This is a genomic window from Methylocystis sp. Se48, assembly GCF_056269425.1.
Map to the genome: position 1 here is coordinate 2,608,864 of NZ_CM149850.1, position 56,610 is coordinate 2,665,473.

The 56,610-nt window shown below is 66.9% G+C and carries 50 protein-coding genes, 1 other RNA gene, 2 pseudogenes and 1 riboswitch (1 of these 54 only partly in view); of the genes and pseudogenes, 27 read left to right on the forward strand and 26 right to left on the reverse strand.

Features of this window, described 5'->3' with window-relative positions; translation table 11 throughout:
* Positions 1-49 carry the start of an oxygen-independent coproporphyrinogen III oxidase gene (gene hemN / locus ACV959_RS12810; protein ID WP_475736974.1) on the reverse strand. Its footprint begins 1,298 nt before the window's first position, so only the first 49 of its 1,347 coding nucleotides appear in the window; its start codon is at positions 47-49; its stop codon lies off the left edge, out of view.
* 181 nt (positions 50-230) lie between these two features.
* Between hemN and ACV959_RS12815 the strand changes: the two genes are divergently transcribed.
* Positions 231-596, forward strand: coding sequence for an AprI/Inh family metalloprotease inhibitor (locus ACV959_RS12815; RefSeq protein WP_475736975.1), 366 nt, complete (start codon positions 231-233; stop codon positions 594-596).
* Between the two features lie 461 nt (positions 597-1,057).
* Entirely contained in the window at positions 1,058-1,714 is a 657-nt protein-coding gene (locus ACV959_RS12820; RefSeq protein WP_475736976.1) for a response regulator, read from the forward strand.
* Here ACV959_RS12820 and ACV959_RS12825 read toward each other — a convergent pair whose 3' ends face one another.
* The 3 genes from ACV959_RS12825 to ACV959_RS12835 are packed head-to-tail and all read right to left on the reverse strand — an operon-like array spanning position 1,715 to position 4,223.
* Positions 1,715-2,227, reverse strand: a complete 513-nt coding sequence (locus tag ACV959_RS12825) for a Rab family GTPase (RefSeq protein WP_475736977.1) — start codon at positions 2,225-2,227, stop codon at positions 1,715-1,717.
* Positions 2,224-3,903, reverse strand: coding sequence for an OmpA family protein (locus ACV959_RS12830; protein ID WP_475736978.1), 1,680 nt, complete (start codon positions 3,901-3,903; stop codon positions 2,224-2,226). Before ACV959_RS12830 ends, ACV959_RS12825 begins: the two co-directional genes overlap by 4 nt.
* A gap of 2 nt (positions 3,904-3,905) precedes the next feature.
* Positions 3,906-4,223 carry a hypothetical protein gene (locus ACV959_RS12835; RefSeq protein ID WP_475736979.1) on the reverse strand — a complete coding sequence of 106 codons (318 nt, stop codon included), beginning with the start codon at positions 4,221-4,223 and terminating at the stop codon, positions 3,906-3,908.
* 261 nt (positions 4,224-4,484) lie between these two features.
* On the opposite strand from ACV959_RS12835, the gene ACV959_RS12840 reads away from it, so the two are divergent.
* Positions 4,485-4,928, forward strand: coding sequence for an integration host factor subunit alpha (locus tag ACV959_RS12840; protein WP_475736980.1), 444 nt, complete (start codon positions 4,485-4,487; stop codon positions 4,926-4,928).
* Positions 4,929-5,012: 84 nt separating this feature from the next.
* Here the strand turns inward: ACV959_RS12840 and ACV959_RS12845 are convergent, their stop codons facing one another.
* On the reverse strand, positions 5,013-6,536 hold the full coding sequence (locus ACV959_RS12845) for an acetate--CoA ligase (protein WP_475736981.1): 1,524 nt from the start codon (positions 6,534-6,536) through the stop codon (positions 5,013-5,015).
* A gap of 166 nt (positions 6,537-6,702) precedes the next feature.
* On the opposite strand from ACV959_RS12845, the gene ACV959_RS12850 reads away from it, so the two are divergent.
* Positions 6,703-7,479: a hypothetical protein gene (locus ACV959_RS12850; protein ID WP_475736982.1), complete on the forward strand. Its 777-nt coding sequence runs from the start codon at positions 6,703-6,705 to the stop codon at positions 7,477-7,479.
* Positions 7,480-7,508: 29 nt separating this feature from the next.
* Here ACV959_RS12850 and ACV959_RS12855 read toward each other — a convergent pair whose 3' ends face one another.
* On the reverse strand, positions 7,509-8,441 hold the full coding sequence (locus ACV959_RS12855; RefSeq protein ID WP_475739662.1) for a ribose-phosphate pyrophosphokinase: 933 nt from the start codon (positions 8,439-8,441) through the stop codon (positions 7,509-7,511).
* Positions 8,442-8,657: 216 nt separating this feature from the next.
* On the opposite strand from ACV959_RS12855, the gene mnmA reads away from it, so the two are divergent.
* The 4 genes from mnmA to ACV959_RS12875 all read left to right on the forward strand — a co-directional run bounded on the left by mnmA (position 8,658) and on the right by ACV959_RS12875 (position 11,437).
* The gene (gene mnmA, locus ACV959_RS12860; RefSeq protein WP_475736983.1) at positions 8,658-9,899 is read left to right on the forward strand and encodes a tRNA 2-thiouridine(34) synthase MnmA; all 1,242 of its coding nucleotides are present in this window, start codon (positions 8,658-8,660) and stop codon (positions 9,897-9,899) included.
* Entirely contained in the window at positions 9,896-10,618 is a 723-nt protein-coding gene (locus ACV959_RS12865) for a class I SAM-dependent methyltransferase (RefSeq protein WP_475736984.1), read from the forward strand. Before mnmA ends, ACV959_RS12865 begins: the two co-directional genes overlap by 4 nt.
* A 45-nt stretch (positions 10,619-10,663) precedes the next feature.
* A non-coding RNA gene (gene ssrS / locus ACV959_RS12870) (6S RNA) lies at positions 10,664-10,816 on the forward strand.
* A gap of 33 nt (positions 10,817-10,849) precedes the next feature.
* Complete coding sequence (locus ACV959_RS12875; RefSeq protein WP_475736985.1) at positions 10,850-11,437, forward strand: 5-formyltetrahydrofolate cyclo-ligase; 588 nt, start codon at positions 10,850-10,852, stop codon at positions 11,435-11,437.
* 106 nt (positions 11,438-11,543) lie between these two features.
* On the opposite strand, the gene cobT is transcribed toward ACV959_RS12875, so the two are convergent.
* Positions 11,544-12,566, reverse strand: a complete 1,023-nt coding sequence (gene cobT, locus ACV959_RS12880; RefSeq protein ID WP_475736986.1) for a nicotinate-nucleotide--dimethylbenzimidazole phosphoribosyltransferase — start codon at positions 12,564-12,566, stop codon at positions 11,544-11,546.
* 175 nt (positions 12,567-12,741) lie between these two features.
* On the opposite strand from cobT, the gene ACV959_RS12885 reads away from it, so the two are divergent.
* The 3 genes from ACV959_RS12885 to ACV959_RS12895 are packed head-to-tail and all read left to right on the forward strand — an operon-like array spanning position 12,742 to position 15,229.
* Positions 12,742-12,966 (forward strand): FeoA family protein, encoded by a 225-nt coding sequence (locus ACV959_RS12885; RefSeq protein WP_475736987.1) that lies wholly within the window; start codon positions 12,742-12,744, stop codon positions 12,964-12,966.
* The gene (gene feoB / locus ACV959_RS12890) at positions 12,963-14,969 is read left to right on the forward strand and encodes a ferrous iron transport protein B (RefSeq protein WP_475736988.1); all 2,007 of its coding nucleotides are present in this window, start codon (positions 12,963-12,965) and stop codon (positions 14,967-14,969) included. The genes ACV959_RS12885 and feoB overlap by 4 nt, the downstream gene beginning before the upstream one ends.
* Complete coding sequence (locus ACV959_RS12895) at positions 14,969-15,229, forward strand: hypothetical protein (RefSeq protein WP_475736989.1); 261 nt, start codon at positions 14,969-14,971, stop codon at positions 15,227-15,229. Before feoB ends, ACV959_RS12895 begins: the two co-directional genes overlap by 1 nt.
* On the opposite strand, the gene ACV959_RS12900 is transcribed toward ACV959_RS12895, so the two are convergent.
* The 15 genes from ACV959_RS12900 to ACV959_RS12970 form a co-directional block, all read right to left on the reverse strand.
* Positions 15,226-16,647 (reverse strand): cryptochrome/photolyase family protein, encoded by a 1,422-nt coding sequence (locus ACV959_RS12900; protein ID WP_475736990.1) that lies wholly within the window; start codon positions 16,645-16,647, stop codon positions 15,226-15,228. The genes ACV959_RS12895 and ACV959_RS12900 overlap by 4 nt on opposite strands.
* A 14-nt stretch (positions 16,648-16,661) precedes the next feature.
* A complete protein-coding gene (locus ACV959_RS12905; RefSeq protein WP_475739663.1) occupies positions 16,662-17,987 on the reverse strand; it encodes an amino acid permease in 1,326 nt (441 codons plus the stop codon).
* A 255-nt stretch (positions 17,988-18,242) separates the two neighbouring features.
* Complete coding sequence (lpxB, locus tag ACV959_RS12910; RefSeq protein ID WP_475736991.1) at positions 18,243-19,391, reverse strand: lipid-A-disaccharide synthase; 1,149 nt, start codon at positions 19,389-19,391, stop codon at positions 18,243-18,245.
* Positions 19,388-20,191, reverse strand: coding sequence for an acyl-ACP--UDP-N-acetylglucosamine O-acyltransferase (gene lpxA, locus ACV959_RS12915; protein ID WP_475736992.1), 804 nt, complete (start codon positions 20,189-20,191; stop codon positions 19,388-19,390). The genes lpxB and lpxA overlap by 4 nt, the downstream gene beginning before the upstream one ends.
* Before the next feature lie 28 nt (positions 20,192-20,219).
* On the reverse strand, positions 20,220-20,690 hold the full coding sequence (gene fabZ / locus ACV959_RS12920; protein WP_475736993.1) for a 3-hydroxyacyl-ACP dehydratase FabZ: 471 nt from the start codon (positions 20,688-20,690) through the stop codon (positions 20,220-20,222).
* 54 nt (positions 20,691-20,744) lie between these two features.
* Positions 20,745-21,803: a UDP-3-O-(3-hydroxymyristoyl)glucosamine N-acyltransferase gene (gene lpxD, locus ACV959_RS12925; protein WP_475736994.1), complete on the reverse strand. Its 1,059-nt coding sequence runs from the start codon at positions 21,801-21,803 to the stop codon at positions 20,745-20,747.
* Between the two features lie 76 nt (positions 21,804-21,879).
* A complete protein-coding gene (gene bamA, locus ACV959_RS12930; RefSeq protein ID WP_475736995.1) occupies positions 21,880-24,375 on the reverse strand; it encodes an outer membrane protein assembly factor BamA in 2,496 nt (831 codons plus the stop codon).
* 288 nt (positions 24,376-24,663) lie between these two features.
* A complete protein-coding gene (locus ACV959_RS12935; RefSeq protein ID WP_475736996.1) occupies positions 24,664-25,803 on the reverse strand; it encodes a M50 family metallopeptidase in 1,140 nt (379 codons plus the stop codon).
* Positions 25,804-25,881: 78 nt separating this feature from the next.
* Entirely contained in the window at positions 25,882-27,108 is a 1,227-nt protein-coding gene (gene dxr / locus ACV959_RS12940; RefSeq protein ID WP_475736997.1) for a 1-deoxy-D-xylulose-5-phosphate reductoisomerase, read from the reverse strand.
* An 8-nt stretch (positions 27,109-27,116) separates the two neighbouring features.
* The gene (locus ACV959_RS12945) at positions 27,117-27,971 is read right to left on the reverse strand and encodes a phosphatidate cytidylyltransferase (protein WP_475736998.1); all 855 of its coding nucleotides are present in this window, start codon (positions 27,969-27,971) and stop codon (positions 27,117-27,119) included.
* Positions 27,968-28,744, reverse strand: coding sequence for an isoprenyl transferase (locus ACV959_RS12950; protein ID WP_475736999.1), 777 nt, complete (start codon positions 28,742-28,744; stop codon positions 27,968-27,970). The genes ACV959_RS12945 and ACV959_RS12950 overlap by 4 nt, the downstream gene beginning before the upstream one ends.
* A gap of 75 nt (positions 28,745-28,819) precedes the next feature.
* Positions 28,820-29,380, reverse strand: coding sequence for a ribosome recycling factor (frr, locus tag ACV959_RS12955; protein WP_475737000.1), 561 nt, complete (start codon positions 29,378-29,380; stop codon positions 28,820-28,822).
* A gap of 165 nt (positions 29,381-29,545) precedes the next feature.
* Positions 29,546-30,271 (reverse strand): UMP kinase, encoded by a 726-nt coding sequence (gene pyrH, locus ACV959_RS12960; RefSeq protein WP_475737001.1) that lies wholly within the window; start codon positions 30,269-30,271, stop codon positions 29,546-29,548.
* Positions 30,272-30,458: 187 nt separating this feature from the next.
* On the reverse strand, positions 30,459-31,385 hold the full coding sequence (tsf, locus tag ACV959_RS12965) for a translation elongation factor Ts (RefSeq protein ID WP_475737002.1): 927 nt from the start codon (positions 31,383-31,385) through the stop codon (positions 30,459-30,461).
* 140 nt (positions 31,386-31,525) lie between these two features.
* Positions 31,526-32,536 carry a 30S ribosomal protein S2 gene (locus tag ACV959_RS12970; RefSeq protein ID WP_475737003.1) on the reverse strand — a complete coding sequence of 337 codons (1,011 nt, stop codon included), beginning with the start codon at positions 32,534-32,536 and terminating at the stop codon, positions 31,526-31,528.
* 446 nt (positions 32,537-32,982) lie between these two features.
* Here ACV959_RS12970 and ACV959_RS12975 point away from each other — a divergent pair, with 446 nt between their 5' ends.
* The 3 genes from ACV959_RS12975 (at position 32,983) to ACV959_RS12985 (ending at position 35,514) form a co-directional block, all read left to right on the forward strand.
* Positions 32,983-33,177 carry a hypothetical protein gene (locus tag ACV959_RS12975; RefSeq protein ID WP_475737004.1) on the forward strand — a complete coding sequence of 65 codons (195 nt, stop codon included), beginning with the start codon at positions 32,983-32,985 and terminating at the stop codon, positions 33,175-33,177.
* 259 nt (positions 33,178-33,436) lie between these two features.
* A complete protein-coding gene (locus ACV959_RS12980) occupies positions 33,437-34,402 on the forward strand; it encodes a DMT family transporter (protein ID WP_475737005.1) in 966 nt (321 codons plus the stop codon).
* A gap of 128 nt (positions 34,403-34,530) precedes the next feature.
* Entirely contained in the window at positions 34,531-35,514 is a 984-nt protein-coding gene (locus ACV959_RS12985) for a sterol desaturase family protein (protein WP_475737006.1), read from the forward strand.
* Between the two features lie 25 nt (positions 35,515-35,539).
* Here the strand turns inward: ACV959_RS12985 and cobO are convergent, their stop codons facing one another.
* Positions 35,540-36,157, reverse strand: coding sequence for a cob(I)yrinic acid a,c-diamide adenosyltransferase (gene cobO, locus ACV959_RS12990; protein WP_475737007.1), 618 nt, complete (start codon positions 36,155-36,157; stop codon positions 35,540-35,542).
* A 38-nt stretch (positions 36,158-36,195) separates the two neighbouring features.
* Positions 36,196-36,388: riboswitch (cobalamin riboswitch) on the forward strand.
* A 33-nt stretch (positions 36,389-36,421) separates the two neighbouring features.
* Between cobO and ACV959_RS12995 the strand changes: the two genes are divergently transcribed.
* Genes ACV959_RS12995 through ACV959_RS13050 form a run of 12 tightly spaced genes read left to right on the forward strand, consistent with a single transcriptional unit; the run spans position 36,422 to position 48,702 of the window.
* Positions 36,422-36,604: a CbtB domain-containing protein gene (locus tag ACV959_RS12995; RefSeq protein ID WP_475737008.1), complete on the forward strand. Its 183-nt coding sequence runs from the start codon at positions 36,422-36,424 to the stop codon at positions 36,602-36,604.
* An 18-nt stretch (positions 36,605-36,622) separates the two neighbouring features.
* The gene (locus ACV959_RS13000) at positions 36,623-37,291 is read left to right on the forward strand and encodes a CbtA family protein (protein ID WP_475737009.1); all 669 of its coding nucleotides are present in this window, start codon (positions 36,623-36,625) and stop codon (positions 37,289-37,291) included.
* Positions 37,288-38,322: a cobalamin biosynthesis protein CobW gene (cobW, locus tag ACV959_RS13005; protein ID WP_475737010.1), complete on the forward strand. Its 1,035-nt coding sequence runs from the start codon at positions 37,288-37,290 to the stop codon at positions 38,320-38,322. Before ACV959_RS13000 ends, cobW begins: the two co-directional genes overlap by 4 nt.
* A gap of 6 nt (positions 38,323-38,328) precedes the next feature.
* Positions 38,329-41,622 (forward strand): cobaltochelatase subunit CobN, encoded by a 3,294-nt coding sequence (gene cobN / locus ACV959_RS13010; RefSeq protein WP_475737011.1) that lies wholly within the window; start codon positions 38,329-38,331, stop codon positions 41,620-41,622.
* A complete protein-coding gene (gene cobG, locus ACV959_RS13015) occupies positions 41,606-42,922 on the forward strand; it encodes a precorrin-3B synthase (protein ID WP_475737012.1) in 1,317 nt (438 codons plus the stop codon). Before cobN ends, cobG begins: the two co-directional genes overlap by 17 nt.
* Positions 42,907-43,539 carry a precorrin-8X methylmutase gene (locus ACV959_RS13020; RefSeq protein ID WP_475737013.1) on the forward strand — a complete coding sequence of 211 codons (633 nt, stop codon included), beginning with the start codon at positions 42,907-42,909 and terminating at the stop codon, positions 43,537-43,539. The genes cobG and ACV959_RS13020 overlap by 16 nt, the downstream gene beginning before the upstream one ends.
* The gene (locus tag ACV959_RS13025) at positions 43,536-44,300 is read left to right on the forward strand and encodes a precorrin-2 C(20)-methyltransferase (protein WP_475737014.1); all 765 of its coding nucleotides are present in this window, start codon (positions 43,536-43,538) and stop codon (positions 44,298-44,300) included. The genes ACV959_RS13020 and ACV959_RS13025 overlap by 4 nt, the downstream gene beginning before the upstream one ends.
* On the forward strand, positions 44,297-45,049 hold the full coding sequence (gene cobJ / locus ACV959_RS13030) for a precorrin-3B C(17)-methyltransferase (protein ID WP_475737015.1): 753 nt from the start codon (positions 44,297-44,299) through the stop codon (positions 45,047-45,049). The genes ACV959_RS13025 and cobJ overlap by 4 nt, the downstream gene beginning before the upstream one ends.
* Positions 45,049-46,251, forward strand: coding sequence for a precorrin-6y C5,15-methyltransferase (decarboxylating) subunit CbiE (cbiE, locus tag ACV959_RS13035; RefSeq protein ID WP_475737016.1), 1,203 nt, complete (start codon positions 45,049-45,051; stop codon positions 46,249-46,251). Before cobJ ends, cbiE begins: the two co-directional genes overlap by 1 nt.
* Positions 46,248-46,643: a cobalamin biosynthesis protein gene (locus ACV959_RS13040; RefSeq protein WP_475737017.1), complete on the forward strand. Its 396-nt coding sequence runs from the start codon at positions 46,248-46,250 to the stop codon at positions 46,641-46,643. Before cbiE ends, ACV959_RS13040 begins: the two co-directional genes overlap by 4 nt.
* Positions 46,640-47,404: a precorrin-4 C(11)-methyltransferase gene (cobM, locus tag ACV959_RS13045; RefSeq protein WP_475737018.1), complete on the forward strand. Its 765-nt coding sequence runs from the start codon at positions 46,640-46,642 to the stop codon at positions 47,402-47,404. Before ACV959_RS13040 ends, cobM begins: the two co-directional genes overlap by 4 nt.
* Positions 47,401-48,702 carry a cobyrinate a,c-diamide synthase gene (locus tag ACV959_RS13050; protein WP_475737019.1) on the forward strand — a complete coding sequence of 434 codons (1,302 nt, stop codon included), beginning with the start codon at positions 47,401-47,403 and terminating at the stop codon, positions 48,700-48,702. Before cobM ends, ACV959_RS13050 begins: the two co-directional genes overlap by 4 nt.
* A gap of 16 nt (positions 48,703-48,718) precedes the next feature.
* Here the strand turns inward: ACV959_RS13050 and ACV959_RS13055 are convergent.
* Together ACV959_RS13055 and ACV959_RS13060 are read right to left on the reverse strand one after the other, a co-directional pair.
* A pseudogene (locus ACV959_RS13055) lies at positions 48,719-49,781 on the reverse strand (IS630 family transposase).
* Positions 49,782-50,368: 587 nt separating this feature from the next.
* A protein-coding gene (locus ACV959_RS13060; RefSeq protein ID WP_475737020.1) for an IS3 family transposase occupies positions 50,369-51,501 on the reverse strand; the annotation gives its coding sequence in 2 pieces (ribosomal slippage) (positions 50,369-51,246 and positions 51,246-51,501; 1,134 coding nt in all).
* 380 nt (positions 51,502-51,881) lie between these two features.
* Between ACV959_RS13060 and ACV959_RS13065 the strand changes: the two are divergent.
* Positions 51,882-54,506, forward strand: a pseudogene (locus ACV959_RS13065) (cation-translocating P-type ATPase); the annotation flags it as partial.
* A gap of 1,211 nt (positions 54,507-55,717) precedes the next feature.
* On the opposite strand, the gene ACV959_RS13070 reads toward ACV959_RS13065, so the two are convergent.
* The gene (locus ACV959_RS13070; RefSeq protein ID WP_475737021.1) at positions 55,718-56,425 is read right to left on the reverse strand and encodes a L,D-transpeptidase; all 708 of its coding nucleotides are present in this window, start codon (positions 56,423-56,425) and stop codon (positions 55,718-55,720) included.
* Between the last annotated feature and the right edge of the window lie 185 nt (positions 56,426-56,610).

Consider the following 56,610-nt stretch of genomic DNA (forward strand, 5'->3'; position numbering starts at 1 on the left):
TGTAGCGCGGAACGGCGCGTTCGGCGAGGGAGAGAGAGGCCGGGTCCATTGCGCGGAGTCCCTTTGTCGACTTGGATTTTTAGAAGCTTAACGCGCCCGCCGGCCCGGCGCAAAAGCTCCCGCTGCTACAGATTGGCGCGCCTTCGCGTCGCGGCTGACGAATAGTCTTGGCCCATGCGCCCGGAAAGGGCAGACTGCGCGTGATTCCAACTCGATCGGAGCAGGCGTCCATGTCGCTTTTTTCCTTGCGCGCGGTGACAATCCGGCGTCTTGGCCTCGCAACGGCCGCGCTTGTCGCCTTGCCGTCCGCCGACGCCCTCGCGGCGAGCGACGCGGCCGGCCGTTACGCCATTCTGCGTGACGACAAGGACACGGGCTGCATGCTAACGCTTTTCGGGGGCGCGCGGGCGCAGCTCGCGCCCGCCTGCCGCGACAACGGCATCGTCATTTTCGATCCCGTGCGGTGGTCGCTGGAGCACGGTCGTCTCGTTCTCACCGCCCGCAAGGGGCACAAGGCCCATTTCGAGCGCGACGACGCCGGCGTCTGGCGCCGCGACCCCAAGGAAGGGAAATCTCTCGGTTTCAAACCCATCTGATCGAAAAAAGCCTCCCGGATCGCTCCGGGAGGCTCATGGTCCGCCGCCGCGCGAGAGGGGCGGGAAGGCGGCGGCGGAAACCAATACGCAGGACTGGACGCTACTCCGGCTCGGCCTCAAAGGCGGGGCCGTCATCGCAGACCCGAGGTCCGCGACAATCGATGAAGTTTCCCCAATCGTCCGTGAAGGGTCGATCGGCGAAGGAACGGCAGGAACCCAAGACCGCGCCATAAAGGGTCGGACCGGCGGCCGCGCCGCCATCGTCCCAATCGCAGCGGATGAGAGGCGTCGAGGGCGCCCTTCGTTTCGGACCAAGTCTTCGACTTGATCCCATGGCGCTCAATATGGCGCCTCTTCCCTGAACAGGACGTGTCTGCGCCGTTCATCTGCCAGTCAGCTTTGCCTCGCGGCGCGCTTGTGAATATTGTAACGCTTGAGCGCAACTTTGGAGAGCAGCCCGCGTGACCGCCGAAAGACCGATCCGCCTGATGATCGCCGAGGATCAAGCCATGATCCGGAAAGCGTTGTCGGCGCTTCTTTCGCTCGAGCCGGATATCGACGTCGTCGGCGCCGCCGCGGACGGCGAGCAGGCCGTCGCCGCCGCACGCGCCTACGCGCCCGACGTCATTCTCATGGACCTGAAGATGCCGCGGATGGACGGCATTGCGGCGACGCGCGCGATCCTCGCCCAGGCGCCCGAGACGCGGGTCATCATGCTCACCACCTTCGACTCGGACGAACTCGTCTTCGAAGCGATCGCCGCGGGGGCGCAGAGCTATCTGCTCAAGGAGGCGGAGGAGAGCGAAATACTCGCCGCCGTCCGCGCGGCGGCGCGGGGCGAGCCTCGGCTTTCTCCTAGCGTCGCCTCGAAAATCCTCGCGGAGTTCCGTCGCGTGAAGGCGCCGAAGCTCGCCGCCCCGTCGAACGACGAGGAGCCGCTGACCGAGCGCGAGAAGGACGTGCTGGCGCATGTCGCGGCCGGCAAGGGCAACCGGGAAATCGCCCGCGAAATGGGTCTCGCCGAGGGCACGGTCAAGAACCACGTCTCGACGATCCTCGCCAAGCTTCATTTGCGCAGCCGCACTGAACTCGCGATCCGCGCGCTCTCCGACCGCTGATCAAGCCGCGCGGCTTCGACGCCAGATGGCGCGGCCCAGCGCAAGAAACATCCCCTCGACGCCCTCGCCCGTCTTGGCGCTGGTGTAGACGACGCCATTCGCCGGCGCCGCGCCCTCCCCGTCGCGCGGCAGCCCGCCAGGCAAGAGGTCGATCTTGTTCACAATTGCGGAAACGGGACGGCCGGGAAACATTTCCTCAAAACGCGCGACGAGCCCCGCCATTTTGACGAGCGTCGCCGGCCGCGTGGCGTCCGCGACGACGATCGCCGCCGAGGCGCCCGCGAGATAGACAGTTTCGAAGATGCGCGCGCCGAAATCGCCGTCCGTATCCCAAAGAACGAAGCGCAGCCTGTCATTATCGGCTTCGACGCCAAGATCGACGTCATGGGTCAGCACGTCGACGCCGAGCGTCGTCTTGTAGTCGCTCTCGAAACGGTCGAAAACGAAGCGTCTCGCGAGCGAGGATTTGCCCACGCCGATGTCGCCGAGAAGCATGACTTTGGCCGACATCATCGCACGTCGAACTCCCCGGCGAAGGGCAATTCGAACGACACGCGGCGGCTGCGGATCGTGTCCAGCGTCGAGTCGGCGATGGGATTCAGCGTCGACCGCGACACGAGCGCGAGCTTGCCGCGCGGCACGCCGCGCTCGACCAGCATAGCGACGATCTTGTCGGCGCGCTTGCGCGAGGCCGAGCGGTTCGACACCGTCGCGCCGACGTCGTCGGCGTAACCGACGACGCGCAACCCACTGTCGCTCGCCTTCAGCAGCGCCGCGAGTTCGTCGAGCCCCGCTGCGGCGGCGGCCGGATTCAGCAGCGTGTCCGAGTCCGAGAAGAACACCGCGAACGTTTCGACGAAGCGCTGAAGTTTCGCGCGAGGCGAGTCGTGCTCGGCGGCGAGGCGATCGAACGCCGCGCGCGTTTGCCGCAGCTCCGCGCGCAAGGCGTCGATTTGCGCGAGCGCCTCCTGCAAGGTCGCGGCCGCGCGCGTTTCGCCGGCGCGCAGTTCCTGCGTCTGCGCGGCGAGCGCGACGATCTGGATTTCCCGTTCCACTCGGTAGGGCGCGGCGGCGGACGCCATGGCGTCCGCGACCGCCTGCGGCTCGGCGTCATTGGCGGCGAGCCCGCGCAGCACGGCGCGCCCGGCGTCGTGCTCGATGTCGAGACGCAGCGGATATTGCGCGAGCGCCGGATGGCCGGCCATCGCCGCCGCGTAGGCGTCGCGGATGCGATGCGCGCGCCAAGCGTGAACCGCAGGGGGCCACGAAAACCAGACCGCGAGCGCGGCCAAACCGGCGCCGAGGATCGCGACCGGCGCCTTGCTCTTCGGCTTCGCCGCCGGATCGGCCAGCGCCTCGTCGAGCAGACCGACGATCGCTTCGGGCGTGCAGGACGCCTCGTCGGCCTCGTGACGCTCCACGATCGAGAGAAAGGCGTCGTCGAGCCGGCGCTCGCGCTGGCGCGACAATTCGCCGCCGAACTCGCCCGCGACGATGACGCGCGGCGACGCACGCAGGAAGACCTTGCCCGAGCCGATGTCGAGCATGCGCAATTCGCCGCCCTTATCCGCATAGACCTTGGTTGCGAATTCGGTGATCGCGGCGATCATGCCGCTTTCCAGATCGGCGTTGGCGTCCTTGCCCTCCGGGGTTTCTCCGACGGGCGGCCAGATGGCGAGCAAACGTCCGCTGCCGCGTTCGAGAAGCAGTGCGCGTTTCAGCCGGCCGGCCTCCGCCTCCGCGAGCGCGACTTCCGCCATGGAGCGTCCGGTCGCCATGGCGCGAAAACGCAGGCGCCAGGAATTCGCGGAAACGAGCGCGTCGATGCGCGCGTTCAGCGTTTCGACGAGATCGCGAAACGCGCCCGCGACGCTGGCGGTCACGAGACGGCCGACGATAGGATAGAGCGCCTCGACCATCGCGTCCTTCGAGTTCTTGATCTCGGAGCGGATGACCGAAACGACGAGCGGCGCCAGCGCTCGCGACAATTCGCGCGGGTTCTTTTCTTCCGCGCGCTTTACGGCGTCGACGAGCGCGTCGCCTGCGGAAATTCCCAGCTTCCTGTCGTCGCCGACGCGGGCGTCGATTTTTTCGAGACGATCAGCGGTCGCGTCAAGACGACGCAGAGCGTCCCCGAGCAAAAGGGTTTTGAGCTTTTCGAACGCTTCCACGCCGTCGGGAGCCGACATGGTCACGCCTTCCGATTCGCGCTCATGTTCTGGATCGCGGCGCCGAGATCGGCGATCGCGCCGCCGATCGCCGAGACGGACTCGGACCGGTTCTTCTCGGACTCCTGAGCAATCTCGACGAGGCGACTCTCGAGCGCTTCGAAGCGCGCGAGGAACTCCCGGCGCATGTCCTCGATCGTTCGATCGAGTGCGGCAAGTTGGCTTTCTGTTTCACGTTTTGCCGCTCCGAACAGCAGCTCGCGCATCTGTTCCATGGGATCGAAGAGCATGCCGATGGGCGCCGCGTCGCCCGTGCGCTGTTCGTCCTTGCCGCTATCCATGCAAAACCCTCGAATGCCGCAAATTGTCGATCGATTGTCCGCTTCCGCCGTGGCCGCGGAACCTCCCGACGATCGAATGATGACACTCCTATCACGCAGGGCCGCCAAAGACGAGCAAAGATGACGAAAGTAACGGAAAGACCGTGACAATCAGCACTGTCGAATTCGACGCGCTACGAGCAAGTTCACGCAATCTTCCGGCGCCACAAAAGGTTAGCGATCACTAAGGGCGTTGGAACGATGCAAGATTGGTAGATAGTCATGTCGAGCGACAAGCAATCCGATTTCAGAAAGCCCGGAGGGGCGCCGTCTGTTGACGGTCACGAGGGTCCGCGCGGAACGCTCACGCGCCAGGATCTCGCGCTCGCGATTTACGAACGCGTGCCAGGACTTTCCCGCCGCGAGGCGAAACGGCTCGCCGACAGCGTGATCGACGAAATGGTGGAGACGCTGGTTTCCGGCGAAACCTTGAAGCTGCATGACTTTGGCTCCTTCGTCGTGCGCGAGAAGCATGAGCGTTCCGGCCGCAATCCGCGAACCGGCGAACCCGTGCCGATCGAAGCGCGCCGGGTCGTGGTGTTCAAGGCGTCGCCAAATATGAAAGCCGCCATCAACGGGCGCGCGCCGGCCGCGCGAGACGGCGACGGCCGCGCACGAGGAAGCGGAGAGCGGCCGCTGGCCGAGTCCATTCGGGATAAAGCGTAATACATCCGTCCAACTGCCCCGCGACGGATGTGAGGGCCCGACAGCGCCAACCTGCCCCGCGGCGCTGTCGGGTCCGCCTGTTTTTCAAGGCAGCGCGCGTCGATCGAGCTTGCCGTTGGCGTTGCGCGGAAGCGCGTCGAGGAAGATCACCGCGCGCGGACGCTTGTAGGCGGCGAGATGTTCGTGGCAATGCGCGAGGATCGCCGCTTCGTCATGCGGCGCATTGTCGCGCATGACGACATAGGCCTTGATGATCGTCGTATCCGCGTCGCGCCCCGGCCGCTCCGCGGCGGCCGCCTCCGCGACACAATCGAAGGAGAGAAGGCATTTCTCCACTTCGGCCGGCGAGACCCGGTAACCGCCGGCGTTCATCACCTCGTCGGCGCGGCCGTGATGGTGCATGTAGCCATCCGCGTCGAACGCCACGAGATCGCCGGAGACGAACCAATCGCCGCGGAAGGCCTCCCGCTCTTCATCCGGCCGGTTCCAGTAGCCGAGCATCAAGCCCGGATCGTCGCGGCGGACGGCGAGAACGCCTGTCTCCCCCGGCGGCAACGGCGTCTCGCCGCCATCCTGCGGGAGAGCGGCGACCACCCTGCCCGGCTGCGGGCGGCCGGGAGAGCCAGGATGCACCGGCGTCGTCGGCCCGCTGGAAATAAAGGTCGAGCATTCGCTCATGCCGAAAGCTTCGTAGATGTCCTTGCCCGTGCGCGCGCGCCATTCGGCGAGAAGGCTCGGCGTCAAGGCGGCGCCGGCGGAAAGGCCGTGACGCAGGCTCGACAGATCGGCCGTCTCCGGCGCGGCGTATTTCAGTATTTGCCTGTAGACGCCGGGCACGGCGGCGAAGATCGTGGCCCGATGTTCGGCAATGAGGCGCGGCCAGACGTTGGGATCGGGGTGGCCGTTGTAAAGCACGGCGGAGCCGCCGGCGGACAATGGATCGACGATGCCGACTCCAAGCGTATAGGTCCAGTTGATGGCCCCCGCGTGCAGCATCACGTCCCCGGGGCCGAGCCCCGTCCAATGCGCCCGCATGGGCCGTCGTCCCCAGGCGGCGCGATGCGCGTGGAGCACGCCCTTGGGCCGGCTCGTGGTGCCAGAAGTGTAGACCAGATAGGCGGGATCTTCAGCCGCCGTATCCGCATAGCCGTCGAGCGGCGCGCACTCCGATAGCCGCGCCAAATCGGCCCCGCGCAGCACGATCGCGCCGCTCTCATGGGCCTCGGCCTCGAAGGCGGCGCCGAGCGCCAGCGCGGAGGCTCCGCAATCCTTCAGAAGGAAATCGGCTTCCTCAAAGGTCAGCTGCGAGGAGGCCAGCAGCGCCACATAACCCGCCGCGATCGCCGCGAAATATGTCAGCGCGGCATTGGCCTCGTTGCCCATCCGGATCATCACCCGCGCGCCGGTCGGCAGGCCGAGCGACCGGAGCCCCGCGGCCAGCCGGCGCACGTTCAGATCCAGTTCGGCGTGCGTCCAGCGCTGCGCGCCCGCGTCGCCGACAACCGTGATCGCCGTGACATGCGGCCGCAGCCGCGCGTTTTCCGCGAGGCAGTAGCGGGCGAGATTGAAGCGGTCGGGAACGGGTTCGCGAGTTGCGGTCTGGCTCATCCCGCGCTTTTGGCGCCGGCGCGGCGGGAGGGCAAGGGGGCGCGGCGGAAGGCGCCCGCCGGATTTGTTAACCCTCCATCAACCAAATGAACGCGCGGCGCTTTCTAACTTTGCCGGATGCGCCATGCTTGCCGCAGATTCGATTCAAAGTTTCGGGAGCTGCGGCATGACGAAGAACGTGGCGAAGAAAAAGGCTCCGGCCTCGAAAGGCTCAGCCGCCCGCGTGGCGCTCGCCTTCGGCGTCGCCTGCGCCGCCGGCGGCTATTTCGCCGGAAGGAACAGCGAGGCCATTGAGCCGAAAATCATGGCGCTCGTCTCACGGGAGAAAACCGAACCCGCCCCGCAACCGGCCAGGCCCGCGTCGGAGCCTAAACGCGCCGAGGCGCCGACGCACGCCGTGAAGCCGGCGGACAAGGCCGAACTCGCGCGCATTCTTAGAGGCGGCGAGGCGAAATCCGATCCGAGGCCGCCCGCCGACATCCCCGCCCCGCCCGTCAAGCCGGAACTCGCGAGGGCCGCCGCCGTCAGAGCCGAGGCCGCGCGCCCGCAGACGACGGAGCAGCCCGCCCCGATCGCCTTCGCGCTCATGGACAAGGAAATTGTCCCAGGCGGCGAGGAAGGCGATCGGGTGAAGTTCGCGCTCAGCTTCGAGAACCTCGCGGGCAAGCCGATCCGCGCCTTCGAGGGCGTGATGAAACTCTCCGACGGACAGGACGCCCTGCTCTACAGCTCGAAGATTTCCGTAAGCGCGCTGATCGCCGAAAACGGCGCGCTGCGCTGGGAGCAGCATGTCGACGCGAAAAGGCTAGACGAAAAGGGCAGACGGATCGTCAGCGAGGACAAGGACAATCTGCGGGCCGTGTTTCTGGTGAAGAAGGTTTTCTTCGTGGACGGCAGCGTGCAGAACTATGCGACGCCGCCGCGGGCGGCGCAGGCGGGGTGAGGCGTTCGGTCCGCGAGCCCGGTTCCCCCTCAATCGAATAGACTCGACACGCTCTCCTCGCGCGCCGTGCGGGCGATCGCCTCGCCGATGAGCGGGCCGATGGGGATGACACGGATATTCTGCGCAGCTTTTACGGCGTCCGTCTCGCGGATCGTGTCGGTGATGACGAGCTCCTTGAGCTTGGAGGCGGCGATGCGCTCCGCCGCCGCGCCCGAGAGCACGCCGTGGGTGATATAGGCGTGCACCGACTCGGCGCCCGCCGCCAGCAGCGCTTCCGCGGCGTTGCAGAGCGTGCCGCCCGAATCGACGATGTCGTCGACGAGAATGCAATTGTGCCCCGCCACGTCGCCGATGATGTTCATGACCTCGGACTCTCCCGCGCGTTCGCGGCGTTTGTCGACGATGGCCAGCGGGGCGTCGATCCGCTTGGCCAGCGCGCGGGCGCGCACCACGCCGCCGACGTCCGGCGAGACGACCATGGCGTTCTTGAGCTGGCGATGTGCCTTGATGTCGGCGACCATCACGGGCGCGGCGAAGAGATTGTCGGTGGGAATATCGAAGAAGCCCTGCACCTGCCCCGCGTGCAGATCGACCGTCAGGACGCGGTCGGCGCCGGCGCGGGTGATGAGATTGCTCACGAGCTTGGCCGAAATCGGCGTGCGCGGCCCCTGTTTGCGGTCCTGCCGGGCGTAGCCGAAATAGGGAATGACCGCCGTGATGCGGCGGGCGGACGCCCGGCGCAGCGCGTCGATCATGATGAGCAGCTCCATCAAATGGTCGTTCGCGGGAAAGGACGTCGACTGGATGACGAAAGTATCCTGCCCGCGAACGTTCTCGAGCACTTCGACCCAGATTTCCTGATCGGCGAAGCGCCGGACATGCGCCCGGCACAGCGCGACGTTCAAATGCGCCGCAATGGCCTCCGCGAGCGCTCGATTGGAGTTGCCCGCCAGAAGTTTCATCGCCGCCATGGACCCGGTCCCCATACCCGCTGCTGTTTCGCGCGCGTCTTAGCAGCCGGGAGGCCGGGGAACAATATGACGCGGATATGGCGGACTCTTCATCCGACGCGATTGCGTCGCGGACCGGTAATGATCTAAATGTCTTTATGCTGTCTCCCCCGCGCAGCGCGTCGGGCGGGGTCTGCGCCGTGCCACTCGAACGCGTAACCTCCCAGAATGACGGTCTGCACCAGCGTTTCGGATAAGCTTGCGACCATGCCGGCGGCGCCAGGAGCGGCGCGCGTCGTCGTCGCCATGTCCGGAGGGGTGGATTCGAGCGTCGTCGCCGCGCTCATGAAGGAACAGGGCTACGACGTCATCGGCGTCACCCTGCAGCTCTACGATCACGGGGAGGCGACGCACCGCAAGGGCGCCTGCTGCGCCGGCCAGGACATCCAGGACGCGCGCGCGGTTGCGGCGCGGCTCGGCATCCCCCATTTCGTGCTCGACTATGAGCGGCGCTTTCAGGAGAAGGTGATCGACGAATTCGCCGCCTCCTACGCCAGCGGCGAGACGCCGGTTCCCTGCATCGCCTGCAACCAGTTCATCAAATTCGCTGACCTCTTCGAGACGGCGAAGGATCTTGGCGCGGATATCCTCGCGACCGGGCATTACATCTCGTCCCGCGACGACGGCGAAGGCGGGCGCGCCCTCTATCGGGCCAGGGACGCGTCGCGGGACCAGAGCTACTTCCTGTTCGCCACCACTCGCGAACAATTGAAAATGCTGCGCTTTCCGCTCGGCGACTTCACCAAGGCCGAGGTGCGGGAGATGGCGCGGCGCTACGCGCTCGACGTCGCCGACAAGCCGGACAGCCAGGACATCTGCTTCGTCCCGAGCGGCCGCTACACGGACGTCGTTCAGCGTTTCGCGCCGGAATCCGCGGTGCCCGGCGACATCGTTCACGTCGACGGCCGCGTGCTCGGCCGCCACGCCGGGGTCATTCATTATACGATCGGCCAGCGGCGCGGCCTTGGGCTCGGGGCGGCGGTCGCCGGCCGCGACGCGCAGCCGCTTTTCGTCGTGCGGCTGGACGCCGCCCGGGCGCAGGTGGTGGTCGGCCCGCGCGAGGCGCTGGAGGCGCGCGCGGTGGCGTTGCGCGACGTCAACTGGATCGGTCCGGGGAGATTTTCTGGCTTGCCGCCGCAGGGGATCGACATCTTGGCCCGGGTGCGCTCGACGCGGCCGCCTGTTCCGGCGCGTCTGATCGCACGGGAAGGGAACGAGGCGACCGTTGTTTTCGCCTCGGGCGAATTCGGCGTGTCGCCTGGTCAGGCCTGCGTCTTTTACGACGCAGCCGAAGGTGAGGCGCGCGTGCTCGGGGGCGGCTTCATCGCCGCCGTCGAGCCTGCGCAGAGCAGAGTTCAAACCATGGCGCCGACGCCGCGCGCCGTAACCGCGCGAGGGGCGCCCAGATGAGCGAAGCGAGAGACTACAGCCGCGACGGCGAAACGCTCGACAATTGCGACGTCGAGGCGGCCTATGCGCGATGGGCGCCGATCTACGACCTGACCTTCACGGCCATCCTCAAGCCGGGCCGACGCGCCCTGGCCGCCGCCGCCTCCCAGGCCGACGGCCCGATTCTCGACGTCGGCGTCGGCACGGGGCTCGAACTGCCAATGTTCGAGCCACAGGCGGAAATCTATGGCGTCGATCTCTCGGAGCCCATGCTGCGCCGCGCGGCGCAACGCGTGGAGCGCGAGGAACTGCGCAACGTCGCGGGCCTTTACAAGATGGACGCGACCCGCATGGCCTTCGCGGACGCCTCCTTCGGCTGCGTCGTCGCCCCCTATGTGCTCACCGTGGCGCCCGAGCCGGAGGCCATGCTAGACGAGCTGGCGCGCGTCGTGCGTCCCGGCGGAGAGATCATTCTCGTCAACCACATCAGCCGGAAGGACGATCCGCTCGCGCTGCTTGAAGCCTGGCTGGACCGCCATGTGGCGCCCAAGCTCGGCTGGCGGCCTCAATTCCCCTGGTCCATCATCGGCGACTGGATCGACCAGCGGCCGGACATGCAGCTCATGGAGCGCCGCCTGCTCGCGCCCTTCGGCCTCTTCTCGCTGATCCGCATCCAGCGTTTGCCCGCCGAGCAGACCGACGCCGTCGAACTGACGCCGCCGGCGCTCGAATTCGCCTGAGCCAAAAGGCTGGCGCGATCCCGCACGCCGCGCTACATTATTTTCGCGGCGCTGCGGGGTGCGTGTTGGACTTTTTCCCCGGGGCCTTATCGATCCTAATGGGAGCTGTCCCTGGCCTTGCCCGTGGGCTTGGCCATACGGCGCCCACCTACTTTGTAGGTTCCCGGGATCGATGTCCCACGGCTCACGTGGCCCGCGCCTTCAAACTCAGCGTTCCGGCTCATCTTCTCCATGACCGATGTGAAAACCGATTTGCGCCGGCATTCGCTGGCGCGCCGCGACCTCGTGTCTTCGCGGGAAGCGCATGACGCCGCCGCCGCCGTCGCCCGCCGGGGTCTGGCGCTCGTCGAGGACCTCGCTGCGAAGACGGGGCTCAAGAGGCCGGTCGTCTCCATATACTGGCCGATCCGCAGCGAACTCAACACGCGTCCGCTGATCGACGCGCTTGCCGCCAGTGGCTATCCGGTCGCGCTGCCGGTCATGCACAAGGTGCGTCAGCCGCTGGTCTTCCGGGACTTCGCGCCGGGCGACGATCTCGTGAAGGGGCCGTTCGGCCTCTCGGAGCCTGCGGCGGACAAGCCCGCGCGCGATCCCGACATTCTCTTTTCCCCGCTCTCGGCCTTCGACCGGCGCGGCTTCCGTCTCGGCTACGGGGGCGGGATTTACGACGCGACGCTCGCCGAATTGCGCGCGAAGAAAAAGGTCGTCGCGATCGGCGTCGCCTATTCCTGCCAGGAGGCCGATCGCGTGCCGACCGAGCCGCACGACGAGCGGCTGGATTATCTGCTCACCGAGCGGGAGCTGATAATCCCGGCGTGAAGCGGCTTCCCCCGGAGCGGAAACCGGTTTGGCGCGCGAAAACGCATTGAGATAAAAAGCTGGAGCCCCGGTCCGATGCATTCAGTTCTGAACAGGCTCCGGCCCTCTACTCTGCTTTCCCGCTCACCCCCGCGCTCTCGAAGGTCGCCATGCCGACGTGACAAGCGAGCGCCGTTTTCACGAGCGCGATGGCGAGGCCCGCGCCGGATCCCTCGCCGAGACGCATGCCGAGGTCGAGCAGCGGCCGCTTGCCGAGACGCGCGAGAACCTCCGCATGGGCGCCTTCCGCCGATACGTGGCCCGCGACGCAATGGGCGATCGCGTCCGGCGTGATGGCGTGAAGCAGCGCCGCCGCCGCGCAGACGACGTAGCCGTCGAGCACGACAGGCACGCGGCTGAGCCGCGCCGCCGTAATCGCGCCCATCATGGCCGCGATCTCGCGCCCGCCGAGACGGCGCATGATCTCCAGCGGATCGGAAAGATGCGGCCCGTGAAGGGCGACCGCCGCCTCGATCGCCGCATTCTTGCGCGCGAGCGCGCCGTCGTCGACGCCGGTTCCCCGCCCCGTCCAGCGCGACGCCGGGCCGCCGTAGAGCGCCGTATAGATCGCAGCGGCGCTCGTAGTATTTCCGATGCCCATCTCGCCCGGCGCGAGCAGGTCGACCCCGCCCTCTAGCGCCTCGAAGCCATAGGCGAAGGTCGCGGCCGCCTCGCGCTCGTCCATCGCCGGGGCCTCGGTGAAATCCCGTGTGGGGCGCTCCAGCGCCAGCTCGTAGACCTTCAGGCCAATGTCATGCGCCTTGCAGATCTGGTTGATCGCCGCCCCGCCGCTGGTGAAATTCGCGACCATCTGCGCCGTGACGCTCGCCGGAAAAGCGGAAACGCCCTGCGCCACGACGCCATGATTGCCGGCGAAAACCGCGACGAGCGGGCGCGCGACCGCCGGCCGGGCGACGCCCTGCCAGGCCGCGAGCCATTCGACGATCTCCTCGAGCCGCCCAAGGGCGCCTGGCGGCTTGGTGAGTTGCGCGTCCCGCGCGCGCACGGCGGCGACGCTCTCCTCGCTCGACGCGGGGAGACTCGCGAAGAGCATGCGGATTTCTTCGAAGGGGCGGATGTCGGAAGCCATGGCGAAGGCTTTAGCCGTTCACGGCCGGAATGGCGAGCCGGGACCATCGCCGCGACAATGTCGCGCGCCTCGCATGGCGCGCCGCGACTCGCAAGCGGCCTCCCGCGCGCCTAGTTTGATACGCAACGAGAGCAACGCAGGAACGAAAACCCCGGCCATGCCCGAAATACAACGAATGCCTCTCGATCGGGTGAGCGCCGGCGCGCGCGTCGTCGTGCGCGAACTGCGCGCGGATCGCGAGCTCAGGAGCCGATTCATGCTGCTGGGCGTCGTCGTCGGGGCCGCGGCCGACATTCTGCAAAGCCATGCAAAAGGGCCAATGCTCCTTCGCGTGCGCAACACGCTCGTCGCCATCGGGCGCGAAGAAGCCGCGCATATTCTCGTGGAGTTGTCTTCGTGAGCGAAACGATCCGGAATCGCCCTTTGACCGTCGCGCTCGCCGGCCAGCCGAATGTCGGCAAATCGACGATCTTCAACGCGCTCACCGGGCTCGCCCAGCATGTCGGAAACTGGCCGGGCAAGACGGTTGAGCGCAAGGAGGGAACGTTCCTTCACGAAGGACGCGAGGTACGCATCGTCGATCTCCCCGGCTGTTACGGTCTCGCGGCGCGGTCGGAGGAGGAACGGATCGCGCGGGACTACATCGTCGCGGAGCGACCGGACGTCGTCGTCATGATTGCGAACGCCGCGGCGCTCGAGCGCAATCTCTACCTCCTCGCCGAGCTTCTCGCGCTGCCGGCGCCGGTCGCGCTCGGACTGAACATGATGGACGTCGCGGCGGCGCAGGGCGTGGAAATCGCGCCCTCCGCGCTCGAAGCGTCGCTGAGGCTTCCGGTCGTGCCGCTGCGCGCCGTGCGCGGCGAGGGAATCGCGGAACTCGTGACGGCGGCCCTGCGCCTCGCCGACGATCCGCGCGCCTTCCGCCCTTCGCGGCCGGAGCTGCGCGGCATATGCCCACAGGCGGTCGCGAGACTGACGAAGCTGATCGGAAGCCGCGCTTCCGGGCCCTACGACCCGGAATGGATCGCGTTGAAATTGCTCGAGGGCGATCCGGAGCTCACCGAGCTCATTCGCGGCGCGGGGTCCGAAGAGGACTGGCGTCGCGTGCAGGCGATACTCGACGAAAACGAAGACGCCGTCATCGACATTGTCGGCCAGCGCTACGCATGGGTCGATCGCGCGATCAAGACGGCGGTACATCGCGCGCCGCATGGCGCCAGCGGCGTCACGGAGAAAATCGACCGCGCTCTTCTGCATCCCGTCGGCGGCCTGCTCGCGCTCCTGTGCGTGCTCGGCGCCACCTTCGCCCTGACATTCGCGATCGCCTGGCCGCTGCAGAAGCTGCTCGAGACAGGCGTCATCGCGCCGATGAAACAGTGGGCCGTCGGTTCTTTATCATGGGCGCCGCCGGCCTTCGCGCATTTCGTCGCCGATGGCCTGATCGGCGGCGCCGGCCTCGTCATGACCTTCGCGCCGCTGCTTCTGGTTTTCTACGCGATCTTCGGCTTTCTCGAGGACACGGGCTATCTCGCGCGCGTCGCCTATCTCACCGACCGGTTCATGCATCGCATCGGGCTGCACGGAAAAAGCTTCCTGCCCTTTTGTCTCGGCTTCGGCTGCAATGTGCCGGCGATCATGGGCGCGCGCGTCATCGAGTCGCCGAGCGGGCGGCTGCTCACGATCCTGCTCGCGCCGCTCGTTCCCTGCAGCGCGCGTTTCGCTGTGCTCGCCTTCCTGGCGCCCGTGTTTTTCGGCGCCCATGCGGTCTGGGCGTCATGGGGTCTCGTGATGCTCAACATCGCGGTTCTGGCGATCGTCGGCGTCATTCTCAATCGCACGCTGTTTCGCGGCGAGCGCGTCGCCTTCGTCATGGAGCTGCCGCTCTATCACGCGCCCAATCCGCGCTCGATCGGCCTCTTCATGTGGAATCACACATGGTCTTTTCTGCGCCGCGCGAGCACGATGATCCTCGCCGTCGCGACCTCCGTCTGGGCGCTGGGCTATTTTCCAAATGGCGACGTCGAGACCAGCTATCTCGCGCAATTCGGCGCGCTGCTTGAGCCGCTGGGCCGCTTTCTCGGCTTCGATTGGCGGCTGACCGTCGCGCTGCTCACGAGCTTCGTCGCCAAGGAAAACGCCATCGCGACGCTCGGCGTTCTCTACCGCTCGGAAGGCAATTCGCTCGTCGAACTCCTGTCATCCACGGTGTCGATGGCGTCGGGCCTGTCGTTTCTCGTGACGACCATGCTCTTCATTCCCTGCGCCGCGACGGTCGCCGCCATGCGACAGGAAACGCACAGCTGGAAGTGGACGCTCCTCGGCGTGACAATGCTGCTCGCCATCGCGCTGGTCGCGGGAGCGATTTCCTACCACGTCGCGAGCTGGCTCACGGGATCGGCGTGATGCTCGATGCGGTTCTTCGGCTCGCGGCGGCGAGAGAGAGAATGACGATCGGAGAGATCGCGCGCGAACTCGCCGTCAGTCCCGCCATGGCCGAACAGATCTTTCGCGAACTCGCGCGCTACGGCTATCTCGAACCTGCGTCGGCGTGCGCCGCGCCCTGCGGCGGCTGTTCGCTGAAAGACGCCTGCCAAGCCGGACTCGAACCGCGCGTCTGGACCGTCACGGCCAAAGGAAGGCGCGCGCTCGAGCGGCGCGCCTAACCGTCGCCGCGCATCGCCTCGAAGGCGTCGAGCGCCCGCGCGCGCGCCTTCGCATGATCGACGATCGGGCGCGGATAGGTCTCGCCGAGCGTCACGCCCGCCGCGCGCAGCGCATCCGCCGGCGCCTCGAAGGGGCGATGAATCCAGCGCGCGTCGAGCCTGGCGAGTTCGGGAACATAGCGGCGCACATAATCCCCCTCGGGATCGAATTTCTCGCCCTGCAGCACGGGATTGAACACGCGGAAATAAGGTGCGGCGTCGGCGCCGCAGCCCGCGACCCACTGCCAGCCGCCGCTGTTGTTCGCCAGATCGGCGTCGACCAGCGTATCCCAGAACCACCGCTCGCCCTCCTGCCAGGGAAGGAGCAGATGCTTCACGAGGAAACTCGCCGCAACCATGCGCGCGCGATTATGCATGTAGCCGGTGATCCACAATTCGCGCATGGCGGCGTCGACCAGCGGATAGCCGGTGCGGCCCTTGCGCCACGCCTCGAGCGCGGCGGCGTCGTCGCGCCACGGAAAAGCGTTGAAACGCCGGTCGAGCGCCTGCTCGGGCATGTTTGGATTTGCGACGAGCAAGTGATGGCAGAACTCCCGCCAACCGAGTTCCCGCAGGTAAGGCAGGCCCGCCTCGCCCACGGCCGCCGTAATTTCCGCCCATATGCGACGCGGAGAGATCTCGCCGAAATGCAGATGCGGCGAGAGGCGCGAAACGCCCTCTCGGGCCATGAAATCGCGCGCAACCTTATATTCGCGCGCACGGTTTCGCGCGAAGTCAGCGAGCCGCGCGCGCGCCTGCGCTTCACCGGGCCTCCAGCAGTCGCACAATCCCTGCGCCCAGTCGGGCTTCGTGGGCAGAAGCCGCCAGTCGTCAAGCGCGTCGCTCGCGGGCGCCGGGGCGGGCTTTAGTTCGGGCGGCGCAGGCGAGGGATCCGCCGGCCCCTCCGCCGCGAGACAGGCGCGCCAGAAGGGCGAGAACACCTTGAACGTTTCGCCCTGCTTGTTGCGCATATGCAGGGGTTCGAACAGCAAGGAGGCGTTGAAGCTTTCCACCGTGAGCCCGCGCGTGCGCAGCGCCGCCTTGATTGCGCTGTCGCGCCGCATCGCCCAGGGTTCGTAGAGCCGGTTCCAGTAAACGGCCGACGCGCCCGTCTCGGCGGCGAGGCTCTCCAGAACGAATTCCGCCCGTCCCCGACGCAGCGTCAAGAGAACGCCGAAGCGCGAGAGATCGCGCGCGAGCGCCGCGAGCGAATGATGCAGCCACCAGCGGCTCGCGCCGCCCATGCGCCACGCGCCCGCGCTGTCGTCATCGAGCGCGTAGAGCGCGACAATCGGCGCGCCGGAGCGCGCCGCCGCCGTCAGGGCTGGATTGTCGTCGAGACGAAGATCATTGCGAAACCAGACGATCGCTGGCGCCATCGCGCCTCCCAAAGTTATCGCCTCGCGTGATTGATTCCGTAGAACATGTAAATGGCGAGGCCGACGCCCGTCCAGATAAGGAGGCGCAGCCAGGTGTCGAGAGGCAGCGCGACCATCAGCGCGACGCAGGACAGAATGCCGAGCACGGGCAGCACGGGAATGCCGGGCGCGCGAAAGGGACGATGCAGTTCCGGGTGCATCTTGCGCAGGTGAATGACCGAAATGCAGACGAGCGTGAAGGCCGCGAGCGTGCCGATGCTCACCATCTCGCCGAGAATGTCGATGGGCAGCAGGCCCGCCGCGAGCGCGACGACGACGCCGACCATGGTCTGGCTGACCGCCGGCGTGCGGTAGCGGTCATGCAGCTTCGCGAAGACCAGCGGCAGCAGCCCGTCATGCGCCATGGTGAAGAAGATGCGCGTCTGCCCGTAGAGCAGCACGAGGATCGCAGTCGTGAGGCCCGCGAGCGCGCCGAATTTCACCATCCAGGCGAGCCAGGAAACGCCGGTGCGATCCATGACCAGCGCCATTGGATCCGGCACGCCGAGCTCCCTGTAATTGACGACGCCAGTCGCGACCGCGGCGACCGCGACATAAAGGATCGTGCAGACAATGAGCGATCCGATGATGCCGATCGGCACGTCGCGCTGCGGCTTGCGCGCCTCCTGCGCCGCCGTCGACACGGAGTCGAAGCCGATATAGGCGAAGAAAACGACCGACGCGCCGCGCACGACGCCGCTCCATCCGAAAACGCCGAACTCGCCGCTGTTCTCCGGAACGAGCGGCGACCAGTTGGCGGTCTGGACATGCCCGGCGCCGAAAAAGATCACGAACAGCACGACGGTGACCTTGATGGCGACGATCACGTTGTTGAAGACCGTCGACTCCGACGTGCCGCGCACGAGCAGCGCGGTGAGCAGAAGAATGATGGCGGCCGCCGGAACATTGAACAGTCCGTGCAAGCCCTGTTCGCCGGACGATGCGAAATAGGCGGTGGTGAATTGCGGGGGAATGGCGATCCCGAAACCTTGCATCACACGATTGAAATAGCCCGCCCAGCCCACGGCGACGGTCGCCGCGCCGGCGGCGTATTCCAGAACCAGGTTCCAGCCAATGATCCAGGCGAAGATCTCGCCGAGCGTGATATAAGTGTAGGTATAGGTGCTGCCCGACACCGGAATGAGCGCGGCAAGCTCCGCATAGCACAGTGCGACGAAAGCGCAGGCGATCCCCGACAGAAGGAATGAGATCGTCACGCCCGGGCCAGCGTAATTCGCGGCCGCGGTGCCCGTGAGAACGAAAATGCCGGCGCCGATGATGCCGCCGATGCCGAGCGCCATGAGAGAAGCCCAGCCAAGCGCGCGCTTGAGACCGTCGCCGTCATTCTCGGAGGCGTTCGCGGCGATGACCGCATGCACCGATTTGCGGGTGAGATAGTCTTTTCGCGCGACGTCGGACAAGGGTTCGCCCTTTCGCAAATGCTCGGCCCGCCGCAGCTCTCGCAACGGCCCATGGAAACGCGGGCCGATTATGGGTGCGACGCGAAAAGATACAAGCGGAAATGGCCCGCGCCTTCCGTGCGCCGGCGCAAGGGATCAGGCCCGGCCCCGCTCCGCATGATCCAGCACGATCTCCGCCGCGCGGGCGCTGGGCGCGACTCCGGCTTGCGCGATCCGGCGACGCACGCGCGCGAAAGCGTCGAGTTGCGCCGCGCGCGCCGTGGTTTCCGCAAGCAGCGGCGCGAGCGCGTCCGCGAGCGCGCGCGGCGTCGCGGCTTCCTGCAGAAATTCGGGAACAAAGTTCTCGCCGACAACGAGATTCGGCAATACGATCGAATGAACGCTCACGAGAAACCGTAGCAGCCCCTCGACGGGCGACACCTTGTAGGCCACCGCCATCGGCACATTGGCGAGCGCGAGTTCCAGCGTGACGACGCCGGAAGTGGCCAGCGCCGCCCGCGCCGCACGAAAAGCGGCGAATTTCTCTTCCTGACCGAGGAGACGCGGCGCGAGGGGCCAGCTGCGCAGCCCGTCGCGCAGAACCGCCTCCATCCCGGGAGCGACCGGAATCGCCACCTCGAAACCGGGGCGATCCCGCATGAGCAAGGCGATCGTCTCTCCATAGAGCGGCGTCATACGCGCGACTTCCGCGACGCGCGACCCCGGCAGGACGAGGAGGAGCGGCCGCGCGCCTGCAGCCTCTCGCTCCCGCGGAGAGGCCAATTCGTCGAGCCGCTCGACGAGCGGATGACCGACATAGACGCAGCGCGGCCCGCCGAGCCGCTCATGGGCTTCTGGCTCGAACGGCAGCAGCGCGAGCACGCAATCGACATAAGCGCGCATCCTGCGCGCGCGCGACGGCCGCCACGCCCAGACGGTCGGGCTGACGTAATCGACGATCGGCAGATCGGGACGCGCGCGCCGGACCTTTTGCGCGACGCGATGGGTGAAGTCTGGCGCGTCGATGATGACGAGACAATCAGGCGCCGCATCGAGAACGGCGCGGGCGGTTTCGTCGATGCGCGCGAGAAGCCGTCGCAGCCGCGCGAGCACGGGCACGAGCCCCATCACCGCGATTTCGGTTATCGGGAAAAGCGACGCGAGTCCTTCGCTGGTCATCGCCTCGCCGCCGACGCCCGCGAATTCGACCTCCGGCCGCGCGGCGCGCAGGGCGCGCATCAGCGCGGCGCCGAGCGCATCGCCGGAGGCCTCGCCCGCGACGAGGAAAATGCGCGGCCCGCTCACGCGCCCGCGCCGCGAGCGCGCGGCGCGCAGAGGGGCCGGCGCGAGGGCCCGCGCAGGAAATCGACGATCATGGCGACATCGGCGTCGCCCCTGAAAGCAGTCGCGACATGCTCGAGGCGTTCGCTCAACGGCCGCGCGTCATCGCCGCCGAAGAGCCGGCGATAGGCCTCGCGCAACTGCGCGATGCGCGCGCCGGAAAAACCGCGGCGCCGCAGGCCAACGACATTGACGCCGAAAAGATGCGCGCGATTGCCGCCGGCGAGGCCGAAAGGAATGACGTCGCCCTCGACGCCGGCGAGTCCGCCCACGAAGGCGTGGGCGCCGATCCGCACATTCTGATGCACCGCCGTCGCGCCGCCGACGACGGCGCCATCGCCGATCTCGACATGGCCGCCGAGCAGAACATGGTTGGCGAGCACGACGCCCTCCCCGATCCGGCAATCGTGCGCCACATGGGAATAGGCGAGAAAAACGCATCGCGCGCCGATGCGCGTGCCTTCGCCCACGCCTGAATTGAGCGTGACGCCCTCGCGAACGACGCAATCGTCGCCGACATTGAGAACGCCTTCCGCAAGTCCCGCCTTCAAATCCTGCGAGGGGGCGCCGATCGAGACGAAAGGAAAGACGCGCGCGCGCGCCCCGATTTGCGTGCGTCCGACGACGACGACATGAGACTGAAGCGCCGAGCCCGCGCCGATTTCGACGCCCGCGCCAATATGGCAGAATGGCCCGACGACGACGTCATCCTGCAACAGCGCGCCGCGTTCGACAATGGCGGATGGATGGACGCTGACGCTCATCGCCGGGCTCGCGCGCGGGCTCGCCGCCTTAAACGCCCATCATGGCGCTGATCTGCGCCTCGCAGACGAGCGCGCCGTCGACCAGCGCGCGGCCCTGATACCACCAAATATTACGCTTGTGCGCGGTCTTGGTCATGTGAAATTCGACGCGATCGCCCGGCGTCACCGGCTTGCGGAATTTGGCGCTGTCGATCGTCATGAAATAGACGAGCTTGGGCCGCTCGGCCTGCGCCTGCGCCTGGGCCCGCATGACGATCACGCCCGCTGTTTGCGCCATCGCCTCGATCAGCAGCACGCCCGGCATCACCGGGCGCTCCGGGAAATGCCCCATGAATTGCGGCTCATTGATCGTGACGTTCTTGACGCCGACGCAGGATTCGTCGCCGCGAATGTCAACGATGCGGTCGACGAGCAGAAACGGGTAGCGATGCGGCAGGCTGCGCATGATCTCGAGAATATCCGCGCTCTCCAGCGTCGCGCCGGCTTCGATCCCAGACATGGTTCCCCCCTTATCTCTTTGGCGTCGAGCGTCTGTTGCGCCCTTGCGGCGTTCTTATAGCGAGTCGTCGGGCCGCTCGCGCCGCGCCATTTTGTCCAGCATGGCCTCGCCGCGCAAATAGCGCCGGATCGGGCGGGCGGGCGATCCGCCGAAACGCGCGCCTGCGGGAACGTCGCGCATCACCCCGGACTTCGCTGCAATGGCTGCGCCTTCGCCGATGGTCAGATGGCCGGCGACGGCCGACTGGCCGCCGAGCGCCGCGTAATCGCCGATCTCGCAGGAGCCCGCGATTCCCGTCTGGGCGACGATCGCGCAGAAGCGGCCAATGACGACGTTGTGGCCGATCTGCACGAGATTATCGATCTTTGTGCCTTCGCCGATGATCGTGTCGCGCGTCGCGCCACGGTCGATGGTCGTGTTTGCGCCGATCTCGACATCGTCCTGCACGATCACCCGACCGAGCTGCGGGGTCTTGAGATAGCCCTTGTCGCCGCGCGCATATCCGAAGCCGTCCTGGCCCAACCGCGCGCCGGGATGGATGATGACACGGTCGCCGACCAGCGCGCAGACGAGGCTGACATGCGCGCCGATGGAGCAAGCCCGCCCGATGCGCACGCCCGGTCCGATCACGGCCTGAGGACCGATGACTGTGCCTGAGCCGATTTCTGCGCCCGGCCCGATAAAGGCGCCGGGATCGACCGTGACGCCCGGTTCGAGCCGCGCTTGCGGATGCACCACGGCGCCGGGAGAGACGCCAGTCGCCCCGAAAAGCGAGATCGGCCGCAGAGCCTCGGGGAAGAGATGCGCCGCGGCGAGAGTCATCGCCCGCTGCGGATCCTCGACGAGCAGACCAATGACGCCGGGGGGCAGAAAATGCGCGTGTCGCGGCTGGAGAAAACAGGCCGTGGCGCGGCATGCGGCAAGCGCCTCCCGGTAGCGCGGCGAGGCGAAAAAGCAGAGGTCGCCCCTGTGTCCGGCGGCGAGCGGCGCGATTCCGGTGATCACGGGGGACGACGGGACTTCCGGAGGTTCCAGAATCCTTGCGCCAGTTATCTCGGCGATTTCCGCAACGGAGAACGGGCGAGACAGATGGAAAAAGGCTGCAAGCGTCATGACAGCCGCTTCTCTGCGCGCCACCGAGAAGAAACTCGCCGGGCGAAAATCGCCCGGCGAGCCGTCGCAACAATTGTCAAAAGTTGGTGCCGCCCGAGAAGCGGAAATTCTGCGTGATGTCTTCCCGCGCCTTCGAGGTCACGACCGCATAGTCGAAACGGATCGGACCCATGGGCGAATTCCACAGAACCGATGCGCCGACCGACGAACGGAGGCGGAATTCGTTGGAATTCGGAACGACGCAGGTGCCCTGTCCAAAGCCCGCGGCCGGCGTATACGCGGCGAGACAGGTCACGCCCGGGATGGTCGGAAGATTGTTGCTGAAGTTGGTGCGGCCCTGGAAATTCCAGAGGCTGCCAGCATCGGCGAAGAGCGCGCCCCTCAGGCCGAGATCCTTCGGCAGACCCCACAGCGGGAACTGCACTTCGAGCGAGCCGCCGATGTAATTCGAGCCGCCCAGCGAGTTGCCGTTACGCGCATTGTAGGTCGTGAACAGATTCGAGTCCCGCGGACCGATGCCGCCCGGCGCGAAGCCGCGCACAAGGCTCGGACCCAGGTTGAAGTTGTCCTGGATGCGCGGCGTATATCCGCCGAAGGTCGTCAGGTCGCCGCCCTGCAGACGCGCGATGCCGACTACGTCGTCGATATAAGGAATCTCGTGGAAGTAACGGATATCGCCAGTCGTGCGCAGGTAGCGCGACGTGCCGCCGAGACCTGCGACGTCCTGAGTCAGCGTCGCGAGCCAGCCGTTGTGCGGATTCCGGAAGTCGTCGATCGTGTTGTAGTTCACGGTGTAGCCGATCATCGACGTCAGGATCGTGCCCTGAGATTCCTTGATCGCGAGCGATGCTTCGCCGTTCGTCTGACAGTTCGTGAACAGGTTCGGATAATCGGGCGGCGGCAGGAAGGCCGAGAAAGGCCCGGGCGTGATGCCGGGAACCGGCACGCTACAGTCGTTATACGGACGACGCGAGTCGTTCGGGATCGAGATCGTCGTCTGATAGATCGAATAGCGCGGCGAGAAGCTCACCTCGTCCGTGATCGGCACGCCAAGACGCAGCGTGCCGCCGACCGACGTCGAGCTGTAGATCGAGTAATTATATGCATCCTGCCGGCGGGCGAAGACGTCGAAACCGGCGGAGATGCGCTGGTCGAGGAAATAGGGCTCCGTGAAGCTGAAGTTCACGCCGCGCGCGATCTGTCCCGCCTGCACGGAGAGACGGACGGCCTGGCCGCGGCCCATGAAATTGCTCTCGGAGACAGAAACCTCCGCGATGAAGCCCTGATTGGTCGAATAGCCGCCCGAGACGCCGAAGTTCCCGGTCGGCTGATCCTCGACGTCGACGTTCAACACCACGCGATCGGGCGCCGAGCCCGGCTCGTTGGTGATCTTGACCTTCTTGAAGTAGCCGAGGCCGTTGAGGCGACGCTCGGCGCGATCGATCAGAACGCGGTTATACGCATCGCCCTCGCCGATGTCGAACTCGCGGCGAATGACATAGTCTCGCGTGCGCGTATTGCCGCGAATGTTGATGCGCTCGATATAAACGCGCGGACCCTCGTCGAGAACGAAGCGGATCGCGACGGTCTGGGCGGCTGGATTGCGCTCGCCGCGCGGACGCGCCTGGGTGAAGGCATAGCCCTTCCTGGCGACTTCGCGCGTCAGCGCCTCGACGGTCTTTTCGACCGCGTCGCCATTATAGACATCGCCGGGAGAGAGACGCAGCGTGTCGCGCAGCGCCGCGCCGTCGACGTCCGGCAGATGCGACTCGACGTCCACCGACGATACGCGATATTGCGGGCCTTCCTCGACCTGGATGGTGATCACATAGCCGCCCTGCGCGGGGTCGAACTGGGCGTCCGAACTCACGACGCGGAAATCGGCGTAGCCGTTCTTCAGGTAGAAGCGGCGAATAAGTTCGAGATCCGAGGCGATGCGATCGGGATCATAGACGTCGCTTGTCTTCAGGAACGACAGGAAATTCATCTCCGTCGTCTCCATCAGGCCGACGAGGCGCCGGGTGGAGTAGACGTTGTTCCCGATGAACCGGATTTCCTTGACGCCGGTCTTGTCGCCTTCGACGATCGTGAACACGACGTCCATACGGCCGTTGGGGAGATCGACCGTCCGATAAGAGACCTTGGCCGCGGCGCGGCCCGCGCGGCGATAGATTTCCGTCAGGCGCGCAACGTCGCCCTCTGCGACCTGGGCGTTGAACGCCGTGCGGGCGCGCGTGCGCAGTTCAGGGTGCAGGTTCTCGGTCTTGACCTTGCTGTTGCCCTCGATCGCGACGCGATTGATCAGCGTGCCTTCGCTCACCTTGATGACGACATTCTTGCCCTGGCGGCTCGCGGAAACGGCGGAGTAGCGCCCGCTGGCGCGCAACGCCTCGAGGCCTTTCTCGACGTCCTCTGGGCTCGAGCCGTTGAAATAGGAGCGAATTGTTTCCGCGTCGCTGCGGTTGCCGGAGACGATGATCTCGGCGAAAGCCGGGGCGGAATAGACGAGAACAGCCGCTAACGCCGCTACCAGTAGTGACGAAGATTTCCAAATGCCGCTGATGGATTGCATGTAATGCCGGTCCTCGTCGCAACTTTCGCCGCCCAGGGCGCGGCGAATGACACCCATGTGCACGTGGCGAGCCGCGTCTCAGGGAGGTTCGCCGAATCTTCTACAGGGTTTGACCACCCCTGCAAATGCGGAATGAAATGTGTTTTAGCAATTTGTCGAAGGCGTGGCGGTAAAGTCACGATTCATGGTCAGCGGCTCGTTAACGAGCGCTCAATCCGAAAGATAAAAATGGAAAAACCGCGGCGCCGGCGCCGCGGTTTCGTCATATTCCGGAAACAGCCCGCAGCCTCACGAAGCGCCGCCGGCGAGCCGCTGGATGAGGTGCGCGATGTCGTTGTAGGTCGAGAAAATCATCAGCGTCCCGACCATCGCGAGCCCGATCTTGAAGGCGAAATCCTGGGCGCGCTCGTTGAGCGCCTGGCCGCGCACGGCCTCGATGCCGAAGAAAAGGAGGTGGCCGCCGTCGAGCAGAGGCACTGGCATCAGATTGAGCAGGCCGATCGACACCGAGAGGATCGCGATGAGGTTGAGGAAAGGCGCCAGACCGACCTTGGTCGCCGCCTTCGCCATCTGACCGGAAATCTGGGCGATCCCGATCGGGCCGGAGAGCTGGTCGGCGCTTTCGCGGCCCGTAGCCAGTCCGGCCACATAGGAGCCGGTGCGATGAACCACCTGCCAGGTTTCATGGAACGCCATGCCGAGCGCCTCGACCGGGCCGTAACGCTCCTCTCGCACGTCCTCGGCCGCCGTCGAGGCCTTCAGCCCCAGCATGCCGATGCGCATTTTGCCAGCGGCGCTTTCGACCTCGCGCCAGGCGGGCGTCGCGACGAGCGTCGTGTCGCGATCATTGCGGCGCACCACGAAGGTCAGCTTCACATCCGCCGAAACCGCGACGATTTCCTGCATTTTGGCGAAGGTGTCGATAGGCGTTCCGTCGATCGACAGCACGAGATCGCCGGGCATGAAACCCGCCGTCTCTCCAGCGCCGCCGGCGACCACTGAGCCGATGCGCGGCGCCAGAACAGTGCGTCCATAGAAGGTGAAGAGGCCCGCGAAAATGACGATGGCGAGCAGGAAATTGGCGAAAGGCCCGGCGAAGACGATGGCCGACCGTTTCCAGACCGGCTGGGCGGCGAACGTCACCGCCCGCTCGGCGGCCGGCATGGCGTCCACGGCGTCCGGATCCGGGACGCTCGCGCCATTGGCGTCGCCATGGAACTTCACATAGCCGCCCAAGGGGATTGCGGCCACACGCCAGCGGGTGCCGTAACGGTCGACCCGCGCGTAGAGCTCGGGACCGAAGCCGATGGAAAAGGCGTCCACCTGCACCCCGCACCAACGTCCGACGATGAAGTGTCCGTATTCGTGGACGAAGACCACGAGGCTCAGAACGATGACGAAGGGTATGACGTAGATTGCAAATGTCATCAAAAGGTCCAGCACGGTCTCGCCTCCAACGCATCACGCGGGCCATGACCCGCGCCGGCGCCAGGGCGAGGGAGATGGTTACTGAAGCGTTAACATGCCTGATGGAGCGCCGGCGGCCAAGACCGCTCGCGACCTTTCTCTGACAATATGGTCAACGCCGAGGGCTTCCTCAACGCTTTCAGGTTCTTGCGCATATCCTTCGCGGATCGCCGCCTCGCAGGCGTCGGCGACGTGACGCGCGATGCCGGAAAAGGGAATGCGGCGGTCGAGAAAAGCTTCGACGGCGATCTCGTTCGCGGCGTTGAGCACCGTGGCGAGGCCGCCGCCATCGGCCAGCGCGTCGAGCGCCAGCTTGAGCGCGGGGAACCGCTCGAAATCAGGGGCTTCGAAGGTCAGTGTCGCAATCTTCGCGAGATCGAGCCGCGGCGCAGGAGTCGTCAGTCTGTCGGGGTAGCCGAGGCAGTGGGCGATCGGCACGCGCATGTCGGGCGGCGCCATGCCCGCCGTCACCGACCCGTCGGCAAAGGCCACGAGGCCGTGGACGATCGACTGGGGATGAACGACGACCTCGAGCTTTTCCGCCGGCACGCAGAACAGGTGATGGGCCTCGATCAGCTCCAGCCCCTTGTTCATCATGCCAGCCGAATCGACCGTAATCTTCGGCCCCATGGCCCAGTTCGGGTGATTGAGCGCCTCTTCCACCGTCGCGGCGGCGATCCGCTCCTTGCTCCAGGTGCGGAAGGGACCGCCCGAGGCGGTGACGATCATACGCTCGATGCGGGATGGATCCTCCCCGCCCAGCGCCTGGAAGATGGCGTTGTGCTCGCTGTCGACCGGCAGCAGCCGCACCTGCATTTTCCTCGCCGTGCGCATGAAGGGCGCGCCGGCGCAGACGAGACATTCCTTGTTGGCGAGCGCCACGTCGCGCCCCGCCGACATCGCCGCATGGGTGGGCTCGACGCCCGCGGCGCCAACGATGGCCGACACGACGAGATCGGCGTCGCGCAGCGCCGCCTCGATCACCGCCTCACGGCCGGCGGCGACCTGCGTATTGGTGCCGGACAGCGCCTCCTTCAGTTCCGAATACGCGCTTTCGTCGCGAATCGCCGCGAATTCCGCCTTGGTGCGCCGGGCGATCTCGGCCAGCGCGGCGGCGTCGCGCCCGCCCGCAACGGCCGAGACCGAGAATCCCTCGGGATCGCGCTCGAGAAGATCGACCGTCGAGCGGCCGACGGAGCCCGTCGCGCCGAGAAGCACGATGCGGCGCGGGGCCCGTCCGTTCGAATGTCCGTCGCCTGAAGCCATGTTGGTGCTCACCAGAGAAAGAGGCCGGCCGCCGCCGAGGGGCCGCCCCGCGCCAATCCCAGCGCCGCCGCGAAAACGGCGGCGAAAATGAACCCGTCCAGCCGGTCCATCACGCCGCCGTGGCCGGGAATGAGCTGGCTCGAATCCTTCACGCCGAAGCGGCGCTTGACAGAGGATTCGAACAGGTCGCCCATCTGCGAAACGGCCGCGGCGACCAGCCCGACCAGAAAGGTCGGGACAACCGCAAGCGCGGCGCCCCGGCCGAGATAGGCCGCGCCGAGCCCGAGAATTGCGCCGCTGACGACGCCCGTGATCGTTCCCGACCAGGTTTTTCCCGCCGAAACGCGCGGCCAGAGCTTCGGACCGCCGATCAGCCTGCCGCCGAAATAGGCAAAGACGTCGGTGCCCCAGACGACGGCGAACAGGAAGGCGATCGCCAGCAGGCCGTTGTCCGGCGACTCCCGCAGCAGGCAGACCGCGAAGGTCAGCGCGCTGGCGTAGATCACCCCCGTCGCCGCCCATATCCGGCGCGCCGGCCCGGCAAGGACGGCCGCGATCAGCGCGAAAACGACGATTTCCAGCGCGGCGGCGCCGGCGAGACCATATCGTCCGAAGGCGGCGGCGGCCGCTACGGCCGCGCCGCCCGCGACGACTCGCCCCATGCGGCGCTCCCCGCCGACGAGCCCCTGCCATTCCCAATTGATGGCGAAGCCCGCGACGAGCCAGAAGAGCGCGAAGACGTCGCCGCCCGCGTACAGCGTCAGCAGCGCGGCGGCGACAAGGACCACGGCGGAGACGACGCGCGGCCCGAGGTCGGCGAATCCGCCTCTGGGCGCCGCACCGCCAGTTGTCTGCGCGCTCATGACGCGGTCTTCGCGCTGCGCGGCGACTCGACCCGGCCGAAGCGCCGCTCGCGATGGGCGTATTCCTGCAGGGCCGCGATCATCGCGGCGCGGTCGAAATCAGGCCAAAGGATCGGCAGGAAAACGAATTCTGCGTAGGCCGCCTGCCAGAGGAGGAAATTCGACAGGCGCTGTTCTCCGGACGTGCGGATGATGAGGTCGGGGTCGGGAATGTCCGCCGTCTCGAGATGCGCGGAGATCGTCTCCACGTCGATGGCCTCGGGCGAGAGCTGACCCGCCGCGGCCATTTTCGCCAGCCGCCGAACCGCCGCCACGATTTCCTGCCGGGCCCCGTAATTGAAGGCGACGACCAGAGTGAGCCCCGTATTGGCCTGCGTCACCTGCTCGGCCTCGCGCAGCAGTTCCGCAATATCTGGAGAAAGGCCGTCGCGGACGCCGATGACGCGCACGCGCACATTGTTGGCGTGGAGTTCGGCGAGATCGTTACGGATGAAGCGATGCAAAAGCCCCATGAGGCTCTGCACCTCTTCGAGCGGCCGCGACCAGTTCTCGGCGGAGAAGGAATAGACCGTCAGGTAGGAAATCTTCAGGTCGATCGCCGCACGCACGGCCCGGCGCAGCGCCTCGACGCCGCGGCGGTGGCCTTCGAAGCGCGGCAGGCCGCGAGCGGCGGCCCAGCGGCCGTTGCCGTCCATGATAATCCCGACATGGCGGGGCGGCGCTCCAATCCCGAGCGCGGTCGTAGCCATTTCTAGAAAATCGCCTTCCGCCATCATTGCGTTCCGAATCGCCGGCCGATCTTAGCAAAGGAGGCGGGCGGACGCTGTCGCGCTCGAGAAACGGTCCGACTAGACCTGCATTATTTCTTTTTCCTTGGCGGCCAGAAGGGCGTCGATCTCCTTCACCGCCTCGTCGGTCGCCTTCTGCACCTCGGTTTCGTGACGCTTTTCGTCATCCTCGGGGATGGCGTGATCCTTCAGCAATTTCTTGAGGATGTCGATGCCGTCGCGGCGAACGTGACGCACGGCGACTCGCGCCTCCTCGGCGTATTTATGCGCGACCTTGACGAGTTCCTTGCGCCGCTGCTCGTTCAGCTCCGGCATGCGGATGCGCAGCGTCTGGCCCTCGACCGTCGGCTGCAGCCCGAGATTCGCCTCGCGAATCGCCTTGTCGACGGCGATCACCAGCGCCCTGTCCCACACCTGGACGGAGAGCATGCGCGGTTCGGGCACGCTGACGGTGGCGACCTGATTGAGCGGCGAGACCTGGCCATAGGCGTCGACATGCACTGGATCGAGCAGGCTCGCCGAGGCCCGGCCCGTACGCAAGCCGCCGAACTCGTGCTTCAGCGTCGCGATCGCGCCCTGCATCCGGCGCTTCAGATCAGCGAGGTCGAATTTGTCCGTCATGATCTCCACAACCTGTCATCGGCCGCCAACGCCGCTCCCGGCGCGGCTCTCGACGGCGGCCCTTTTGTCATTCAGCGCCCGCAGGACGGCGGCTTGGCCGTCCGCAAAGCGACGCGCCCCTTATGGCATGTTTTTCGGCTCCGCGCGCAAGAAAGACGCACTGCTTTACGGCGCGACCAGCGTGGAACGGCCCCCGCCCGCGAGGACCTCGGCGATCGCGCCGGGCTCCCCGATGGAAAAAACGATGATCGGTATCCGGTTTTCACGCGCGAGCGCGAAAGCGGCCGTATCCATGACCGCGAGGTTTTTGGCGATCGCTTCGTCGTGGGTCAAGCGGTCGTAACGTTTAGCGCCGGGGTCGCGCTTGGGGTCGGCCGTATAGACGCCGTCGACCTGCGTCGCCTTCAGAACCGCGTCGGCCGAGAGCTCCGCCGCGCGCAGGACGGCGCCGGTGTCGGTCGTGAAGAAAGGATTGCCCGTGCCGCCGGCGGCGATGACCACCCGCCCCTTGTTGAGATGATGCAGCGCCGCCCGGCGCGAAAAGGACTCGCACAGGGCGGGCATGGGAACCGACGACAGGCAGCGCGCGGGGCGCCCCTGCATTTCGATCGCCTGCTCCAGCGCCAGACCGTTCATCACGGTCGCGAGCATCCCGATCGAGTCCGCGCGGGCGCGTTCGATCCCCTTGTCGGCGCCCTTGATTCCCCGGAAGAAATTGCCGCCCCCAACGACGACCGCCACCTCGTGGCCGTTCTCCGCCGCGCGGGCGAGATCAGCCGCGACACGCTCCAGCGTCGGGGCGTCGAGTCCATGGGCCAGCGATCCCTGCAGCGCCTCGCCCGAAAGTTTCACGACCACGCGTTTGTATCGCTTCGAGGCGTGGTCGGACATGGCGGATCTCGCTGGGCTGGCTCGGGCGGGGCGCAATTTACATACGAACCGGCGGCGTCTCCCGCAAGTGACCCTTGTCACGGCGCGGGAAACAAAGCGTTGCGGAATGCGCCCGGCAACAGAAAAGGCCGGGGTTCGCGCCCAGGCCTCTCGAATTCGCGCCGTCCCGGCTCACTGGGCGGACGGCTCAGCCCTTGGCGGCCGCGGCGACTTCCGCCGCGAAGTCGCTCGTCTGCTTTTCGATGCCCTCGCCAAGCGCGTAGCGGATGAAGCCCTTGATGGCGATCGGCGCGCCAGCCTTGCCTTCCAGCTCCTTCACGGCCTGGGCGACGGTCTTGCCGTTGTGCTCGGGATGGTTGGAGACCTGATCGAGCAGGCAGACTTCCTTGGCGAAAGTCTTGATGCCCGATTCGACGATCTTGGCCAGCACATTGTCGGGCTTGCCGGCGTTCTTCTCGCGCAGCAGGTTCGCCTCGCGCTCCACGACCGCCGGGTCGAGGCCGGCGGCGTCCATCGCCTGCGGATTGGCGGAAGCGACATGCATGGCGATCTCGCGGGCGAGCTTGGCGAGGGTCTCCTTGTCGCCGGTCGATTCGAGGGCGACGATGACCGCGATCTTGCCCTGCCCGTCGACGACCTGGCCGTGTACGTAACGGCCGACGACGCCGTCGGCCACCGAAAGCGACGCGGCGCGGCGGAGCGTCAGGTTCTCGCCGATCGTGGCGATGGCGCTCGTGACGTTTTCCGCGACCGTGCCGCCGCCCGGATAGGCCTGTGCGCCCAGGTCGGCGACGTCGGTCTTGCCGCTTTTCAGCGCGACCTCGGCGATGTTCTTCACCAGCGTCTGGAAATCCGCATTGCGCGACACGAAATCGGTTTCCGAGTTCACCTCGACGACGACGCCGGTCTTGTCGCCGGTCAGCGCCGCGACGAGCCCCTCGGCGGCGACGCGGTCGGCCTTCTTGGCGGCCTTGGAAAGACCCTTCTTGCGCAGCCAGTCGACGGCGGCCTCGAAATCGCCGTCAGTCGCGGTCAGCGCGGCCTTGCAGTCCATCATTCCGGCGCCGGTGCTTTCGCGCAGTTCCTTGACGAGGGCGGCGGTAATCGTGGCCATGGTCGAAATCCTTCTGTTTTCAGCCGTGCGAAAGCGCGCATGGCGCGGCTTCCCGGCTCCCGGAGGCGTTTATTGAGACGGGCGCCGGCTCAGGTGAGAGCCGACGCCCGGGGGTAAAGTCGAAAGATGACGATCGGACGTTACGCGGACAGAAGCGCGCGCGCCTGATCGATCCAGCCGTCGCGGGCGATGCGGCCGTTGAGCTTGAGTTCGGCGTCCACTTTCTCCACGTCGGCCGGCGTCATCGCGGCGAGCTGCCAGTAATGGAAGATGCCGGCGTCGTTGAGCTTCTTGACGAGCTGGGGGCCAACACCGTTGAGCTTGGCGAGATCGTCCGGCGCGCCGCGCGGCGCGGCAAGCAGTTCGAAAACCTCCACCGAGGCGTAGGTCTCCGCCGCGTCGGCGACCGCCGGCTCGACGTCCGGCGTCTCGGCCGCGCCGAGATCGACGCCCAGCGCGCCCTGGCTGCGGGAGATGCCGTCGATCGCCGCCTTGGCGACGAGATCGCAATAAAGCGCGATGGCGCGGCCGGCGTCGTCATTGCCCGGGATCGGATAGGTCACGCCGTCCGGATCGCAATTCGTGTCGAGGATCGCAACCACCGGGATCTTGAGGCGGTTCGCCTCCTTGATCGCAAGCTGCTCCTTATTGGTGTCGATCACGAAGATAAGGTCGGGCGTGCCGCCCATGTCCTTGATGCCGCCGAGCGCCTTCTCGAGCTTGTCGCGCTCGCGGGTGAGGAGCAGGCGCTCTTTCTTCGTCACGCCCTGCGCGCCGGCCGAGAGCATCTCGTCGAGCTTGCGCAGGCGGTTGATCGAACCGGAAATGGTCTTCCAGTTGGTCAGCGTGCCGCCAAGCCAGCGGGAATTGATGTAATACTGGGCGCTGCGGCGCGCGGCGTCGGCGATCTGGTCCTGCGCCTGACGCTTGGTGCCGACGAAGAGGACGCGGCCGCCCTTGGCCACCGTGTCGGAAATGGCCTTCAGCGCCTGATGCAGCAAAGGCACCGTCTGGGCGAGGTCGATGATGTGGATATTGTTGCGCGCGCCAAAAATGTAGGGCGCCATTTTCGGGTTCCAGCGATGGGCCTGGTGGCCGAAATGGGCGCCAGCCTCAAGAAGGCCGCGCATGGTGAACTCAGGAAGCGCCATGTTTGATTTCTCCGGTTGAACCTCGGCGAAAGCAGGGATAGAGGCCGGAAACCGGCCACCGGAAACGACGTCTTTCAGTCAGACGCCGCGCAACCTTCGCCTGTGGGATGCGCGCGCTTATAGGCGATGCGCCCGCGCAGGGCAATATGTCGCGTGGACCTCCCGCTCATAAAGCCAAGATCGCGGCGACGGCATGCCCGCCAGGGACCACTATAGGAAACGTCGATCAGGCCACCGGGACGCCGATCTTTCGCGCCAGCGCCACAAAATTTTTTTTCGACCGCGACGAGTTGTCGCAGGCTATGTAACTGTTTTTAAATATAAAATATGCGTTTTTGAATGACTAAAATTTGCCTCGGCAGGCCGATTGCCAACCGTTTTGAATCGAGCTAGGGTTACCTCGATGCGGCAAGCATTCTGGTAAAAGAACAACAGGGGGAAATCGGATGGCCGTCAACGTTCACAACTCCGGCGATATCGGCAAAATGCTGATCTGGGTCGCCGCCTTCGTCGGCTTCGTCGTCGTCGCGCTCACGTGGGTTCCGGATTGGATCTCCCCTGAGGGCACGAACGGCACGGGCAACAACCGCGAGGCTCTTGGCACCGCCGGAACCGGCGCGACCGCGCGCATGATTCAGTAATACCCCTGCCAATAGACTTGCCGGGGGTGGCACCACTTCCGGCTTTGTCTTTTGGAAAGGGCGATCCGCTCGGCAACGGGGCAGATCATTTTGGAGCCGACGCTCTCGACTTGATCGGGCGTCGGCTTCCGTCTTTCAAGGGTCGCTCACGGTCTTGGCCAGTGTGCGAGGCAGCCGCAGCGCGGCGCGCGCCCTGCCCGGCCAGAGTTCGAAGACCACGAGACGCCGGACGGGCCAATGGCCTTCGGGCGAGGATGCGATGACCCGGTTGCGCGCCGATCTGCTGCTCTTGCTGGCTGCGCTGATCTGGGGAACGGCCTTCATCGCCCAGAAACGCGCCAACGACAGCATCGGGCCGGTCAGTTTCGTCGGCGCGCGATTTGCGCTCTCCTGGATCGCCCTCGCGCCGCTCGCCTTCCGTGAGCATCGCCGGCGAGATCGCCCTCGATTGGCCGGACGGGACTTGCGCCTTGCCGGCGTCATCGGGTTTTGTCTCTTCCTCGGCGCCGGCCTGCAACAGATCGGCCTCGTCACGACGACCGCGACCAACGGCGGGTTCCTGACAGCGCTTTACGTCATCATGGTTCCGTTCATCGTCTGGGGCATTACCGGCGCAAGGCCGAGATTTGTCGTTCTCGTCGCCGGCGCCGTCTCGATCGCCGGAGCCTGGCTCCTCACCGAACAGGGGCAACTCCAGCGCTGGGCGTCCGGCGACGCCCTCATCATCGTCGCCGACGTCGCATGGGCCGCCGCGATCAGCCTGGTTCCGGTCTTCCTGAGCCGCGCCGATCGGCCTTTTTTTCTGGCTTTCGCGCAATATGGCGTCGTCGCCGCCCTGGGCCTCGCCAGCGGGATGATTTTCGAGACGAACACGCGCGAGGGCATGGTCGAAGCCCTCCCCGCCATTCTCTATGCGGGCCTGTGCTCGGGGGCCGTCGCCTTTACGCTCCAGATTATCGCGCAGAAATTCACGCCCCCGGCCGAGGCCGCCCTGATCATGTCGCTCGAGAGCGTCGTCGCCGCCCTCGCGGGCGCCGTCCTCCTGTCCGAACGTCTGACCGGACCGGCGATTCTCGGCTGCGCCCTCATTTTGCTCGGCGTCGTTCTGGTCGAGGCCGGCCCCGCCATGGCCAGCTTCTGCCGGCGGGGGCCGCGCCGCCGCGCGCGCGCGCGCCGCTCCGTCATTGCGGACGTGCGTCTTGGCAACGTCCCGCCCAACGAATAATCTTCGGCCGCAGTCGCTCAGAGGGCCGTTCGCCGCGCTTCGACACGGCTGGACGACTCCATTTTCCGGACCCGTGCCTAGCGATGGACCTGAGCAGCGCCGCCCGCCTCTCCGCGAAACGACTTTCCGTGGAACTGTTTTCGGCGGGTTCGATCCTTTCCGTCTATTCGCTGGCGACGTCATTCTGCGTCGGCTTTTTCGCTTTGGCCTATCGTCACAGGAAGCGCCGCGGCCGCGCGAATGTGCGCGCCGTCGCGCGGGCGATATTCTCCAGGAATTTCCTGCGGCGGGAATCATTTATCGCCGACGTGAAGCTTTTCGTGCTGAGCGTCGTCTTCATGCCGGCGATCGTGGGCGCGCTCGTCGTTTCGACCCATACCGTGTCGTCAGGCGTCCACGGCGCTCTCACGAGGCTGTTCGGCGCGCCGGGACCGTTCGATTTCAGCCCGCTTCAAATAAAGATATTCTGCACGATCGTGTTATTTCTCGCCTATGAGATTGGATACTGGATCGACCACTACCTGAAACACCGGGTTGCGTTTCTGTGGGAGCTGCACAAGCTTCATCATACGGCCGATGTGCTGACGCCTTTGACGAACTTCAGAAACCACCCGATCGACAGCATCGTTTTCGGCTACATGCTCGCGACATTCATCGGCGGCGCGTCGGGCGCGCTCGAGTGGCTGTTCAGCCGTAGCCCGGAATATTTCTCCGTCGAGGGGAAAAACATCATCTTCATCGTTTTTCTCTGGACCATCGGCCATCTGCAACATTCGCAGTTCTGGATCCCCTTCCGCGGCGTCTGGGGGCGGCTCATCCTGAGTCCCGCTCATCATCAGATCCATCACTCGGACGATCCGAGGCATTTCAACCGCAATCTGGGGAGCGTCCTCGCCGTATGGGACTGGATGTTCGGGACGCTCGAAATCCCGTCGGAGAAAAATCCGCGCCTGTCCTATGGCGTGAACGAGGAAGGCGTGAACCCGCATTCGGCCGTCGGAATGCTGGCGGCGCCCGCCGTCAAGTCGTGCGCGGCGCTCTGGCGGGCCATCGTCTCTCTCGGGAAATCCTTCTCCGATCTCGCCGCGCCGGGCGCGCAATCGGCAAAGTAACGCCGCGCGCCCGCGCTTTTCGGGGTCAAAATTCTATTCCTTCCTGCGCCTTCACCCCCGCCGAGAAGTGGTGTTTCACCATCGTCATCTCCGTTACGAGATCGGCGGCGGCAATCAGCTCAGGCTTGGCGTTACGGCCCGTCACGAGGATGTGAAGACCCTCCCGCCGCGCGGCGAGCCGCGCGAGAACCTCATCGAGCGGCAGATGTTCGTAGCGCAGCGCGATGTTCAGTTCGTCGAGCACGAGCAGGCGGATTTCGGGGTCGTCCATCAAATCGCAGGCTTTTTCCCAGGCGCGGCGCGCGGCGGCCATGTCCCGGCCGCGGTCCTGCGTCTCCCAGGTGAAGCCCTCCCCGAGCGTATGCCAGGAGACCTCGCCGAGCTTTTCCAGCATGTCGCGCTCGCCCGAGCGCCAGGCGCCCTTGCCGAACTGCACGACGCCCACCTTCCAGCCATGGCCGAGCGCCCGCAGGGCGAGGCCGAAGGCGGCCGTGGACTTGCCCTTCCCCGGCCCCGTGTGAACCATCAGCAGGCCTTTCTGGGCGATGGTCTTGCTCGCGACCTCGGCGTCCTGCACGGCCTTGCGCTTTTCCATCTTCTCTCGATGGCGGCGCGCCTCGTCGTTTTCCTGCGTTGATGTCAAGACGTCTTCCTTGCCGTTTGACGTAATGATGACGCGCGCATATGAGTGAACAAGACGGTCCTTCGCAAGAAGGCGAAGAGGGAACGCGGTGCGGGCTCGCCCAAATCCGCGGCTGCCCCCGCAACTGTAACCGGGAATGGCCGCGCCATCAGCCACTGGGCGAAAGCCTGGGAAGGCGGTGCGGATGAGGCGCCCGGGAGCCAGGAGACCTGCCGTCGCCTGTCGAAATGGATCGCCGCCGGTGGGGCGGCAGGGAGACGCCCAATGAAGACCAACATTACCGCCGGCTGCTCGGTTTCGGCATCGAGGATCGAGACGCTGACGGCGGCTTTCGTCGCTCTCTTTCTCGGCCTCGGCCTCGTCTATGGCGCGGGTTTCGCCAACTCGGAGAGCGTGCACGACGCGGCCCACGATACGCGCCACGCGCTTTCCTTCCCCTGCCACTGACCGCCTTTCACGCGACCCGTGATCGCGCGTCTTTTGGCGGCCGGACTCCTCGCCGGCGTAGTTGCGGGGCTCGCGGTTGCGGGCCTGCAGCACGTTGCCACGACCCCCCTCATTCTCGCGGCCGAGGTCTATGAGGCGGCCCAGCACGCCCATGACGCCGCCGAACAGGCCGCGCCCGCCCTCGAAGGCTTCCGCCGCGCGGCGGCGACGAGCCTCGCGACCGTCGCGGTCGCCACCGGCTACGCGCTGATCCTGCTCGCGGCCATGCTCTTTTCCGGCGAGACGATCGGCCCGCGCCGCGCCGCCCTGTGGGGCGCCTGCGCCTTCGCCGCCACAGGCCTCGCGACGAGCCTCGGCCTCGCGCCGCAACTGCCGGGCGCCGCGGAGACCGATCTCGCCGGGCGCCAAATCTGGTGGCTGGCGACCGCCGCCGCGACTGGCGCCGGCCTCTTCGCCCTGCTGCGTCTGGAGGCGGCGCCCGCCAAAATCATCGGCGTCGCGCTGATCGCCGCGCCGCATTTTTTCTGGCCGACGCCCGCCGCGCCGGAAAGCACGGTCCCGGCCGAACTCGCGGCGCGATTCGCCGCAGCCTCGCTCGCCGTTCAGGCCGCAAGCTGGGCGCTCGCGGGCGCGCTCGCGGGTCTCGCGTGGCGGCTTCTGTCCCCTCATGACGCGGAGGCCAAATGAGCGCGGCGAAAATTCCTGCGACCATCGTCACGGGTTTCCTCGGCGCCGGCAAGACCACGCTGATCCGCCACGTGCTGGAGAATGCGCGCGACCGCCGCCTCGCGCTGGTGATCAATGAATTCGGCGACGTCGGCGTGGACGGCGACATCCTGCGCGCCTGCGGCGTGGAGAATTGCCCCGAGGAAAATATCGTCGAACTGGCGAATGGCTGCCTCTGCTGCACCGTCGCCGACGATTTCGCGCCGGCGATCGAAGCGTTGCTCGCGCATGAGAAACGGCCCGATCACATCATCATCGAGACGTCCGGCCTTGCGCTGCCGAAGCCGCTGGTGAAGGCCTTCGACTGGCCGGAAATTCGCTCGCGGCTCACCGTCGACGGCGTCATCGCCGTCATCGACGGCAAGGCGGTCGCGGAGGGCCGTTTCGCGGACGATCTCGACGCCATCGCGCGAGAGCGCGCCGAAACCCAGACGATCGACCACGACAATCCGCTCGAGGAGGTTTTCGAGGACCAGCTCGCCTGCGCCGATCTCGTCATTCTCAACAAGACGGATCTGCTCGACCCGGAGGAAGAATCGGCCGTCGCTGCGCAACTGTCGCAGGGCGCCCGCGCGAGCGCGAAGGTCGTGCGGGCGCGCGAGGGCCGCGTCGACCCGCTCGTGCTGCTCGGCCTCGCCGCCGCGGCCGAGAACGATCTCGACAACCGTCCGTCGCATCACGACGCCGAGCCCGAACATGATCACGACGATTTCGACAGTTTCGTCGTGACCATTCCCGCGGTGGCCGAGCCGGCCGCGCTCGTCGAGAAAATCGCCGAGGTTGCCCGCGCGCATGACGTGCTGCGCGTGAAGGGGTTCGTCGAGGTCGCCGGCAAGCCGATGCGGCTTCTGGTGCAGGGCGTCGGCGCGCGCGTCCAGCATCATTTCGACCGCGCATGGAAACCGGGCGAGGCGCGCGCGAGCCGCCTCGTCGTCATCGGCGAAAAAGGCCTGGACCGCGCCGCGATCGCCGCCACGCTGGCGCAGCCGTGACGCGCCATGCATCTCCTCCCGCGCGATCTCCACAGTCTCGACGACGCCGGCGCGGCGACGGACCTCGGCCAGACGCCGGCCGACATCGTCTTTCTGTCCTTTTCCGACTCTGAGCTGCGCCTTCTCGCGCGACTGCATGCGCGCGAGGCCGGCGCGCTTCCGGGCCTGCGCTGCGCGCCGCTCGCGCAGTTGAAGCACCCCTACTCCGTCGATCTCTATCTCGACACGGTCGCGCGCCACGCAAAGCTCATCGTCGTGCGTCTGCTCGGCGGCAAGGATTACTGGGCCTATGGCGTCGAACAGCTCGAAACGCTCGCCCGCGCGCGCAAGATCGCGCTCGCCATCGTGCCCGGCGACACGGTCGAGGACATGCGGCTTGCGCAGGCCTCGACGCTGGGCGGCGAGGCGCTCGCGCGCATCTGGCGTTTCTTTCAGGACGGAGGGCCTGAGAATATGCGCGCCTTCCTCGGCTACGCCGCGACGCTCGCCGGCCGGCCGGCGGAATGGCGCGAGAGCATCCCAGTCGCCAACGCCGGACGATTCGAAAGCGCTTGCCGTCATGCGCCCGACGACGCGCCGCGCGCGACGATCGTCTTCTATCGCTCGCTCTACCTTGCGGACGACGCGGCGCCGATCGTCGCGCTCGCGGATGCGCTTCACGCCCGCGGCTTTCGCGTCGAGGCGATTTATGTCGCGAGTCTGAAGGAGCCGGAAAGCGAAGCCTTCGTCGCGGAGGCGCTCGACGGCTTCGCGCCCGACGTCATCCTGAACGCTACCGCCTTCTCGGCGCGGCGCGAGACCGGCGCGGTCCTCGACCGCGCCGGCGCGCCCGTGCTGCAAGCCGCGCTCGCGACGTCGACGCGCGACGCCTGGGCCGCTTCCGCGCGTGGCGCGAACGGCGCGGATCTCGCAATGAACGTTGTTCTGCCGGAAGTCGACGGCCGCATTTTCACGCGCGCGATCTCCTTCAAGGAAATCGCCGAACGCGGCCCCGCCGAACTCGACGAACCGCGTCACGCGCCGGAAGGCTCGCGCATCGCCTTTGTCGCGGATCTCGCCGCGAATTGGGCGCGCCTGCGCCGAACGCCGAACGCCGAAAAGCGCCTTGCGCTGATCCTTTCCGACTATCCGGCGCGGCGCGGGCGCGGCGGATATGCGATCGGTCTCGACGCGCAAGCGAGCGTGACGGAAATCGCCGGAGCTCTGCGTGAAGCGGGCTATAATGTCGGCGGGAGCCAACTCTTTCATGAACCACGCCTCCTGCGCGCGCTCGAAGACGCGACGCAGACGATCGACGTTCCGCTCAAGGATTACCGCGCCTGGCGCGCCGCGCTCCCCGCGAGCTTCATCGCGAGCGTCAACGAGACATGGGGAGAGGCGAGCGCCGATCCCGCCGTCGCGGGCGACGCCTTCCGCTTCTCCTGCATCGTCAGCGGCAATCTGGCGATCGCCCTGCAGCCCGATCGCGGCGCGCGCGCGGAGCGCTACGAAACCTATCATGATGTCGGCCGGGCGCCGCGCCACGCCTATGTCGCCTTCTATCTCTGGCTGCGACATGCGCGGAAGATCGACGCGCTGATCCATCTCGGCGCACATGGCACGCTGGAATGGCTGCCCGGCAAATCCGTGATGCTGTCGCCCGATTGCGCGCCCGAAGCCGTGCTCGGCCCGACGCCCCTCGTCTATCCGTTCATCGTCAACGATCCCGGCGAGGCCGCGCAGGCCAAGCGCCGCACCGCCGCCGTGACGATCGGCCATCTCACCCCGCCGCTCGTCGACGCGGAACTCTTCGACGCCGCCGCGAGGCTAGAAACGCTGCTCGACGAATATTCCAACGCCTCCTCGCTCGACCCGCGCCGCGCGCGTCTCGTCGCGGGCGCGATTCTCGACGAGGCGGAGCGTAGCGGGCTCGCACAGGAATGCGGCGTCACGCGCGACGCCGACATCGCGGAGACGCTCGCGCGTCTCGACGCCTGGATGTGCGATCTCAAGGAAATGCGCATCGGCGACGGACTGCATGTGTTCGGCCGCGCCGATGCGGACGCGACGCGCGGCGCCTGCGCGGCGAACGAACGCCGCGCGCTGATCGCCGCGCTCGCCGGACGCTTCGTGGAGCCCGGACCCGCCGGCGCGCCGTCGCGCGGACGCGCCGACGTCATCCCCACGGGCCGCAATCTCTTCTGCATCGACCCGCGCCATGCGCCGACGCAGACAGCCTATGACATCGGCCGCCGCGCCGCGCGGGAGGTGATGACGCGCCACGCCCAGACGCATGGCGAATATCCGCGGCATATCATGCTTGACCTGTGGGGCAGCGCGACGATCCGCACCGGCGGCGAGGATGTCGCTCAGGCGCTCGCCCTGCTCGGCGTCGCGCCGCGCTGGGATCACGCCAGCGCGCGCGTCATCGGCTTCGAAATCCTGCCGCAGGCGAAACTCGACTTTCCGCGCGTCGACGTGACGCTGCATGTCTCGGGCCTGTTCCGCGACATGTTCCCCGGCCTCATCGCGCTGTTCGACGACGCCGTGCGCGCCGTCGCGGCGCTGGAGGAAGACTCCGAATTCAATCCGTTGAAAGACGCGGCCGATCTCACGCGCATCTTCGGCGCCGCGCAGGGAAGCTATGGGCTCGGCGTCAGCGACAGGATCTTGCGGGGCGAATGGTCGACGCAGGACGATCTCGCGCGCGCCTTTCTCGAATCCGGCGGCCATGCGCTCGATCGCGCGGGCGAAAGCGCGCCGGCGCTCGACGCTTTCTCCGCGCAGGTCGCGCGCGCCGACGCGCATGTGCATGTGCAGGACATGGCGGAGGTCGATGTGCTGACGGGCCCCGCTTTCGCCGATTTCGAAGGCGGCTTCGCTGCGGCCAACAAGATGCTCGGCGGCGGCGCAGATCTCTTGCATCTCGACGCGACGCGCCCCGAGCGGCTGCGCGCGCGGCCCTTGCAGGAGGAGATCGCGCGCGTCTTGCGCATGCGTCTCGCCAATCCGCGCTGGCTCGACGGCCAGATGCGCCACGGCCATCGCGGCGGCGCCGAGATCGCCGAAGGGATTGACAATCTCTACGCCTTCGCCGCGACGAGCGGCCTCGTCAGCGACGCGCAATTCGATCTCGCCTTTTCCGCCACGCTCGGCGACGACAAGGTGCGCGATTTTCTCGCGCGCGAAAATCCGCGCGCGCTCGAGGCGGTCGCCCATGTCTTCAACGAAGCGCTCGCGCGCGGTCTGTGGCGCACGCGGCGCAACAGCGCAATGGACGTCTTGACGCGCCTCGGAGAACGTCATGCCGCCGACGCCTGACGTCGAAAAGGCGCGCCCGGGCGCCCCGGAAGTGAAGGGCTGGTGCCCCGGCGCCTTTCGCCCGATGGCAAGCAACGACGGCCTGCTGATCCGCGCGAAGCTGGTGGGATCGAGGATCGCCGCGTCGCAGCTCGCAGAGGTCGCGAAAATCTCCGCCGCCTGCGGCAATGGTCTCGTCGATCTGTCGCAGCGCGCGCAACTGCAAATCCGAGGGGTCAGCGAGACGACGCTCGCGGAAGCGTTGCGCCGCCTCGCGACGATCGACATGCTGGCGCCGGACGCCGACGCCGAACGCGTGACGAACATCGTCGCCTCGCCGCTCGCCGGTCTTTCCGCGAACGCCGCGTTAGACGCCAATGCGCTTGCGCGCGAACTCGCGACGGCGTTGCAGGAAGATCCGTCCCTACGCGCCCTGCCCGCCAAGTTTCTGTTCGCCATAGACGACGGCGGCCCGTTGCCGCTCGCGAACGTGGAAGCGGACATTCTCATCTCAGCCTCGGCGGGCGGCTGCGTCGCTGTGATGATCGCGGGCGCGAAGGGACGCGCGGCCATCTGCGGGCGGCGGGACGCCGTCGCCTCGGCGGCGCAGCTCGCGCGCGCTTTCATCGTCTTGCGGGACGGCGTTTTCGAACTGCGCCGCATGCGGCGGCTCGTGTCGATCTTCGGCGCCGACCGGCTGTTCGGCGAAGCGGGGCTCGTCGCGCAATCGCATGAGCGGGCGCATGACGGCGCGCGCCCCGGCTTTCTGGGGGCGCGGGAGACGGACGGCGCCGTCTTCGCCGGGCTCGCGGCGCCCTTCGGCCGCTGGCGGGCGGCCGAGCTTTCGGGGCTCGCGGCGCTCGCGGAGAGCTGCGGCGTCGGCGAGCTGCGCGTCACGCCCTGGCGCGCATTTCTCATCCCGACGGAAACGATCGGCGCCGCCCGGCGCGCAGTCGATGCGGCGCGTGCGGGCGATCTCGTCGTTTCGCACGACGATCCGCGCCTCGCCGTCGCCGCCTGCCCCGGCGCGCCGGAATGTCCGCAGGGGCGCGGCGAAACGCGCGCGCATCTTGCGCGGCTCGCGCCGCTGGCGCAAAAACTTGCCGGGAAAGACGGTGTGGGCCTGCATATATCGGGCTGCGCAAAAGGGTGCGCGCGCCCCGGCGCCGCGCCCGTGACGCTTGTGGCCGATCAAGGGGGCTTCGACCTCGTCGAGCACGGCCGCGCGCATGACGCGCCGCAACTGAAAGGGCTCGACCTCGACGCCGTCGAACGCGCGCTGGCGATGCGCGCAGAGGAAAAGAAATGTCCGACGCCTTGAACTACGTCCGCGACGGCGCGGCGATCTACGAGCGTTCCTTTGCGATCATTCGCGCCGAGGCCAATCTCTCGCGCTTTTCGCCGGAGGAGGAGAAAGTAGCCGTGCGCATGATCCACGCCTGCGGCATGGTGGAGCTTGCGGACGACATCGTATTTTCGCCGACCTTCGTCGCCGAGGCCAAGGCGGCGCTGCGCAAGGGCGCGCCGATTCTCTGCGACGCCAATATGGTGGCCCATGGCGTGACGCGCGCGCGGTTGCCCGCGAACAACGCCGTCGTCTGCACGCTCGCCGAGCCCAATGTGGCGGCGCTCGCGGCGGAACTCGGCAATACGCGCAGCGCGGCGGCGATGGAGCTGTGGCGCAACCGGCTTGACGGCGCCCTCGTCGTGATCGGCAATGCCCCGACCTCGCTGTTCCGCCTGCTCGAGATGCTGAACGAGGGCGCGGCGCGCCCGGCCGCCGTCATCGGCATGCCCGTCGGCTTCGTCGGCGCGGCCGAGTCGAAGGAGGCCCTTGCTGCGGACGGACGCGCGCCCTTCGCCATCGTGCGGGGCCGGAAGGGCGGCAGCGCCATGGCCGCGGCGGCCGTCAACGCGCTCGCGAGCGACAAGGAATGAACGCGCTTCCCGCGACTTCCCGCGAAACTGCGGCGCGCGTCGGCGCGCTGATCGGCGTCGGCCTAGGGCCGGGCGATCCCGAACTCGTGACCGTGAAGGCGGCGCGTCTCATCGGCGAGGCGAAGACCGTCGCCTATTTCGGCAAGCCCGGACGCCCGAGCAACGCCCGCACGATCGCGGCGCGCTATTTTTCGCCAGGCTGCGAGGAAATGCCGCTGCTCTATCCGGTAACGACCGAGATTCCCTTCGACGACCCCGATTACATCGCCGCGCTCGGGGGCTTCTACGCGGAAAGCGCGCGCCGCATCGCCGCTGCGCTGGAACAAGGCCGCAACGTCGCGCTTCTGTGCGAAGGCGATCCCCTGCTCTACGGCTCCTTCATGCATATGTTCACACGGCTCGACGGACGCTTTCGCGTCGAAATCTGCGCGGGCGTCTCCGGCATGTCCGGCTGTTTCGCCGCCGCGCGCCAGCCCATGACATGGGGGGACGACGTGCTGACCGTCTTGCCCGCGACGCTCGACGAAGAGACATTGACTGAACGCCTGAAGACGACGGACGCCGCCGTCGTGATGAAACTCGGCGGCAATTTCGCCAAGCTGCGCCGCGCCATGGAGCGCGCAGGCGTCATCGGGCGCGCAATCTATGTCGAACGCGGCACGATGGCCGGCGAGAAGATCATGGCCTTCGCCGAAAAACGGGACGACGCCGCGCCCTATTTCTCCATGGCGCTGGTGCCGGGACGGGGCCGCCGTCCGTGAGCGGGATCCTCTACATCGTCGGCCTCGGGCCCGCGGACGAACGCTGGCTGACGCTCGAGGCGCGCGAGGCGCTGGAGCGGGCGCAGGACGTGATCGGCTACGCGCCTTACGTCGCGCGCGTGCCCCTGCGCGAAGGCCAGACGCGGCTCGCGAGCGACAATCGCGTTGAAATCGACCGCGCGCGCGAGGCGCTGGCGCGCGCGTCGCAGGGACGTCTGGTCGCCGTGGTCTCCGGCGGCGATCCGGGCGTTTTCGCCATGGCGGCGGCGGTGTTCGAGGCCGTCGAACACGGCCCGGCGGAATGGCGCGGCCTAGACATTCGCGTCATTCCCGGCGTCTCCGCCATGCAGGCGGCCGCCGCACGTCTCGGGGCCCCGCTCGGCCACGATTTCTGCGCCATTTCGCTCTCTGATAATCTCAAGCCCTGGGACGTGATCGAGAAGCGGCTCGAACATGCGGCGCGAGGCGATTTCGTCATCGCACTCTACAATCCCGCCTCGCGCGCGCGGCCGACGCGCATCGCCGACGCCTTCGCGTTGCTGCGGCGGTTTCTTCCCGGCGACACGCTCGTAAGCCTCGCGAAGTCCGTGGGGCGGGAGAGCGAGGAAATCATTCTCTCGCGCCTTGATGCGGCCGATCCGTCGCAGGTCGACATGTCGACGCTGGTCGTGATCGGCGCGAGCGGCACGCGCCGCATTGCGCGCGAGACCGCGCGCGACTGGATCTACACGTCGCGGAAGGCGCCGTGATGGAAAAATGGCTCTCCATCGTCGGCGTCGGGGAAGGCGGCGTCGAGGCGCTGCCGCCCGCCGCGCGCGCGCTGATCGCGCAGGCGACGCTGATCGCCGGCGGCGCGCGTCATCTCGCGCTCGTCGGCGAAACGGCGGCCGAACGCCTGCAATGGCCTTCGCCGTTGACGGACGCGCTGCCGCGACTCCTCGCGCAACGCGGCAAGCCGACGGTCGTTCTCGCTTCCGGCGATCCGTTCTTTTACGGCGTCGGCGACCTCCTCTCGCGGCATGTCGCCCGAGACGAGATTTTCTGCATCCCTGCGCCGTCGGCCTTCTCGCTTGCGGCGGCGCGGCTCGGCTGGAGCCAGCAGGACTGCGCGCTGCTCTCGCTGCACGGTCGCGCCTTCGAGCGCATAACGCCGTTTCTGCAACCCCGCGCGCGCATCATCGCTTTGTCGTGGGACGAAACCACCCCGTCGCGCATCGCGCGACACCTTGCGGCGCGCGGCATGGGCGGCTCGCGTCTCGTCGTGCTTGAGCGACTCGGCGGGCCGCATGAGCGCATTCGCGAGACGCGCGCCGACGCCTTCGCCCTGACGGATACCGCCGCGCTCAATACAGTCGCGATCGACGTCGCCGCCGAGCCCGGCGCGCGCGTCGTTTCGCTCGCGCCCGGTCTTCCCGACGACTGGTTCGAGAACGACGGACAACTCACCAAGCGCGAAATCCGCGCGATCACGCTCTCCGCGCTCGCGCCGCGAAGAGGGGAGACGCTCTGGGACATCGGCGCGGGTTCGGGCTCGATCTCGATCGAATGGATGCTCGCGCATCCCGCCAATCGCGCGATCGCCATTGAGCGCGATGCGGCGCGCGCCGCCCGGATCGCGCGCAACGCGCTTGCGCTCGGCGTTCCTGATCTCGACATCGTCACGGGCGCCGCGCCGTCGGCGCTCGACGGCCTGTCCGCGCCCCACGCGATCTTCGTCGGCGGCGGCGCGACCGGGGAGACGCTGGACGCGGCCTGGCGCGCCCTGCCCACGAACGGCCGCATCGTCGTCAACGCGGTGACGCTCGAAACGCAGACGCTGCTCGCCCGGACATTTGAAACGAAAGGCGGCGATCTTGCGCATGTGCAGGTTTCGCGCGCGCGGCCGGTGGGGCGCTTCCACGCGCTCGACCCCGGCATGGCGGTGCTGCAATGGCGGGCGGTGAAACCATGAGCGCGCGCTACGCGGCTGGCGTTGGCGCGCGGAAGGGCGTCGCCGCGCAGGCGATCGTCGATCTCGTGCGCGAGGCCGCCGCCCGGCATGGCGCGCCGCTCGCGCGCGTGACGCTCTGCACGATCGAGAGCAAAAGCGACGAGGCGGGCCTGCGCGAAGCTGCAAAGACCCTCGGCGTGGGCCTCGTCTTTCTACCCCTGGAGGCTCTGCGCGCGCGGGGCGGCGCCGCGCCCACCCATTCGCCGCGCGTGCAAGCGATGCTTGGCGTCGGGAGCGTGGCGGAAACGGCGGCGCTTGTCGGCGCCGGGCCGGGAAGCCGCCTGTTGGCGCCGCGCCTCGCGACGCCTTACGCCGCCTGCGCGCTCGCCGTCAGCGCCGAGGACCAGCAGTGACCGTACATTTCATTGGCGCCGGCCCTGGCGCCGCCGATCTTCTTACCCTGCGCGGACGCGATCTCATCGCGCGCTGTCCCGTCTGCCTCTATGCGGGCTCGCTCGTCCCCGCCGGCGTGCTCGCCCATTGCCCGAAAGACGCGCGCATCGTCGACACCGCGCCCCTGTCGCTCGACGAGATCCTCGCTGAAATGAAAGCCGCCCATGACGCCGGTCAGGACGTGGCGCGCCTGCATTCGGGCGACCTCTCCATCTGGAGCGCCGTCGGCGAGCAAACGCGCCGTCTCGATGCGCTCGCCATCCCCTACACGATGACGCCGGGCGTTCCCGCCTTCGCCGCGGCCGCCAGCGCCTTGCGGCGGGAGCTGACCCTGCCTGAAGTGGCGCAGTCGCTGGTGCTCACGCGCACTTCCGGCCGCGCCTCCGCCATGCCCGAGCGCGAAAAGCTGTCGACCTTCGCCCAATCGGGCGCGACCCTCGCGATCCACCTCTCCATTCACGCGCTCGCGCGCGTCGTCGAGGATCTCCTTCCCTTCTACGGCGCGGATTGTCCGGCCGCCGTCGTCTATCGCGCCTCCTGGCCGGACGAGCGGGTCGTAAGAGGAACGCTCGCTGATATCGAAGCCCGCGCGGCCGAGGCGCCGATGGAGCGCACGGCGCTAATTCTCGTCGGCCCGGCGCTGGCGGCGGACGACTTCCGCGAGAGCGCGCTCTACGACGCCGGCTACGACCGCCGATTCCGGCCGCGGGGCGGCGTATGACCGCGCCGGGGCTGCTGATCGCCGCCGCACGCTCCGGGTCCGGCAAAACGACCCTCGCCCTCGGGCTGATGCGGGCGCTGAAACGCCGCGGCTTGCGCGTCGGCGCCGTCAAATGCGGTCCCGATTACATCGACCCCGCTTTTCACGCGGCGGCGACCGGCCGCGACAGCCTCAATCTAGACTCCTGGGCGATGGACCAAACGCTCATCGCCGAGCTGGCGTCGCAGGTCGGCGAGGGCGTCGACATTGTCGTCGCGGAAGGCGCGATGGGACTTTTCGACGGCGCCCCCGGCGGAGCGGCGGGCGTCGGCGCGAGCGCGGATATCGCCGCGCTCCTTGGATGGCCCGTTCTCCTTCTCCATGACGTCTCGGGTCAGGCGCAGACAGCCGCAGCCGCGCTTCGCGGACTCGCGAGCCACGATGAGCGATTGAAAGTCGCAGGCGTCGTGCTCAACCGGATCGGCAGCGAACGCCACCGGCGGCTGGTCGCGGAAAGCGTCGACCGGACGGGCATGAAGATATTCGGCGCCCTGCCGCGCGACGAAAAGATCGTCCTTCCCGAGCGGCATCTCGGACTGGTTCAAGCAGGCGAAACGACAGAACTCGACGCGCGGCTGGACGCGCTCGCGGACTTCATCGAGAAACACGCCGACGTCCGCGCGATCGCCGCCGCCGCTTCCGTCGGGCCGCAAAAGCGGGCGGGCTCCTGCGCCCTCACGGCGCCCGCGCAGCGAATCGCGGTCGCGCGCGACGACGCATTTTCTTTCCTTTATCCGCATCTGACCCGGCAATGGCGCGCGGCGGGAGCCGAACTACGCTTCTTTTCTCCCCTCGCCGACGAAGCGCCGCCCGACGATTGCGATCTGTGCTGGCTGCCCGGCGGCTATCCCGAGTTGCACGCCGCGCGCCTTGCGCAGAACCAAACTTTTCTCGCCGGGCTCCGGCATTTCGCGCGGGACAAGCCAGTTCACGGGGAGTGCGGGGGCTACATGGTCCTAGGTCGGCTGCTGACCGATGCGAGCGGCGTTACACACCGAATGGCCGGTCTGCTCCCTCTCGAGACCAGTTTTGCCGCGCGCAAGCTTCATCTCGGATATCGGCTGGCGACATTGAGCCGCGATCATTTTCTCGGTTCAAAGGGGCAAGCCTTCAGGGGCCACGAATTTCACTACGCTACAGTCCTGTCGGAGGCAGGGGCCCCCTTCGTGACGGCGCGCGACGCCTATACGGACGCCGGCGCCCCTGCCGGCCTCTGCGAGGGAACCGTCTCCGGCTCCTTTTTTCACCTGATCGGCTGATGCCACCCCGCACGGATCAGAACCCATGCGTCCAATGGCGCGGGCCGATGGGCATGATGCGCCAGGGTTGTTTGACGAGCTTGTTCCAGGCGTCGCAGCGGTGGTCGACGATGTCGTCGTAGGATGCGAAGACTCGGTTCGACAGCCGGTTGTCTCGCATGAACCGCCAGACGTTCTCCTGCGGGTTCAACTCCGGGCATTTCGCCGGCGGCGGCAGGAGCGTGATGTTTTCCGGGACATCGAGCTCGTCGATCATATGCCATCCGGCCTGATCGAGCATCAGCACGGCGTGCGCGCCAGGTGCGATTTTTCTGGAGATTTCGGCGAGATGCAGGCTCATCGCCCATGTGTCGCATCTGGGCAAAACCAGCGCTGCGCCCTTGCCGTCTTTGGGCGAGATCGCGCCGAAAATATAGGTCGAGGCGGCGCGCTGATGCTTGGGCGCAGAAGGGCGCGAGCCGCGCTTGGCCCAGCGTCGCGTGAGCTTGTTCTTTTGGCCGACGCGGGCTTCGTCGGCGAACCAGATTTCTATCGCGTTGGCGCCGACGCCCTTCTCGCTTGCGATTTCTTTCAGACGTGCGGGGAAGTTTTTTTGAATTCCTCGATCGCGCCCTCGCGTTGGGCATGATGGCGCGGGCGCGCCGACAGCTTGCGATAGCCCATTTTGCCCAGCTCCCGGCTCATGGTCGTTTCGGAAACGGCCACACGGAATTCCTCGAACAGCCATTGGCAAAGATCGACGATCCGCCAGCGCACGACCCCACGTATCGCCGGGATCGGGCCATCTTCGACGACGCGCGCCAGCGCTGCGCGACGCCGGTCTCGCATCACGGACGCAGGGCCCGGCGCCTTGCGGTCGAGAAGCCCGTCAGGCCCATGGGCATTGAAGCGCAGCGCCCAATCGTGCAGATCTGGAGCGTCACGTCGCCGATCCCGGCGGCTTCGCCGCGCGGCGCGCCGTCGTAAATCGCCGCGAGGGCCAGAAGCCGGCGCGCCTGCGGCCCGTCCCTGGAGCCGCGGGCCAAAGCCCGAAGCCGCTCCCCATCGAAATCATCCCGCAATCGCACCGCCGCCGCCATGACGAACCTCCCCGGTGCGCCAATACAAATCAGACATTCGCCGATTCGGGAATCCCACGTGAGTCACACCCCGCGCGGGTTGATATGAGACAAAAAAGGGGCCGCCGGAAGACCAGCGGCCCAAGTCAAGGGAGGAAACGCCCAAGGAGGGCTACGGAGCGAGACAACTCTCGCTGCGATGCACCTTTATATTGCTGCATTGCACAAGTGTCAAGCCTCTTCTGGAACGCCTTGCCGACCCTGATTTGGACAGATTGTCGCAGAGTGCGGAAGAGCGTCATGAAAGAGATCAGACGCGTAATTACCCACCCCCATTTTCATCGGACCTTTGGGGGGTGCGGGTCCGGGTTTCTCCGTCCCCGTTGCCACGGACTCGGATCTCTGAATCCATGTGCTCATGGATCGCACTGATTTGCAGCGGCTGAGCAAGGACGAGTTGAGAGCTGGCTCCGGTTGTTTGGACAGCTCCCCGCGGATTTTAATTGGATCTCTGTCGGGTGTTGCCGAACGCGGGGCGGTTCGATTTTGTCGCGGCGTCGGGAGGGCCGTAGGCCCGACCAGAGCGGCGGCAAAATCGAAAGCGACGGTCATGCGGCCATCGCCGTTTCCTTTATGCCGAAGTAGGCCTCGTCGGGCGTGCGCCCGTCAAGGCTCGAGTGCGGGCGCCGCTCGTTATAGAAGGCGAGATAACGGGCGATCGACGCGCGCGCCTCGGAGACGCTCTCATAGGCGCGTAGATAGACTTCTTCGTATTTGACGCTGCGCCACAGCCGCTCGACGAAGACGTTGTCGCGCCAGGCGCCCTTGCCGTCCATGCTGATCGAGACCTTCGCGTCCAGCAGCACGCGCGTGAAGTCGAGGCTGGTGAACTGGCTCCCCTGATCCGTGTTGAAAATCTCGGGCTTGCCGTGTATCGCCAACGCCTCTTCCAGCGCCTCGACGCAGAACGCCGCCTCCATCGTGATCGACGCGCGATGCGCCAGCGCGCGCCGGCTCGCCACGTCGACGACCACGACGAGATAGACGAAGCCGCGCCGCATCGGGACGTAGCTGATGTCCATCGCCCAGACGTGATCCGGCCGCTCGACCGTCACGCCGCGCAGGAGATAGGGATAGATCTTGTGGCCCGGCGACGGCTTGCTCGCATTCGGCCGCCGGTAGATCGCCTCGATCCCCATCCGCCTCATCAGCGTCGCCACATGCCGGCGGCCGGCGACGACGCCCTCGCGCCGCAACAGATCGCGCAGCATTCGCGCCCCCGCGAAGGGATAATCGAGATGCAGTTCGTCGAGGCGCCGCATCAGCTTCAGATTCTCGGCCAAGACCGGCCGAGGCATGTAGTAGACCGTGCTGCGGGCGAGGCCGAGCGCCTTCGCCTGCCGCGCGATCGGGAGGTCATGGCCGTGGTCGATCATCTTTTTGCGCTTGGCAGGCCAGCCTTGCCGAGCGCGCCGGACAAAAAATCGTTCTCCAAAGTCAGTTCGCCGATCTTGGCGTGAAGCGCCTTCAAATCCACGACGGCCTCTTTGGGCTCCGCCTTCTCCTGCCCGAACACGCCCGCCGCGCCTTCCAGAAGCTGGCCCTTCCAGGTCGTGATCTGGTTCGGATGGACGTCGAACTGCTGCGCCAGCCCGGCCAGCGTCTTCTCGCCCCTGATCGCGGCCAGGGCCACTTTCGCCTTGAACGCCGGAGAATGCGTCCGGCGGCTTCGCTTCGTCATCGGATGCTCCTGAGTCGCCGCGAGAATCCTCGCCGACGTCAGGCGGAAATTCACCTATCTCACCGTCCGAATTTGCGGGGCCGGCTCGCGTCTTGTCGGGGCGTTTGCCGGTGGCGGCCCGCGACGCTATTTGACGGCGGACGCGCCGTCCGAAGCAGGGCGCGATGCTTGAGGGGGCCCACAAGGATGGCTGCGGCGTCTCCAAAGGCGCGACCAAGGAGTTGGAGCGACTCAGCGGGCGCGCCGCCATCGCGTAGCGCGGATTATAGCGCCACGCGGCGGGCGACGATCATACAGTCTCTGGACCAGCGCGCGCACCCTCGAAGCAGAAAGAGCGGGCGACAGAGGCATCGCGAATTGAGGATATAGGTCCAAGCATCATGCAGGGATTGACGACGATCGAGGCTCAAGCGCGCCTCGCCAAATTTGGCCCGAACACGTTACCGGAAGCGCGAGCCCCGTCCTTTGCGGCCGTCTTCCTGAGACAGTTTCTGAGTCCGCTGATTTATATCCTCGTCGCCGCGGCCTGCGTCTCATTGATGATTGGCGACGCAAAAGACGCCGCCTTCATTGGTCTCGTCCTGTTTATCAACGGGATCATCGGCGCCGTCCAGGAATATTCCGCGGGTCAGGCGGCGGCTGCGCTACGCCAGCAGGATCAGCCGCATGCGCTCGTGCTGCGCGATGGCGTTCAGCTGGAAATCGACGCACGCGACATCGTGCCGGGCGACATCGTGTTCCTTGAGGCCGGCCGTCGCGTGCCGGCTGATCTCCGGCTCATCGAAGCCGTTGATTTGCGCTGCGATGAGTCGCTGCTGACAGGCGAATCGCTTCCCGTGAGGAAAAGCGCGACGGAAGCAAAGGAAGCGCCGCGCGACGCCATGGCCTTCGCCGGCTCGTTGGTGACGCGCGGGCGCGGCGTCGGCGAGGCGACGGCGACAGGGCTTGCGACGGAGGTTGGCAAGATCGCCGGAGAACTGGCCAAACCGTCCGCGTCCCAGCCGCCGCTGATCATCCGCATGGAGCGGTTCTCGAAACTCATCGCCATTCTCGTCGCCATCGCCGTGGCCATCCTCATGGCTATCGGCTATTTCCGCCAGATGGGGCTCGTCGATCTCTTCATGATGGCGGTGGGCCTCGCCGTCTCCGCCATTCCCGAGGGGCTTCCAGTAGCGATCGCCGTGGCGCTCGCGATCGGCATGCACCGCATGGCCAAGGCGAACGTCATCGTGCGCAAGATGGCGGCGGTCGAGTCGCTCGGCTCCTGCACTCTCATCGCCACCGACAAAACCGGCACGCTCACGCGCAACGAACTCACCGTCACCGATATCCTCTTGCCGGACGGCTCGGCTCTCGCGCTGCAGCCGGGCGAGGGCGTCGAGTCCTATTCCTTTCGCGGCGCGGCCCCGAACGAGCAGGCCGATCTGCTGCTCGCGGCGCTGCTCCGCGCGGCGGCGCTCCCCAACGAGGCGGAACTCCGGCGCGAGAAGGAGGAGATCAGGGGCGTGGGCGACACGGTCGACGTCGCCCTGCTCGTCGCCGCGCACAGAAGCGGGGTCGCGCATGATGAGGTCAGGGCGCGCTATCCGCTGGTGAAGCGCATCCCCTACGAGCCAGATCTCAAATATGCGGCGTCTTTCCATCTCCATGAGGAGAAAGACGCTGTGCGCGTATTCGCAAAGGGCGCGCCCGAGACGCTCATCGCCATGGCCGGCCGCATGGACGTTGGCGGCGCGCTGGTCCCAATCGACCGGGAGGCGCTCTGGCGCCAAAAAGAGGCCCTGTCAGCGAGGGGGCTGCGCGTTCTCGCTTTCGCCGAAGGCGAGATCGCGCCGGAGCCTGACAACGGCTATGGTCCGCAGCATCTGGAAAATCTCGTGTTTCTCGGCCTCGTCGGCATGCATGATCCGCTGCGGCCGGAAGTGCGGGGCGCAATTGACGCATGCCACGGCGCCGGCATTGTCGTGGCGATGGTGACGGGCGACGCGCCTGGCACCGCCGCGGCCATCGCCAAAGAAGCAGGCATGGCCTTTACGCCAGATCAGATCGTGACAGGCGACGAGGTGCGGCGCGCCGAGGAAGCGGGAGAGGCGTCGCTCGACGCCCTGACGAAAAGCGCCCGCATCTACGCCCGCGTCGAGCCGATCCAGAAGCTTGCAATCGTGCTGTCATTGGCGCGCAACGGACACTTCGTCGCCGTCACCGGCGACGGGGTCAATGACGCGCCGGCGCTCAAGCATGCGCATGTCGGCGTCGCCATGGGCAAGCAAGGCACGGACGTCGCGAAGGAAAGCGCCGACATCATCATCGCCGACGACAATTTCGCGTCGATCGTGCGCGGCGTCATGGAGGGCCGCGTCGCCTACGCCAACATCCGCAAGGTCATTTTCCTTCTGGTTTCGACCGGCGCGGCAGAACTGCTGCTGTTTCTGCTCGCGATCCCCGCCGGCCTGCCCATGCCGCTTCTGCCCGTGCAATTGCTGTGGCTCAACCTCGTCACAAATGGCGTCCAGCATGTCGCGCTCGCCGCCGAAAAACCGGAGGGCGACGAGCTGACCTATCCGCCGCGAAAGCCGGAGGAGCCGATTTTCGACCGCGTGATGATCGTGCGCAACGTCTACTCGGCGCTCGTCATGGCGGGGGTCGGCTTCGGCCTTTTCTACTGGCTCATCGCGCGGGGCTACGACGTCGGCCACGCACGCAACCTGCTCCTCCTGCTCTTCGTCATCTTCGAAAATTTCCAGGCGCTGAATGCGCGCTCGGAGCATCATTCTCTCTTTTACCGGGGCCTCTTCTCGAGCCCGCTGCTCCTCGCGAGCGTCATCGGCGCGCAGGCGATCCATCTCGCGGCGTCGCATGTTCCCGGCCTCGCCGATACGCTGCGCATCTGGCCGCCGACGATCGAGGAATGGGGCGCCTTGCTCGCTGCGGGCGCCTCGCTGCTCGTCGTGATGGAGTTCGAAAAATGGTGGACCGCGCGCCACAAGCGCCTGAAGACGCGGCCCGAGCCCGAGGCGCCAATCGCTGCGCCGTCCCGCATTCGCCGCTATGCCACTCTCGCGGCGAGCGGCGCGCTTGCCGTGGCGATGGTCGCGGCGACGGCGGTTTATTGGCGGGCGTCGCGCACGGCGGCTCCCGAACTCGCGACCGTCGAGCGCGGCGATGTCGTCCTCATTGCGGATGTCGCGGGCGTAGTGGTTCCCGCGCCGCCGGCCCTGGCGACCGCGCCCGTCGCGGGGACTCTCGCCGCTGTTGCGTGCGGCGATGGCGATCAGGTCGAAGCGGGGCGCGTCTGCGCCCGGGTCATTCCGCCCGACCGTCAGCCGGAGGTCGAGCGCGCGCGCCGGGCCCTTGCCGCCGCGCAGGCGGCGCAACGCGGCAGCGCCGCCGCGTTCGAACGCGCGACGTCGGCCTATGACAAAGCCGTGAGCCAGCGGGCTTCCCGCGCCGTAACGGCGAGAGCGCGCGACGAGGCGGCGCGGGCGAAGACCCGCCTGGCGCAAGCGGAAACCACGACGCGGCGGCGCGAAGCCGCGCTACGCCAGGCCGAGGAGAGCGGCGCGCCCGTGATCGCGCCCATCGCCGGCAGAATTAGCGAGAGCCGCTTGGCGGCCCGCCGCGTCAATGCGGGCGAACGACTGTTTCAAGTCGCGCCCGCAGAGGAGAGCTTGCGCATTGAGGCGGTCGCGCCGGATACGGCCGCAGCCGCGCGGGCGCGGCCTGGCGCCCGCGTGACGGCGACCTTCCCGGCCGATGCGTCGCAACCGGTCGAGGGTAAGGTGCGTGAGACGATGCAGACCGAGCGCGGCCCGAGGATCATCATCGAAGCGCCGTCGTCGTCCGTCCCTCGGCCCGGCGCGACGGCGTCGCTGCTTATCGAAATCGACCGGCGGGAGGATGTTCTGCGCGTCCCGAGCCGCGCTCTGCGTTACGTTCCTGCGGGCGGCGCGGCGCTTCCGCCGCCGCCCGCGGGGTCGGCGCGCGTATGGGCGTGGCGTGAGGGGAATGCGGTTCCCATCGTCGTAAATCCCGGTCTCGACGACGGCGCCTTCGTAGAAATCAGGAGCGGCGCGCTCAAGCCGGGGGATCGCGTCGTCATCGACGGCGAAAAGCGCGCGCCAAAGACGCCTTGACAGATGCGACGAAACACGTGGCGGGCGCCGCGCGTCTCGCGTCCGCCGCCAATGTCGCGAACAGCCGCGTCGAACGCTGCCGGCTATGCCAGCATGACCACCTTTGTCTTGACCGGCGTTCGCGAATAAAGGTCGATCATGTCCTGACTGAGGAGGCCGGTACAGCCGCTCGTAATGGCGGTCCCGATCGTCTCGGGGTCGCTCGTGCTGTAGATCGTGTAGACCGTGTAAACGCCGTTCTTGTAGAGATAGAGCACGCGAGCGCCGAGCGGATTGTCGAGCCCTCCCGGCATGCCGCCGGCGTATTTGCGCGCCTCCGGCTGGCGCGCGATCATCTCCTTGGGCGGCGTCCAGGTGGGCCACTCGGCCTTGCGCCCGACATAAACCTCGCCGCTCCACCGGAACCCGGGGCGGGCGACATTGGCGCCGTAGCGCGTGGCGTATCCGTCGCCTTCGATGCGGTAAACATAGTAATTGCCGGGATCGACGATAATCGTGCCGGGCGCCTCTTTGGTGTCGTAGCGGACGATCCGGCGATAATATTTCGGATCAATCTTGCTGAGATCGACCGCCGGGATCGGGAATTTCTCGTAGGGCGCCGCCGCGTAAAATTTCGCCGCCTCGGCGCGGCTCATGTCGTCGGACGACACGCAGCCGGCGAGCCCCGCCGCGCCGAGCCCGGCGGCGGACCCCGCCAGAAACGACCGGCGGCTGAGTCGTCCCGGCCGAAGCCCGGGCAGATCCTCCTCGCTTCTTTCGCCGGCATCGGCCATCCCACCGTCCATCATCATTTTACCGTTTCCCATGTTCTGTTGCCGGCGAGACGATCAACCGGCGCAAACCTGCTGAAAGTCCCTGCTGAGCCGAGATAGCCGCAGCATGCTTTCGAGAATGTGAACGTTTGCTTTTTTGGCGTCGAGGTCGACGATGCGCGCGCCCTTTGGGAGCCAGCTGACCTGCAAGCGACGACTCTCTT

What these genes read in the sequence shown, in the direction of transcription:
- lpxA (WP_475736992.1), bottom strand. Translation starts at nt 20,191, where the DNA reads ATGAGCGTCAGCGTCCATCCATCCGCCATTGTCGAACGCGGCGCGCTG.
- ACV959_RS12855 (WP_475739662.1), bottom strand. Translation starts at nt 8,441, where the DNA reads ATGAAACTTCTGGCGGGCAACTCCAATCGAGCGCTCGCGGAGGCCATT.
- ACV959_RS12975 (WP_475737004.1), top strand. Translation starts at nt 32,983, where the DNA reads ATGGCCGTCAACGTTCACAACTCCGGCGATATCGGCAAAATGCTGATC.
- ACV959_RS12850 (WP_475736982.1), top strand. Translation starts at nt 6,703, where the DNA reads ATGACGAAGAACGTGGCGAAGAAAAAGGCTCCGGCCTCGAAAGGCTCA.
- ACV959_RS13070 (WP_475737021.1), bottom strand. Translation starts at nt 56,425, where the DNA reads ATGATGATGGACGGTGGGATGGCCGATGCCGGCGAAAGAAGCGAGGAG.
- frr (WP_475737000.1), bottom strand. Translation starts at nt 29,380, where the DNA reads ATGACGGACAAATTCGACCTCGCTGATCTGAAGCGCCGGATGCAGGGC.
- cobN (WP_475737011.1), top strand. Translation starts at nt 38,329, where the DNA reads ATGCATCTCCTCCCGCGCGATCTCCACAGTCTCGACGACGCCGGCGCG.
- ACV959_RS12885 (WP_475736987.1), top strand. Translation starts at nt 12,742, where the DNA reads ATGCCTCTCGATCGGGTGAGCGCCGGCGCGCGCGTCGTCGTGCGCGAA.
- cbiE (WP_475737016.1), top strand. Translation starts at nt 45,049, where the DNA reads ATGGAAAAATGGCTCTCCATCGTCGGCGTCGGGGAAGGCGGCGTCGAG.
- ACV959_RS13040 (WP_475737017.1), top strand. Translation starts at nt 46,248, where the DNA reads ATGAGCGCGCGCTACGCGGCTGGCGTTGGCGCGCGGAAGGGCGTCGCC.
- ACV959_RS12825 (WP_475736977.1), bottom strand. Translation starts at nt 2,227, where the DNA reads ATGATGTCGGCCAAAGTCATGCTTCTCGGCGACATCGGCGTGGGCAAA.
- ACV959_RS12995 (WP_475737008.1), top strand. Translation starts at nt 36,422, where the DNA reads ATGAAGACCAACATTACCGCCGGCTGCTCGGTTTCGGCATCGAGGATC.
- ACV959_RS12865 (WP_475736984.1), top strand. Translation starts at nt 9,896, where the DNA reads ATGAGCGAAGCGAGAGACTACAGCCGCGACGGCGAAACGCTCGACAAT.
- tsf (WP_475737002.1), bottom strand. Translation starts at nt 31,385, where the DNA reads ATGGCCACGATTACCGCCGCCCTCGTCAAGGAACTGCGCGAAAGCACC.
- ACV959_RS13025 (WP_475737014.1), top strand. Translation starts at nt 43,536, where the DNA reads ATGAACGCGCTTCCCGCGACTTCCCGCGAAACTGCGGCGCGCGTCGGC.
- ACV959_RS12840 (WP_475736980.1), top strand. Translation starts at nt 4,485, where the DNA reads ATGTCGAGCGACAAGCAATCCGATTTCAGAAAGCCCGGAGGGGCGCCG.
- ACV959_RS12950 (WP_475736999.1), bottom strand. Translation starts at nt 28,744, where the DNA reads ATGGCGGAAGGCGATTTTCTAGAAATGGCTACGACCGCGCTCGGGATT.
- mnmA (WP_475736983.1), top strand. Translation starts at nt 8,658, where the DNA reads ATGACGGTCTGCACCAGCGTTTCGGATAAGCTTGCGACCATGCCGGCG.
- ACV959_RS12980 (WP_475737005.1), top strand. Translation starts at nt 33,437, where the DNA reads ATGACCCGGTTGCGCGCCGATCTGCTGCTCTTGCTGGCTGCGCTGATC.
- ACV959_RS12945 (WP_475736998.1), bottom strand. Translation starts at nt 27,971, where the DNA reads ATGAGCGCGCAGACAACTGGCGGTGCGGCGCCCAGAGGCGGATTCGCC.
- ACV959_RS12815 (WP_475736975.1), top strand. Translation starts at nt 231, where the DNA reads ATGTCGCTTTTTTCCTTGCGCGCGGTGACAATCCGGCGTCTTGGCCTC.
- ACV959_RS12875 (WP_475736985.1), top strand. Translation starts at nt 10,850, where the DNA reads ATGACCGATGTGAAAACCGATTTGCGCCGGCATTCGCTGGCGCGCCGC.
- ACV959_RS12935 (WP_475736996.1), bottom strand. Translation starts at nt 25,803, where the DNA reads ATGACATTTGCAATCTACGTCATACCCTTCGTCATCGTTCTGAGCCTC.
- ACV959_RS12970 (WP_475737003.1), bottom strand. Translation starts at nt 32,536, where the DNA reads ATGGCGCTTCCTGAGTTCACCATGCGCGGCCTTCTTGAGGCTGGCGCC.
- pyrH (WP_475737001.1), bottom strand. Translation starts at nt 30,271, where the DNA reads ATGTCCGACCACGCCTCGAAGCGATACAAACGCGTGGTCGTGAAACTT.
- ACV959_RS12900 (WP_475736990.1), bottom strand. Translation starts at nt 16,647, where the DNA reads ATGGCGCCAGCGATCGTCTGGTTTCGCAATGATCTTCGTCTCGACGAC.
- cobW (WP_475737010.1), top strand. Translation starts at nt 37,288, where the DNA reads ATGAGCGCGGCGAAAATTCCTGCGACCATCGTCACGGGTTTCCTCGGC.
- ACV959_RS12905 (WP_475739663.1), bottom strand. Translation starts at nt 17,987, where the DNA reads ATGGCGCTCGGCATCGGCGGCATCATCGGCGCCGGCATTTTCGTTCTC.
- ACV959_RS13020 (WP_475737013.1), top strand. Translation starts at nt 42,907, where the DNA reads ATGTCCGACGCCTTGAACTACGTCCGCGACGGCGCGGCGATCTACGAG.
- dxr (WP_475736997.1), bottom strand. Translation starts at nt 27,108, where the DNA reads ATGGCTTCAGGCGACGGACATTCGAACGGACGGGCCCCGCGCCGCATC.
- lpxD (WP_475736994.1), bottom strand. Translation starts at nt 21,803, where the DNA reads ATGACGCTTGCAGCCTTTTTCCATCTGTCTCGCCCGTTCTCCGTTGCG.
- ACV959_RS12895 (WP_475736989.1), top strand. Translation starts at nt 14,969, where the DNA reads ATGCTCGATGCGGTTCTTCGGCTCGCGGCGGCGAGAGAGAGAATGACG.
- cobT (WP_475736986.1), bottom strand. Translation starts at nt 12,566, where the DNA reads ATGGCTTCCGACATCCGCCCCTTCGAAGAAATCCGCATGCTCTTCGCG.
- ACV959_RS12845 (WP_475736981.1), bottom strand. Translation starts at nt 6,536, where the DNA reads ATGAGCCAGACCGCAACTCGCGAACCCGTTCCCGACCGCTTCAATCTC.
- fabZ (WP_475736993.1), bottom strand. Translation starts at nt 20,690, where the DNA reads ATGTCTGGGATCGAAGCCGGCGCGACGCTGGAGAGCGCGGATATTCTC.
- bamA (WP_475736995.1), bottom strand. Translation starts at nt 24,375, where the DNA reads ATGCAATCCATCAGCGGCATTTGGAAATCTTCGTCACTACTGGTAGCG.
- cobG (WP_475737012.1), top strand. Translation starts at nt 41,606, where the DNA reads ATGCCGCCGACGCCTGACGTCGAAAAGGCGCGCCCGGGCGCCCCGGAA.
- ACV959_RS12835 (WP_475736979.1), bottom strand. Translation starts at nt 4,223, where the DNA reads ATGGATAGCGGCAAGGACGAACAGCGCACGGGCGACGCGGCGCCCATC.
- ACV959_RS12830 (WP_475736978.1), bottom strand. Translation starts at nt 3,903, where the DNA reads ATGTCGGCTCCCGACGGCGTGGAAGCGTTCGAAAAGCTCAAAACCCTT.
- ACV959_RS13050 (WP_475737019.1), top strand. Translation starts at nt 47,401, where the DNA reads ATGACCGCGCCGGGGCTGCTGATCGCCGCCGCACGCTCCGGGTCCGGC.